The sequence below is a fragment of the Pueribacillus theae genome (assembly GCF_003097615.1).
Classification (GTDB): domain Bacteria; phylum Bacillota; class Bacilli; order Bacillales; family UBA6769; genus Pueribacillus; species Pueribacillus theae.
The window spans coordinates 1-57671 of record NZ_QCZG01000009.1 but is presented as its reverse complement, the minus strand read 5'-3'; the positions used below and the strand labels follow the sequence as shown (position 1 = coordinate 57671).

64 protein-coding genes (1 of these 64 running past the window's edge) are annotated in these 57671 nt (G+C 39.4%); 63 read left to right on the top strand and 1 reads right to left on the bottom strand.

Going from position 1 to position 57671, the window contains the following annotated elements:
• The 50 genes from metH to DCC39_RS05985 all read left to right on the top strand — a co-directional run.
• A protein-coding gene (gene metH / locus DCC39_RS06230; protein ID WP_116554029.1) for a methionine synthase crosses the window boundary here: on the top strand, nucleotides 1-2467 show its 3' portion. Its footprint begins 959 nt before the window's first position; 2467 of the gene's 3426 nt are visible here — the last part of the coding sequence; its start codon lies off the left edge, out of view; its stop codon occupies nucleotides 2465-2467.
• 178 nt (nucleotides 2468-2645) lie between these two features.
• Nucleotides 2646-3554, top strand: coding sequence for a spore cortex-lytic enzyme (sleB, locus tag DCC39_RS06225; protein WP_116554028.1), 909 nt, complete (start codon nucleotides 2646-2648; stop codon nucleotides 3552-3554).
• A gap of 14 nt (nucleotides 3555-3568) precedes the next feature.
• The gene (gene ypeB, locus DCC39_RS06220) at nucleotides 3569-4915 is read left to right on the top strand and encodes a germination protein YpeB (protein WP_116554027.1); all 1347 of its coding nucleotides are present in this window, start codon (nucleotides 3569-3571) and stop codon (nucleotides 4913-4915) included.
• A 108-nt stretch (nucleotides 4916-5023) separates the two neighbouring features.
• Nucleotides 5024-5680 carry a flagellar brake protein gene (locus DCC39_RS06215; protein WP_116554026.1) on the top strand — a complete coding sequence of 219 codons (657 nt, stop codon included), beginning with the start codon at nucleotides 5024-5026 and terminating at the stop codon, nucleotides 5678-5680.
• 187 nt (nucleotides 5681-5867) lie between these two features.
• Entirely contained in the window at nucleotides 5868-6539 is a 672-nt protein-coding gene (cmk, locus tag DCC39_RS06210) for a (d)CMP kinase (protein ID WP_116554025.1), read from the top strand.
• The gene (locus DCC39_RS06205) at nucleotides 6539-7129 is read left to right on the top strand and encodes a lysophospholipid acyltransferase family protein (RefSeq protein ID WP_116554072.1); all 591 of its coding nucleotides are present in this window, start codon (nucleotides 6539-6541) and stop codon (nucleotides 7127-7129) included. Before cmk ends, DCC39_RS06205 begins: the two co-directional genes overlap by 1 nt.
• Before the next feature lie 74 nt (nucleotides 7130-7203).
• A complete protein-coding gene (gene rpsA / locus DCC39_RS06200; protein WP_116554024.1) occupies nucleotides 7204-8349 on the top strand; it encodes a 30S ribosomal protein S1 in 1146 nt (381 codons plus the stop codon).
• Between the two features lie 13 nt (nucleotides 8350-8362).
• Nucleotides 8363-9409, top strand: a complete 1047-nt coding sequence (gene fni, locus DCC39_RS06195; RefSeq protein ID WP_116554023.1) for a type 2 isopentenyl-diphosphate Delta-isomerase — start codon at nucleotides 8363-8365, stop codon at nucleotides 9407-9409.
• A 179-nt stretch (nucleotides 9410-9588) separates the two neighbouring features.
• Entirely contained in the window at nucleotides 9589-10695 is a 1107-nt protein-coding gene (locus DCC39_RS06190) for an RNA-guided endonuclease TnpB family protein (RefSeq protein WP_116554022.1), read from the top strand.
• A gap of 58 nt (nucleotides 10696-10753) precedes the next feature.
• Nucleotides 10754-10960, top strand: coding sequence for a hypothetical protein (locus DCC39_RS06185; RefSeq protein ID WP_116554021.1), 207 nt, complete (start codon nucleotides 10754-10756; stop codon nucleotides 10958-10960).
• Nucleotides 10961-11566 carry a YphA family membrane protein gene (locus DCC39_RS06180; protein WP_116554020.1) on the top strand — a complete coding sequence of 202 codons (606 nt, stop codon included), beginning with the start codon at nucleotides 10961-10963 and terminating at the stop codon, nucleotides 11564-11566.
• 148 nt (nucleotides 11567-11714) lie between these two features.
• Nucleotides 11715-13028 (top strand): ribosome biogenesis GTPase Der, encoded by a 1314-nt coding sequence (gene der, locus DCC39_RS06175; RefSeq protein ID WP_116554019.1) that lies wholly within the window; start codon nucleotides 11715-11717, stop codon nucleotides 13026-13028.
• A gap of 11 nt (nucleotides 13029-13039) precedes the next feature.
• Entirely contained in the window at nucleotides 13040-13657 is a 618-nt protein-coding gene (gene plsY / locus DCC39_RS06170) for a glycerol-3-phosphate 1-O-acyltransferase PlsY (RefSeq protein WP_116554018.1), read from the top strand.
• Nucleotides 13654-14715 (top strand): NAD(P)H-dependent glycerol-3-phosphate dehydrogenase, encoded by a 1062-nt coding sequence (locus DCC39_RS06165; protein WP_116554017.1) that lies wholly within the window; start codon nucleotides 13654-13656, stop codon nucleotides 14713-14715. The genes plsY and DCC39_RS06165 overlap by 4 nt, the downstream gene beginning before the upstream one ends.
• Nucleotides 14716-14787: 72 nt before the next feature.
• Nucleotides 14788-15042 carry a stage VI sporulation protein F gene (locus DCC39_RS06160; protein WP_116554016.1) on the top strand — a complete coding sequence of 85 codons (255 nt, stop codon included), beginning with the start codon at nucleotides 14788-14790 and terminating at the stop codon, nucleotides 15040-15042.
• A 338-nt stretch (nucleotides 15043-15380) separates the two neighbouring features.
• Nucleotides 15381-15581, top strand: coding sequence for a DUF2768 domain-containing protein (locus DCC39_RS06155; RefSeq protein WP_116554015.1), 201 nt, complete (start codon nucleotides 15381-15383; stop codon nucleotides 15579-15581).
• 22 nt (nucleotides 15582-15603) lie between these two features.
• Nucleotides 15604-16329 (top strand): hypothetical protein, encoded by a 726-nt coding sequence (locus tag DCC39_RS06150; protein ID WP_407071838.1) that lies wholly within the window; start codon nucleotides 15604-15606, stop codon nucleotides 16327-16329.
• Nucleotides 16330-16584: 255 nt separating this feature from the next.
• Complete coding sequence (gene spoIVA, locus DCC39_RS06145) at nucleotides 16585-18063, top strand: stage IV sporulation protein A (protein WP_116554014.1); 1479 nt, start codon at nucleotides 16585-16587, stop codon at nucleotides 18061-18063.
• 268 nt (nucleotides 18064-18331) lie between these two features.
• Entirely contained in the window at nucleotides 18332-18604 is a 273-nt protein-coding gene (locus DCC39_RS06140; RefSeq protein ID WP_116554013.1) for an HU family DNA-binding protein, read from the top strand.
• A 148-nt stretch (nucleotides 18605-18752) separates the two neighbouring features.
• Nucleotides 18753-19322: a GTP cyclohydrolase I FolE gene (folE, locus tag DCC39_RS06135; RefSeq protein WP_116554012.1), complete on the top strand. Its 570-nt coding sequence runs from the start codon at nucleotides 18753-18755 to the stop codon at nucleotides 19320-19322.
• Nucleotides 19323-19335: 13 nt separating this feature from the next.
• Entirely contained in the window at nucleotides 19336-19551 is a 216-nt protein-coding gene (mtrB, locus tag DCC39_RS06130; protein WP_116554011.1) for a trp RNA-binding attenuation protein MtrB, read from the top strand.
• Nucleotides 19552-19663: 112 nt separating this feature from the next.
• Nucleotides 19664-20476 carry a heptaprenyl diphosphate synthase component 1 gene (locus DCC39_RS06125; protein ID WP_116554010.1) on the top strand — a complete coding sequence of 271 codons (813 nt, stop codon included), beginning with the start codon at nucleotides 19664-19666 and terminating at the stop codon, nucleotides 20474-20476.
• Nucleotides 20477-20501: 25 nt separating this feature from the next.
• Nucleotides 20502-21209: a demethylmenaquinone methyltransferase gene (locus tag DCC39_RS06120; RefSeq protein WP_116554009.1), complete on the top strand. Its 708-nt coding sequence runs from the start codon at nucleotides 20502-20504 to the stop codon at nucleotides 21207-21209.
• 19 nt (nucleotides 21210-21228) lie between these two features.
• A complete protein-coding gene (gene hepT / locus DCC39_RS06115) occupies nucleotides 21229-22197 on the top strand; it encodes a heptaprenyl diphosphate synthase component II (protein WP_116554008.1) in 969 nt (322 codons plus the stop codon).
• A gap of 88 nt (nucleotides 22198-22285) precedes the next feature.
• Nucleotides 22286-22729, top strand: coding sequence for a nucleoside-diphosphate kinase (ndk, locus tag DCC39_RS06110; protein WP_116554007.1), 444 nt, complete (start codon nucleotides 22286-22288; stop codon nucleotides 22727-22729).
• Between the two features lie 73 nt (nucleotides 22730-22802).
• Entirely contained in the window at nucleotides 22803-23576 is a 774-nt protein-coding gene (locus DCC39_RS06105) for a CheR family methyltransferase (RefSeq protein WP_116554006.1), read from the top strand.
• Nucleotides 23577-23673: 97 nt separating this feature from the next.
• The gene (aroC, locus tag DCC39_RS06100) at nucleotides 23674-24846 is read left to right on the top strand and encodes a chorismate synthase (RefSeq protein ID WP_116554005.1); all 1173 of its coding nucleotides are present in this window, start codon (nucleotides 23674-23676) and stop codon (nucleotides 24844-24846) included.
• 2 nt (nucleotides 24847-24848) lie between these two features.
• Nucleotides 24849-25937: a 3-dehydroquinate synthase gene (gene aroB / locus DCC39_RS06095; RefSeq protein WP_116554070.1), complete on the top strand. Its 1089-nt coding sequence runs from the start codon at nucleotides 24849-24851 to the stop codon at nucleotides 25935-25937.
• A complete protein-coding gene (aroH, locus tag DCC39_RS06090) occupies nucleotides 25938-26300 on the top strand; it encodes a chorismate mutase (RefSeq protein WP_116554004.1) in 363 nt (120 codons plus the stop codon). It begins immediately after the preceding gene.
• A 248-nt stretch (nucleotides 26301-26548) separates the two neighbouring features.
• Nucleotides 26549-28078, top strand: coding sequence for an anthranilate synthase component I (gene trpE / locus DCC39_RS06085; RefSeq protein ID WP_116554003.1), 1530 nt, complete (start codon nucleotides 26549-26551; stop codon nucleotides 28076-28078).
• Complete coding sequence (gene trpD / locus DCC39_RS06080; protein ID WP_116554002.1) at nucleotides 28071-29093, top strand: anthranilate phosphoribosyltransferase; 1023 nt, start codon at nucleotides 28071-28073, stop codon at nucleotides 29091-29093. The genes trpE and trpD overlap by 8 nt, the downstream gene beginning before the upstream one ends.
• Nucleotides 29086-29865 (top strand): indole-3-glycerol phosphate synthase TrpC, encoded by a 780-nt coding sequence (gene trpC, locus DCC39_RS06075; protein ID WP_116554001.1) that lies wholly within the window; start codon nucleotides 29086-29088, stop codon nucleotides 29863-29865. The genes trpD and trpC overlap by 8 nt, the downstream gene beginning before the upstream one ends.
• A complete protein-coding gene (locus tag DCC39_RS06070) occupies nucleotides 29855-30508 on the top strand; it encodes a phosphoribosylanthranilate isomerase (protein ID WP_116554000.1) in 654 nt (217 codons plus the stop codon). The genes trpC and DCC39_RS06070 overlap by 11 nt, the downstream gene beginning before the upstream one ends.
• On the top strand, nucleotides 30486-31679 hold the full coding sequence (gene trpB / locus DCC39_RS06065; RefSeq protein WP_116553999.1) for a tryptophan synthase subunit beta: 1194 nt from the start codon (nucleotides 30486-30488) through the stop codon (nucleotides 31677-31679). Before DCC39_RS06070 ends, trpB begins: the two co-directional genes overlap by 23 nt.
• On the top strand, nucleotides 31679-32509 hold the full coding sequence (trpA, locus tag DCC39_RS06060) for a tryptophan synthase subunit alpha (RefSeq protein WP_116554069.1): 831 nt from the start codon (nucleotides 31679-31681) through the stop codon (nucleotides 32507-32509). Before trpB ends, trpA begins: the two co-directional genes overlap by 1 nt.
• A 111-nt stretch (nucleotides 32510-32620) precedes the next feature.
• Nucleotides 32621-33718, top strand: coding sequence for a histidinol-phosphate transaminase (gene hisC, locus DCC39_RS06055; RefSeq protein WP_116553998.1), 1098 nt, complete (start codon nucleotides 32621-32623; stop codon nucleotides 33716-33718).
• Nucleotides 33719-33733: 15 nt separating this feature from the next.
• Complete coding sequence (locus DCC39_RS06050) at nucleotides 33734-34837, top strand: prephenate dehydrogenase (protein ID WP_116553997.1); 1104 nt, start codon at nucleotides 33734-33736, stop codon at nucleotides 34835-34837.
• Nucleotides 34838-34862: 25 nt separating this feature from the next.
• Complete coding sequence (gene aroA, locus DCC39_RS06045; protein ID WP_116553996.1) at nucleotides 34863-36152, top strand: 3-phosphoshikimate 1-carboxyvinyltransferase; 1290 nt, start codon at nucleotides 34863-34865, stop codon at nucleotides 36150-36152.
• Nucleotides 36153-36492: 340 nt separating this feature from the next.
• Entirely contained in the window at nucleotides 36493-37014 is a 522-nt protein-coding gene (locus DCC39_RS06040; RefSeq protein ID WP_116553995.1) for an RBBP9/YdeN family alpha/beta hydrolase, read from the top strand.
• A 165-nt stretch (nucleotides 37015-37179) separates the two neighbouring features.
• Entirely contained in the window at nucleotides 37180-37647 is a 468-nt protein-coding gene (locus DCC39_RS06035; RefSeq protein ID WP_116553994.1) for a DUF3995 domain-containing protein, read from the top strand.
• A gap of 190 nt (nucleotides 37648-37837) precedes the next feature.
• Nucleotides 37838-38263, top strand: a complete 426-nt coding sequence (locus tag DCC39_RS06030; RefSeq protein ID WP_116553993.1) for a DUF1801 domain-containing protein — start codon at nucleotides 37838-37840, stop codon at nucleotides 38261-38263.
• A gap of 587 nt (nucleotides 38264-38850) precedes the next feature.
• A complete protein-coding gene (locus DCC39_RS06025) occupies nucleotides 38851-40110 on the top strand; it encodes a tetratricopeptide repeat protein (RefSeq protein WP_116553992.1) in 1260 nt (419 codons plus the stop codon).
• A 100-nt stretch (nucleotides 40111-40210) separates the two neighbouring features.
• Nucleotides 40211-40762 (top strand): ReoY family proteolytic degradation factor, encoded by a 552-nt coding sequence (locus DCC39_RS06020; RefSeq protein ID WP_116553991.1) that lies wholly within the window; start codon nucleotides 40211-40213, stop codon nucleotides 40760-40762.
• Between the two features lie 76 nt (nucleotides 40763-40838).
• The gene (locus DCC39_RS06015) at nucleotides 40839-41303 is read left to right on the top strand and encodes a YpiF family protein (RefSeq protein ID WP_116553990.1); all 465 of its coding nucleotides are present in this window, start codon (nucleotides 40839-40841) and stop codon (nucleotides 41301-41303) included.
• 187 nt (nucleotides 41304-41490) lie between these two features.
• A complete protein-coding gene (locus DCC39_RS06010; protein ID WP_240613558.1) occupies nucleotides 41491-41949 on the top strand; it encodes a QcrA and Rieske domain-containing protein in 459 nt (152 codons plus the stop codon).
• A gap of 17 nt (nucleotides 41950-41966) precedes the next feature.
• On the top strand, nucleotides 41967-42641 hold the full coding sequence (qcrB, locus tag DCC39_RS06005) for a menaquinol-cytochrome c reductase cytochrome b subunit (protein ID WP_116553988.1): 675 nt from the start codon (nucleotides 41967-41969) through the stop codon (nucleotides 42639-42641).
• Between the two features lie 33 nt (nucleotides 42642-42674).
• Nucleotides 42675-43436: a menaquinol-cytochrome c reductase cytochrome b/c subunit gene (locus DCC39_RS06000; RefSeq protein WP_116553987.1), complete on the top strand. Its 762-nt coding sequence runs from the start codon at nucleotides 42675-42677 to the stop codon at nucleotides 43434-43436.
• An 87-nt stretch (nucleotides 43437-43523) separates the two neighbouring features.
• The gene (locus tag DCC39_RS05995; RefSeq protein ID WP_116553986.1) at nucleotides 43524-44111 is read left to right on the top strand and encodes a lipoprotein heptaprenylglyceryl N-acetyltransferase LhaT; all 588 of its coding nucleotides are present in this window, start codon (nucleotides 43524-43526) and stop codon (nucleotides 44109-44111) included.
• A gap of 58 nt (nucleotides 44112-44169) precedes the next feature.
• Complete coding sequence (locus DCC39_RS05990) at nucleotides 44170-44955, top strand: sporulation protein YpjB (protein ID WP_116553985.1); 786 nt, start codon at nucleotides 44170-44172, stop codon at nucleotides 44953-44955.
• Nucleotides 44956-45075: 120 nt separating this feature from the next.
• Entirely contained in the window at nucleotides 45076-45753 is a 678-nt protein-coding gene (locus DCC39_RS05985) for a zinc metallopeptidase (protein WP_116553984.1), read from the top strand.
• 44 nt (nucleotides 45754-45797) lie between these two features.
• Here DCC39_RS05985 and DCC39_RS05980 read toward each other — a convergent pair whose 3' ends face one another.
• Nucleotides 45798-46664 (bottom strand): YitT family protein, encoded by an 867-nt coding sequence (locus DCC39_RS05980; RefSeq protein WP_240613555.1) that lies wholly within the window; start codon nucleotides 46662-46664, stop codon nucleotides 45798-45800.
• Nucleotides 46665-46796: 132 nt separating this feature from the next.
• Between DCC39_RS05980 and DCC39_RS05975 the strand changes: the two genes are divergently transcribed.
• From DCC39_RS05975 to DCC39_RS05915, 13 genes are all read left to right on the top strand, one after another.
• Nucleotides 46797-47141 (top strand): nucleotide pyrophosphohydrolase, encoded by a 345-nt coding sequence (locus tag DCC39_RS05975; protein ID WP_116553983.1) that lies wholly within the window; start codon nucleotides 46797-46799, stop codon nucleotides 47139-47141.
• Nucleotides 47134-47940 (top strand): 4-hydroxy-tetrahydrodipicolinate reductase, encoded by an 807-nt coding sequence (gene dapB / locus DCC39_RS05970; protein WP_116553982.1) that lies wholly within the window; start codon nucleotides 47134-47136, stop codon nucleotides 47938-47940. Before DCC39_RS05975 ends, dapB begins: the two co-directional genes overlap by 8 nt.
• A 12-nt stretch (nucleotides 47941-47952) precedes the next feature.
• Nucleotides 47953-49080, top strand: a complete 1128-nt coding sequence (bshA, locus tag DCC39_RS05965) for an N-acetyl-alpha-D-glucosaminyl L-malate synthase BshA (RefSeq protein WP_116553981.1) — start codon at nucleotides 47953-47955, stop codon at nucleotides 49078-49080.
• A gap of 11 nt (nucleotides 49081-49091) precedes the next feature.
• Nucleotides 49092-50300 carry a CCA tRNA nucleotidyltransferase gene (locus DCC39_RS05960; RefSeq protein ID WP_116553980.1) on the top strand — a complete coding sequence of 403 codons (1209 nt, stop codon included), beginning with the start codon at nucleotides 49092-49094 and terminating at the stop codon, nucleotides 50298-50300.
• Nucleotides 50301-50302: 2 nt separating this feature from the next.
• On the top strand, nucleotides 50303-51256 hold the full coding sequence (locus DCC39_RS05955) for a biotin--[acetyl-CoA-carboxylase] ligase (protein ID WP_407071839.1): 954 nt from the start codon (nucleotides 50303-50305) through the stop codon (nucleotides 51254-51256).
• A 244-nt stretch (nucleotides 51257-51500) separates the two neighbouring features.
• Entirely contained in the window at nucleotides 51501-52340 is an 840-nt protein-coding gene (gene panB, locus DCC39_RS05950; protein WP_116553978.1) for a 3-methyl-2-oxobutanoate hydroxymethyltransferase, read from the top strand.
• Nucleotides 52337-53194, top strand: coding sequence for a pantoate--beta-alanine ligase (gene panC, locus DCC39_RS05945; RefSeq protein ID WP_116553977.1), 858 nt, complete (start codon nucleotides 52337-52339; stop codon nucleotides 53192-53194). The genes panB and panC overlap by 4 nt, the downstream gene beginning before the upstream one ends.
• The gene (gene panD / locus DCC39_RS05940; RefSeq protein WP_116553976.1) at nucleotides 53195-53581 is read left to right on the top strand and encodes an aspartate 1-decarboxylase; all 387 of its coding nucleotides are present in this window, start codon (nucleotides 53195-53197) and stop codon (nucleotides 53579-53581) included.
• Nucleotides 53582-53690: 109 nt separating this feature from the next.
• A complete protein-coding gene (locus tag DCC39_RS05935; protein ID WP_133243471.1) occupies nucleotides 53691-54173 on the top strand; it encodes a cell wall elongation regulator TseB-like domain-containing protein in 483 nt (160 codons plus the stop codon).
• Nucleotides 54174-54216: 43 nt separating this feature from the next.
• A complete protein-coding gene (locus DCC39_RS05930; protein ID WP_116553974.1) occupies nucleotides 54217-55404 on the top strand; it encodes a pyridoxal phosphate-dependent aminotransferase in 1188 nt (395 codons plus the stop codon).
• Between the two features lie 168 nt (nucleotides 55405-55572).
• Nucleotides 55573-56268: a DnaD domain-containing protein gene (locus tag DCC39_RS05925; protein WP_116553973.1), complete on the top strand. Its 696-nt coding sequence runs from the start codon at nucleotides 55573-55575 to the stop codon at nucleotides 56266-56268.
• A gap of 62 nt (nucleotides 56269-56330) precedes the next feature.
• On the top strand, nucleotides 56331-56999 hold the full coding sequence (nth, locus tag DCC39_RS05920) for an endonuclease III (RefSeq protein ID WP_116553972.1): 669 nt from the start codon (nucleotides 56331-56333) through the stop codon (nucleotides 56997-56999).
• The gene (locus DCC39_RS05915) at nucleotides 56980-57366 is read left to right on the top strand and encodes a YpoC family protein (protein ID WP_116553971.1); all 387 of its coding nucleotides are present in this window, start codon (nucleotides 56980-56982) and stop codon (nucleotides 57364-57366) included. Before nth ends, DCC39_RS05915 begins: the two co-directional genes overlap by 20 nt.
• Nucleotides 57367-57671: the final 305 nt, after the last annotated feature.

Here is a 57671-nt window from a genome sequence, read left to right as displayed (position 1 = left end):
TGTGTCAGGGATTGAGCCGTTAAGCTATGATGAATCAATGAGGCCGCTTTTCGTTGGAGAAAGAACGAATGTCATTGGCTCCCGTAAATTTAAAAGGCTAATCACAGAAGGGCAATACGAAGAAGCATCTGAAATTGCAAGGGCGCAAGTAAAAAAGGGCGCACATGTCATTGATATTTGCCTCGCAAACCCGGATCGCGATGAACTGGAAGATATGGAGGCTTTCCTAAGCCAAGTCATTAATAAAGTAAAAGTGCCGCTCATGATTGATTCGACAGATGAAAATGTCATCGAAAAGGCGCTTACGTACTCGCAAGGAAAAGCAATTATTAATTCAATTAACCTTGAAGATGGAGAAGAACGCTTTGAAAAAGTCGTTCCTTTAATCAAAAAATTTGGTGCCGCTGTTGTTGTTGGAACCATTGATGAACAAGGAATGGCTGTAACAGCTGAACGAAAGCTCGAAGTTGCCAAACGCTCTTATGATTTACTTGTAAATAAATATGGATTACGTCCAAGCGACCTCATTTTTGATCCGCTCGTCTTCCCAGTAGGTACAGGCGATGAGCAATATATCGGGGCAGCAAAAGAAACGGTAGAAGGCATCCGGCTAATAAAAGAAGCGATGCCAGAATGCTTAACCATTCTTGGTGTAAGCAATGTTTCGTTTGGAATACCACCCGCGGGAAGAGAAGTATTAAATGCCGTTTATCTTTATCACTGTACAAAAGCTGGGTTGGATTACGCGATCGTTAATACTGAAAAACTTGAACGCTACGCTTCGATTCCTGATAAAGAAAAAGAAATGTCGGATAAATTGTTATTCGACACATCCAAAGAAACATTAGATGAATTTGTTGCATTTTATCGGGAAAAGAAAGTCGAAAAGAAAGTTCAAGCTTCAAATCTGACACTAGAGGAGCGAATCGCAAATTACGTTATCGAAGGTTCTAAAGAAGGATTAATCCCAGATTTGGAGCAAGCCCTAAAAAAATACGAAAAACCACTCGATATTATAAATGGCCCGCTTATGGCCGGGATGGAAGAAGTCGGCAGGCTGTTTAACTTAAATGAATTAATCGTCGCCGAAGTTTTACAAAGCGCTGAAGTGATGAAAGCTTCCGTCTCGTATCTGGAACAATTTATGGAAGCGAGTGATGAAACAGGCAAAGGGAAAATATTGCTTGCGACCGTTAAAGGCGATGTCCACGATATCGGTAAAAACCTCGTTGAAATCATATTGGGAAATAACGGTTTTAACATCGTTAACCTCGGTATTAAGGTGGCGCCTGCTGAACTTATTGAAGCATACAAACGCGAAAAGCCCGATGCGATTGGATTATCGGGACTTCTCGTAAAATCAGCACAGCAAATGGTTTTAACAGTAAAAGATTTAAAAGAAGCAAATATTTCCATCCCAGTGCTTGTCGGGGGAGCAGCATTAAGCCGAAAATTCACACACACAAAAATTGCACCGGAGTATGGCGGCCTCGTTTTGTTTGCAAAAGATGCAATGGATGGGCTTGAACTTGCAAATAAACTCGCCGATCCTGAATCACGGCAAAAATTAGCTGAAGCAATAAACGAGAAACGAGCGGATGAAAGGCAAAGGGCAACTGTCCAAGTTGTTGCAGAACCAATACCAGAAAGATCGAATGTTCAAAAAGCTGATGTTTATCAGCCAATTGATTTGAAGAAACATATTATTAGAAACATTCCTTTGCAGCATGTGAAGCCTTATGTGAACATGCAAATGCTTCTTGGCAGACACTTAGGCGTAAAAGGTAAAGTGAGTCGCCTGCTTGAAGAAAAAGATGAAAGAACCTTACAATTAAAAGAATTGATAGATGAGCTATTTAACGAAGGAGAAGAAAAACAGCTGATTACCGCCAATGCGATGTACCAATTTTTTCCGGCGAAATCGGAAAAAGACACTATTTATATTTTTGACCCGGACGATCACAGCAAAGTGATTGAAACGTTTACCTTTCCTAGACAAAACAAAGCGCCTTATCTTTGCCTAGCTGACTTCCTTCGCGATGACAAAAAAGATTACGTTGGTTTTCTGGCAGTCACAGCAGGTAAAGGGATAAGAGAATACAGCGAACAGCTAAAACGCGACGGTGAGTTTCTGAAAAGCCATGCGGTCCAGGCACTCGCCTTGGAACTTGCGGAAGGATTGGCTGAAAGGACGCATGAATTAATGAGGGATCAATGGGGCATCCCAGATCCGACTGCAATGACAATGCAAGATCGTTTTTCGGCTAAATACCAAGGCATCCGCGTTTCGTACGGCTATCCTGCCTGCCCGAATCTGGAAGATCAAGCGAAGTTATTTCGCTTGATGAAGCCCGAAGAAATTGGAATTCAATTAACAGATGGCTACATGATGGAACCTGAAGCTTCTGTCACCGCAATGGTCTTCGCACACCCAGAAGGCCGCTACTTCAATGTCCAAACTGATTGATGGTGAACCACTGCCAATTGCTGGCAGTGGTTCTTTTTTGTTTTTTTTGCATAAAAATTCTTGCCTGACGAAAAATACGAGTAGTCAATCAAAGAGGCTGTTTGCAAAATGGAATGCCAAAAGCTGTTTTATTTTGGAGACCAACATTTAAAAGAACGTCAACAGGGAGGAATTTTCGATGAATCGTTCTCATTTAACTTTAAAAACGCTCCTCGCTTGTTTTCTTATTGCCGCTTGCTTTGCAATGGATGCGAAAGATACCAAAGCCTTTTCAGAGCAAGTCATTCAGCAAGGAGCGGTCGGCGATGATGTTATTGAGTTGCAGGCAAGGCTTCAATACATTGGATTTTATAACGGGGCAATCGATGGCGTATTTGGATGGCGTACGTATTGGGCTGTGCGCAACTTTCAATATGAATTTGGCCTTAAGGTTGATGGGCTTGTCGGGCAAAAAATGAAAAATAAGCTTTTGCAAGTGACCAAGTATGATAAGGACTATGTAAAAGGGAATTTGGAAAAAGGGAATACGCCGAAACATTACGGCGGACAACCTAGAAATGAAACACAAGTAAAGAAGGACACAAAAAATCAACAAGGGCAAACAAGCCAGCCGAAACAGCAGAATAAACAGCAACAAAATAAGCAACAAAACCAACAGCAAAATCAACAACAGAATCAACAGAAAGCACAACAGCCTAAAGTCCAGAAATCAGTCAGCACACCGAAAGGCTTCTCAAATAATGACATTAAATTAATGTCGAATGCTGTGCATGGGGAAGCAAGAGGAGAGCCTTATATTGGCCAAGTTGCCGTTGCTGCTGTTATTCTGAACAGGATTGAGAGCCCATCATTCCCGAATGATGTATCAGGAGTAATATTCGAACCGAGAGCTTTTACGGCAGTTGCAGACGGACAAATTTGGCTTGAGCCGAATGAGACTTCAAGAAAGGCAGTTATCGATGCCATTAACGGATGGGATCCGACTGGGGGCGCTCTTTACTATTTTAACCCAGACACGGCAACATCGGGTTGGATCTGGACAAGGCCTCAAGCCATGAAGATTGGTAAACATATCTTTGCACATTAATAGGAGGTGTTACTTTGATACGTTCAATTTTAATCGGGCTTTTAGCTGTCGCGACAGTCGCCACTGGATATTGGGGCTACACTGAACACCAAGAAAAAAATGCAATTTTAACCCATTCTGAAAATAACTACCAGCGGGCTTTTCACCAACTAACATACCGTATTGATCAATTGAACGAAGAGATCGGTTCAACATTGGCGATGAATTCAAGAAGACAACTTTCACCATCACTCGCGGAAGTTTGGCGCATCACATCAGAAGCGCGGGGTGATGTTGGCCAACTGCCGCTCGCTTTGTTGCCTTTTAATAAAACAGAGGAATTTTTATCAAATATCGGGGATTTCTCTTACCGTGTCGCCGTTCGCGACCTGGACAAGGAACCTCTTTCTGATGAAGAAATGAAGACTTTGAAAAAGCTTTATAAAAACTCTGGAGAAATAAAACAAGAATTAAGGAAAGTTCAATCGATTGCATTGGAAAATAACCTCCGCTGGATGGACGTGGATCTTGCGCTTGCTTCAGAAAAACAACCAATGGACAATACGATTATCGATGGATTCCAAACCGTTGAAAAAAATGTGGAAGGCTACACAGAGGTCGATTGGGGGCCAGGCAAGAACAATGACCTTAAAAAAGAGGAAAAACTTAATAAAAAACTGACCGGGGAAAAAATCTCTGCAAACGATGCGAAAGATATTGCAAAAAGGTTTTTAAACCTTGATTCATCTGCAAATATGAAAGTTAATGCTACGAATAATGACTCTGAATACGCTGCATATAATGTAACAGTAAATGGTTCAGGCAAAGACGAGGCTGTCTATATGGATATTTCGAAAAAAGGCGGCCATCCGTTATGGATGTTAAACAATCGTAATGTCGCAGAAAATAAAATTGGCTTAAATGATGCATCAAAGCGGGCTGCTAATTATTTGAAAAAGCATGGATTTAAAAATATGGTTTTAACCGAAAGCAATCAATTCGATCATGTAGGGGTCTTTACGTTTGTGCATAGCCAAGATAACATTCTCGTTTATCCTGACTCCGTTATAATAAAAGTGGCGCTTGATGACGGATCAATTGTAGGCTATGAAGGAATGAAATATTTATCTTCCCATAAAGAAAGAAAATTTCCTTCAGAGAAAATATCGATTGATGAAGCAAGGAAAAGTGTTAATCCCAACTTAAAAGTTCAAGAAGAAAGAATGTCATTAATTGAAAATGAACTTAAACAAGAAGTACTTTGCTACGAATTTTTAGGTACTATGGGAGATGATACCTATCGAATTTTTATAAACGCCTCGAATGGAGAAGAAGAAAAAGTAGAGAAACTTAAAGAAGCGGAACCACTTTACAGTTCATAAAAGATTAACACCTCCACAGGAAAGATGATCATCTTCCTTTGGAGGTTTTTATATTTCATTTAAATGAATTTTAATGTAGAATATTAGTAATTTAGGAGGGGGTATAAAGTGCTTGAAATTGGAGATGTAATTGAATTAGAGCCGAATTTCAATGAGGATTCCAAGAAATTCAGGTCTAAAGTAGTGGATGTAGGCGAGCATTCAATTTTTATTAGTTTGCCGACCAATGATTCCACAAATACTGATGGAGTTTTTTTGATAGGGCTTACATGCAATGCGAAATTTGTTTCAAAGAATAAAACGGCCTACAAGTTTCAGACAAAGATTATTGGCAGAAAAAAAGAAAAAATCTTAATGTTTGAGTTAAGCTTGCCTCCTAAAGATGAATTCATCCGTATTCAGAGGCGTTCCTATGTGAGAGTGGAAGCACAAATAAAAGTTGAAGTAAGTGCAATGAATGAAGAATTTCCAACATTCGAATCGATAACACTCGATATTAGCGGCGGTGGGCTTAGCGTCCTTCTGCCGGAAAAACATGATCTTTCAAATGATGTGAAAATACAGTGCGCATTCACCTTGCCATTTCAATGTGGCGATCGGATGCATTTTCAACAAACCTGCTCAGTTGTCAGAATATCAGAAGATAATAATCGAAAAAAAGGCTCCTTTAAATTTGAAGACATTGAAGAAAAAGACAGACAAGCTATTATACGCTATTGTTTCGAACGTCAATTGGCATTGCGTAAAAAAGGATTATTATCTTGAAAATAAATGTGGTATGATTTAAATAAACATGAAATGAACCAAATAGCAAAAAGAAAGAGAGATAATGTAATGTGCCAGATGGAAAAATTAGACTCATTCTGCTTTACATGAACTACATAGCAGTGTTCTTAAAAAGCAGGATTTTCCCTGTTTTTTTCTGTCTTACTAAGCTTATTTAGGAGGATCCATGAGAAAGATACAGATTGCCATCGATGGTCCTGCAGGCGCAGGGAAAAGTACAGTGGCCCGCCAAGTAGCAAGTAATTTAAATTACTTATACATTGATACAGGCGCTATGTTTCGTGCGTTAACGTATGAAGCGATTAAAGCGAATATTCATTTTTCTGATGCCGCCGGTTTAAAGAAGCTGCTGGAAAATACGGAGATTCATCTTATTCAGGATAAAGTCGGACAAAAAGTGATTGTGAATGGGGAAGATGTTACTGAAGCCATTCGTTCTCAAGAGGTCACGAATGCCGTCTCAAAAGTTGCTGTCCATAAAGAAGTTCGCGAAGAAATGCTTACAAGGCAGCGTTTTCTCGCAAAGAATGGCGGCGTTGTAATGGACGGAAGAGATATTGGAACATGTGTCTTAAAAGATGCCGCACTAAAAATCTTCCTGACAGCTTCGGTAGAAGAAAGAGCGAGGAGAAGGTTTGAAGAACTCCTTTCAAAAGGGGTATCTACTAACCTGGACGAGCTGCAAACAGAAATTGAATTGCGGGACAGACAAGATTCAGAACGGGAAATTGCCCCTCTCAAAAAGGCTGAAGATGCGATTGTCATCGACTCGACAAACCTGTCAATTCAAGAAGTTGTCAATAAAATATTGGGACTTGTGAAAGAGAGGAACGGATGATGAACTTCATTTATCTTCTCGGAAAATTTTTGTTTTTTATTTATTTCAAAACCTTTAACAGGCTTACGATTGTAGGAAAAGACAATATTCCCGTTGATAAAGGTGTCTTATTATGCAGCAACCATATTAGCAATTTTGACCCTCCGCTTGTCGGAGTAGCAACGCCAAGAAAAGTGCGGTTTATGGCGAAGGCGGAATTATTCAGCAATCCAATCATGAAATGGTTAATGAATGCTCTCGGGACGTTTCCTGTTAAAAGGGGATTAAACGACAAACAAGCACTACGAAATGGCATAAATATATTAAACAATGGGGAAGTATTGGGATTTTTTCCCGAAGGAACGAGAAGCAAAACTGGGAAACTTGGCTCTGGTTTGGCAGGAGCTGGTTTTTTTGCCCTTCGTTCCGATGCGGTTGTTGTTCCGTGTGCCATTGTCGGTTCATACAAACCATTTAAAAAAATAATTATAATTTTTGGCAAACCGGTAAATTTTAAGGAATATAGCGAAAAAATGTCAGCCAAAGATGCTACTGCAATCATTATGGAACAAATTAGTGGACTGTTAGAATCTTCGGAAAGAAATATTTGACATTTACAACGTTTTGTATAACCCTTATTAAAAAGGGATTCATTTTTTGTTTGTAATTTAAGGAGGGTATGTCAATGGTTGATGAGAGGAATAATGAATTGACACTAGAGATTGGGCAAGAAGTAACTGGTACGGTTTCAAAAATTGAAGAAAAACATGCATTGATTGATATAGGCTATAAAATTGAAGGCGTTCTGCCAATAAGCGAGCTTTCAAGCCTGCATATTGATAAAATAAGCGATGTTTTATCTGAAGGTGACGAGCTGAAATTAAAAGTTAAAAAATCCTCTGAAGATGAAATAGTCTTATCAAAAAGAGCTGTCGACGCTGAAAAGGCATGGGAAGATTTACAGGGCAAGTATGAGAATAAGGAAACATTCGATGTTGAAATTGCCGATGTTGTAAAAGGCGGTTTAGTTACTGATCTCGGTGTTAGAGGGTTCATTCCTGCGTCATTAGTAGAAAACCATTTTGTAGAAGACTTTTCTGATTATAAAGGAAAAACGCTGGCCGTAAAAATCGTTGAATTTGATCCTGACAGCAATAAAGTTATTCTATCTCACCGTGCGGTATTAGATGAAGAAGCCGAGAAGAAAAAGAAAGAAATTTTAACAAGCCTGCAACCTGGAGAAGTAAAGACAGGTATTGTACAACGCATCACCGACTTTGGTGCATTCGTTAACATTGGAGGCATAGACGGCCTTGTTCATATTTCGCAACTAGCCCACCATCATGTAGAAACACCTGATGAAGTCGTTAAAGAGGGGGATGAAGTAAAGGTGAAAATCCTTTCAGTAGATGTGGAAAATGAACGGATTTCTCTCTCAATTAAGGCCACTCTTCCAGGTCCGTGGGAAGAATTAGAAGGTAAAATTAAACCTGGCGATGAATTGACAGGAACTGTAAAAAGGCTTGTTTCTTTTGGTGCATTTGTAGAAATTGCGCCCGGAGTCGAAGGCCTTGTTCATATTTCAGAAATCTCAAATCGCCACATCGGCACACCTGCTGAAGTATTGAAAGAAAATCAAGAAGTCAAAGTGAAAGTTCTCGATTTCAACCCAGAAGCAAAGAGAGTTTCTTTAAGTATTAAAGCACTTGAACAAAATACGAACGACTATTCAACTACTCATAAGAATGACTATGCACAACATGATTCAGACACTTCAACTGGTTTTTCAGTTGGAGATATGATTGGAGATCAGTTGAAAAAATATAAATAGCCGGGGATAAAGCATGAGAGAAAAAAGAAAAAAAGAACATATCGAATATGCACTCTCCACAGGTCAGTCTCGGGAACACGGATTTCATGATGTTACATTCGTTCATCAAAGTTTGCCAGGGACTTCGCTTTATACGATCGACTTAACGACAAAAATTGGTGAACTTGATTTAAGTTTGCCAATTTTTATTAATGCGATGACAGGTGGCGGGGGACGGAGAACAGAGAAAATCAATTCGCAGCTGGCAGAAGCAGCCCGGGAATGCAATCTTGCGATCGGCGTTGGTTCTCAAATGGCAGCAATCAAAGACCCTTTCCAAGAAAGAACCTATAAAGTGATGCGGGATAAAAACCCAAATGGGGTTATCTTCGCCAATCTAGGAAGCGAAGCAACGGTAGAGGAAGCAAAAAAGGCAATCGAGATGATTGAAGCAAATGCACTCCAAATTCACGTAAATGCCGTCCAGGAACTTGTCATGCCAGAAGGGGATCGAGATTTTTGCGATGCCCTTTTAAACATTGAGAAAATCGCAAAACATATTGAGATCCCGCTTATTGTTAAAGAAGTTGGATATGGCATGAGCAAAGAAACGGCAAAAAAACTACTGGATGCCGGTGTAAACATCGTAGATATCGGTGGTTTTGGAGGCACCAATTTTTCTTTAATTGAAAATAAAAGAAGAGACAGAATGTTAACTTTTATGAACGAATGGGGAATTCAAACAGCTAGTTCCATTGCGGAAGTGACGCAAACTTCTCCGTTTATCGATGTGATTGCTTCTGGAGGTATTCAAACTGGATTGGAAGTTGCTAAATCAATCGCTCTCGGTGCGTCTGCTTGTGGGATGGCCGGTTTCTTTTTAAACATTTTATTGAATGAGGGATTGGAATCATTAATCAAAGAAATCGAATACATATTGAACGAACTTAAAATGATCATGACCGCTCTAGGAAGAAAGGACATTCAATCTCTACAAAAAGCTCCTATTGTCATTAGCGGTAACACACATCATTGGTTAACTGAAAGAGGAATAAAACCTAGTAAATTCAGCAACCGTTAAACTGTCTATTCGATCGAATAGACAGTTTTTTTACGAACATTAGGCGAGAACGCCCTTCATTTCAATGAGGGGATGAATCGCCTTATTTTTTTATTTTGACTTAAAATCACTTGCATGTCCGTTTTCTTTTTCATATAATGAAATATAGAAACATACGTTCCGTTTGAGGAGGTGAAAACATGGCAACTATCACCTATTTGGTCAAGTTAAAGAAACCTTCAAAAAGGAAACACAAAGCGTGGCTGCGAGAACAAAAAACGTTTGTTCATTGCCTGAACGATTGTGTCACCCGCTTGTTGAATGGCGAGAAACTTACCTCCAAAAATGTTCCCTTCCCTTTAAAGAGCACCATCAAAAATGAAGCGATTCGCCGAGCAAAGAAAGCCGTATCTGACTATAAGATGGAAGTAGCGAAATCCATCCCCGTTTTTAAAGCAAACACCCCTATCAGCATTAATAACCAAAACTGGGATACACAATTCAAAAAAGGCCGCTGGTATCTTGGCTTCACAACGAGTATGGGAAAAAAGTATCTGCCTGTTCTCGAAACGGATTGGGTGAACACCTATTTCCCATACTTAACAAAACTGAATCGAAACTTTCGCGGTACGATCCAACTCCTTCGCAGGAGGCGAAACTGGTATGTGGCGATCCCCATCGAAATCTCCTGTGACATTGGGCAATCATCACAAAATAAAGAAACACAACGTACACCCATTGGTATTGACCTTGGCTTAAGGCATATTGCGGTGATAACGGAGTTAGAGCCGGGAAAGCGGCAATGGTTCAGTGGAAAAGAAGTCGGTTATATCAGGCGCCATTTTAGATCCCTGAGACGTTCTCTAGGTAAAAAGAAAGCACAGCGTGCAATCGAACAAATCGGGAATAAAGAAAGGCGTTGGATAACGGACTACAACCGCAAGTTAGCTCATGACCTTATCACATTTTGCTTGCAATTTAACCAGCCGATGATTCAAATTGAGCAACTCGAAAATATCCGAAACACGTGTAAAACAACGAAACAAGCTGATCGGACCATTCACTCATGGCCTTTTTATCAATTGAAAATGTTTATCAAACAAAAGGCAGCCAAACATAACATTCCTGTCACCGATATCGATCCCTACAAGACAAGCCAAACTTGTTTTCATTGCGGGTATGAGGACAAAAGGAACCGTTACAAGAGCAAATTCCATTGCAAACAATGTGGCTATGTTTGTCATGCCGATTTAAATGCGGCGAAAAACATCGCAAGAAGCGCAAGAAGTACGAGCCTGGCGGTGTAGTTCAATTGAACGATAGACCAGGTGCCTGCAAGGTATAATCCTATGCAGGAGGGTCGTTGTGGCACGACCTTCAGCTGTCATAATGAAGACAGGTCAGAAATGGAACAACGGGCACGACTATTTCTTCATCCGTGCCTCTGTCGGAGTGAGCAGCTACCGATCTTTCACAAGAAAGCTCTCTATTTCAATGGAGAGAGGGTGTCACTTATGGGTTTCTTTTATTATGGCTACACTTATAAAAAAAATGAAAATGAGTGGGCTATAAATGGAAGAGATTATTTTTTACTGGGTTGCTTGGATTTTCTGGGTTTGGATTACATGGATAATGGCTAAAAACAAAATGCGTATTCGATTAGGAATCATTACGCTTCTAGCAATAATTTTTTCAAGCTATGACATCGCTATGTTTCATTTCTTGATTAATGGAGGCGTCATTTTCTTTTTATGTCTTTCCATCTACCTTTTAGTGACGGAATCATTCGTGTTTCAAATTTATCTTTGCTTAACAAGCTTGATGATTAGTCTAGGGTATATATCTTTAATTTTGTTTTCCATTTATGATCCGGTATGGTTAATTGTTTCATTATCCTTCATTGCTGCAGTTTACTTATCTATGATGTGTACTTTTTTTTCAAAAAAATTAAACCATCAATTGATCAATTTATTCCTGTCAGCGACAATTGGAGAGATTGGTTTAGGGATTATTCTAAATGAGATTGGATTGTATAATGAAATTGGGACGGACGGATTTCTAACTCGTTTGACGCTGGCTATTGTTGGCATCATGCTCATTTTCGCCTATAAACAATTTGTAAACTTTATGGACCGGCTGGTTCACAAACTAAAAGAAGAAAAACGAAATGTTATATGATTGGCAAAGTTTGTTTGAAGACTGGGTGTATTTTTGTTAATATGAATAAGTTGATATCGCAACCTTTCCCTTCTAAACTGAAGGGTTTTTCTATATAGAGCTGTTTAAATTTGAACGTATTATTGAAAAGAAGAAAGGAAGAAAATGAATGCCAAAACCGGTTGTAGCCATCGTAGGACGCCCGAATGTTGGAAAATCCACTATTTTTAATCGAATCATAGGAGAACGCATCTCAATTGTTGAAGATATGCCGGGCGTAACCAGAGACCGGATTTATGGAACGGGCGACTGGTTAAACCATACATTTCATCTTATTGATACTGGCGGCATTGACATTGGAGATGAGCCACTCTTGGTTCAAATAAGACAGCAAGCCGAAATTGCGATCGATGAGGCGGATGTCATTATTTTTGTTGTAAACGGAAGAGATGGCATCACATCGGCAGATGAAGAAATAGCCAAACTTTTATTTCGCTCAAAAAAACCCGTCGTATTAGTTGTTAATAAAATAGATAATTTTGAAAAACGAAATGAAGCTTATGAATTTTATTCGCTAGGTATGGGAGAGCCCATTCCTGTTTCAGGCTCCCACGGATTGGGAGTCGGTGATATGCTAGACGAAGTAGTAAGCCATTTCCCAACGATTGATCTTGAAGAATATGATGAAAATGTCATTTGCTTTAGTTTGATCGGCCGGCCGAATGTAGGGAAGTCCTCACTGGTTAATAGCATCCTTGGAAGAGAAAGAGTCATTGTAAGCAATATTGCAGGTACAACAAGGGACGCGATTGATTCTTCTTTTGAAAAGGAAGGGCAAGAATACGTTATCATTGATACAGCAGGCATGAGAAAAAGAGGAAAAGTATATGAAACCACAGAAAAGTATAGTGTGTTGAGAGCATTGCGGGCAATTGAGCGCTCTGATGTTGTTCTTGTCATTTTAAATGCGGAAGAAGGCATTATTGAACAGGATAAAAAAATTGCGGGCTATGCACATGAAGCAGGAAGAGCTTTAATTATCGTCGTGAACAAGTGGGATGCAATCGAAAAGGACGAACGGACAATGCAGCAGTTTGAAGCAAAGATTCGAGATGAATTTCAATTTATCAGCTATGCGCCGATCCTATTTGTATCCGCCCACACAAAACAGAGATTAAACGCAATCCTTCCAATGATCCAAACCGTTGCAGAAAATCATGCGCTGCGCGTAAAAACGAACGTGCTCAATGATGTCATCATGGACGCAATCGCGATGAATCCTACACCGACGATTAAAGGAAAACGTCTTAAAATAAATTATGCAACCCAAGTATCGGTAAAGCCGCCAACGTTTGTTGTTTTTGTGAATGATCCTGAACTTTTGCATTTTTCTTACAAACGTTTTTTGGAAAATCGGATTCGTGATACGTTCGGGTTTAAGGGAACACCCATTAGGATTATCGCTCGGAAAAAAAATGATTAAGGGGGCACAAGATGGTTATCTTTTTTTCCATTTTGATTGGATATTTACTCGGTTCCGTTAATTTTAGCTACCTAATAGGTAAAATTTATAAAAAAGTTGATATTCGAAAATATGGAAGCGGAAATGCTGGGGCAACAAATACACTGCGAGTGTTAGGCAAAGGGCCTGCCATTATAGTTCTTATATTAGATATTTTAAAAGGGGTAGCTGCTGTTCTTATAAGTCATGGAATTGGTGGAGAAGCCTGGGTTCCTTTTTTGGCGGGATTATTTGCTGTAATCGGGCATAATTGGCCTGTCTTTTTTGGTTTTCGAGGCGGCAAAGGAATCGCAACAACCATTGGCGTATTGTTTACACTGGTGCCAATTCCTTCCCTTCTTGCAGGTGTTATCGCCATTCTTCTTATCCTTATTACACGATATGTTTCACTTGGTTCTTTAGTTTATACTGGATTAACGCCTTTTTTTATTTTATTAATAGGCAATCATCCCATTTCATTTTTTTATATTGCTTTAGTGATCACAATTTTGTCTTTATGGAGGCACCGAACGAACCTTAAAAAGCTTGTTCAAGGCAAAGAAAGTAAAATAGGAGAAAAACATGGAATTGAGGATGTGAATAATTCATGAAAAAAATTGCGGTACTTGGAGCCGGAAGCTGGGGAACAGCACTTGCGATCGTATTAGCCGATAATGGGTACAATGTAAGTGTATGGACTCGCCGCCCCGAACAAGCATTAGAAATAACCGGGCAAAAAACGAACAAGAAATATTTACCCGGGATTAACCTGCCGGAAAATATTACAGCGAACACGAAAATGGAAGACGTTATAAACGGGGTTGACACTATTGTACTTGTTACACCGACATTATCAATGCGTGAAGTATTGCCAAAGTTAAATGAAAAGCTGCAAAACCCGGTTACGATCATACACGCAAGCAAGGGGATTGAACCAGATAGCCTGAAAAGGATTTCCGAAATTATCGAAGAAGAAGTTGAAGAGAAGCACTTAAAATCCGTCGTTGTTTTATCGGGGCCAAGCCATGCTGAGGAAGTAAGTTTGCGGCAGCCTACAACGGTAACAGTCTCATCAAAGGATAAACAAGCATGCGAGGATGCTCAAGATTTATTTATTAATAACTACTTTAGAGTCTATACAAATCAAGACATTATCGGTGTGGAAATAGGCGGGGCACTAAAAAATATTATTGCGCTTGGTGCGGGTATTTCTGATGGCCTTGGGCATGGGGATAATTCCAAAGCAGCGCTTATGACGAGAGGTCTGGCGGAAATTACGCGCTTGGGCGGGCAACTCGGGGCAAACCCTTTAACATTTGCGGGTTTAACAGGGATTGGCGATTTAATTGTGACGTGCACAAGTACCCATAGCCGCAACTGGCGGGCTGGCTATGCCATTGGACAAGGCAAGAAGCTAGATGAAGTACTGAGTGGGATGGGGATGGCGGTTGAAGGGGTTAGAACGACATTGGCCGCATCCCAATTGGCGGAAAGATACGGTGTCAGTATGCCAATCACTTCCGAACTATACAAAGTGCTATTCAAAAATAAAAACCCTAAACATGCTGTTGACGATCTGATGAAGAGAGACCGTACTCATGAGGTTGAAGATCTAACATCAGTATTTGCGACACAGCTCATGGATCAATCGAAAGAAAATAACCAGTGAAAGAATGGATTCACGAAGTGTGTCCCCCCGCATAAAATATTTTAAGTTCTCTAGCGGGAGGTGGACCATACATTGAATCAAAACTTCTTTGATAATATTGAAAAGAAAACAAATGTAAAGAAAGAAGACATTTTTAAACTAGCAAACTCAGTTAGCAACGCCAATTTCAAAGATGAAAGAACGGTACGAAAACTGATTGCAGACGTAGCCAGGCTCGCAAATGTTCCAGTATCAAAAGAAAAAGAAGACAAGATTGTGGATGCAATCGTAAATAACAATATGCCTGCTGATTTATCCCAGTTAGCTAAAATGATAAATAAAAAATAAATACCGCCAAATAGGCGAATCAATGATGCGGACTTTCGCGATTGGCATAGAATAATAATGCAAGAAAGATATAGCTGTTTTCAAATGAAACGGTTTAGTCAAGCAAGCTGAAGAAAGGCGCCCCTTTGCTTCAGCTTTTTTTCAATCTGGCTTCTGACCCCTGACTTCCTAAGAAAGACGCGTCAGCGTTTTTCTAAGATGATGAATAGACTAATTTCTAACTTCTAAAACAAACGAAATCGGCTATATGGCCGATTTCCACAATTTCAACCTCTACCTCTCACTTCTACAATAGATGTGTTATAATGTTGAGGGAAAAATTTGAGGAGGCATGAGTGATGTCACCAGGATTAATGAAAATGTGGGTTTCTTTTGTTGCAATTGCATTAATGTTTATTGCTGTTTTTACGATTATGATTAGCAGGGACAAGCTTAAAGGCGTTCTAAAAGTTATCGTTTCTGCCTTTGCCTATTTGTGTATGATCACAGCAGGATTGATTATATTTATCGTTGTATTTAGCGGACCGGTGCCAGAATAACAAATCGATTGATTTAAAGGATATGATATCGTTGCGTAAGAAAGTCGGCTTTATCATTTTAACCATTATGTTTAGCTTTTGTTTATCAGGCTGCCTTTACCCAGAAGATCGTAAAGCAGAAAACCAAACTCCTTATGAAGATCAATTGTCAGCGGTTCAGAAAGCAGTCGATGAATATCAAAATTCCCAAGGTGTTTTGCCAATTTTGAATCGTGATGAGGGCACACCTATTTACCAAAAGTATCCGATCGATTTTAATCGGTTAATCCCTCGCTACATACAGGAGCCGCCGGGAAATTCATTTGAAAATGGTGGGGTTTTTCAATATGTACTTGTTGATGTTGAAACGAATCCAACGGTTAAGCTCATTGATTTAAGGATTGTTGAAGAAATACGGAACTACCAATTTCAAATTAATCAATATAAGCGAGAAAATAAATATCCGCCTTATGAAAAAATAATCGATGATAATATCTTTCAATTGAACCATAAAGAACTTGGATTCGATTCCACCCCTCAAGTGAAAAGTCCGATTACAGGCAACCATTTACCGTTTATCATAAACGGGCAAGGTGAACTATTTGTGGACTATTCGCAAGATCTGTATCAATTTTTACAGGAATATGATGATAAATTTCAAGAAGGCGAAGATATACGGGATATACTTGTAAAACATTCTCCGTTTGTTCCTGTTTTTTCTGTTCCTTACACAGTTAAAGATGGGGAACCTGTTTTTCTAACAAAATAACTATAAAAAATGTAGTCGGTCTCGTAAATAATAGGCATGATTCCTCCCATGTTTTAATAAAAGTAAAAAAGGGAGGTTTTTTTGTGTTGAAAATCGCTGAAATTCAGGGGATCCATTCTTTTTAATGATAACGAATCTTTTAAACGAAGATGTCATATCTTTTGGACAACATCATAGAAATATAATGTACTAACAGATCTGGTGATAAATTAAAAAATGTTATGTCCCAAATATATTGACTGCGGAGGGGATGAAATGGAAAGAGTAGATATCTTTAAAGATATAGCTGAACGCACAGGAGGTGATATTTATCTTGGTGTCGTTGGCCCTGTGAGAACTGGAAAATCCACTTTCATAAAAAAATTTATGGAACTGGTCGTCCTTCCAAATATTGAAAATGAGGCGGATAAAGTAAGAGCACAGGACGAACTTCCGCAAAGTGCTGCCGGCAGAACAATTATGACGACAGAGCCAAAGTTTGTCCCGAATAACGCCGTTTCAATCAATGTTGATGAAGGTCTTGATGTGAATATTAGACTAGTTGATTGCGTAGGTTACGCGGTACCAAGCGCTAAGGGCTATGAAGATGAATCTGGCCCTAGAATGATTAATACCCCTTGGTATGATGAACCCATTCCTTTCCAAGAGGCTTCTGAAATTGGAACACGAAAAGTGATTCAAGAGCACTCAACATTGGGGGTTGTCGTAACAACCGATGGTTCGATTGGCGAGCTTCCAAGAGAAGAATATATTGAACCGGAAGAAAGGGTCGTTAATGAGCTTAAGGAAGTTGGTAAACCGTTTATTATGATTATCAACTCAGCACAGCCTCACCATCCGGATACGAACGAATTAAGAAAATCGCTTATCGAAAAGTATGATATTCCAGTCATTGCGACAAGTGTTGAAAACATGACTGAACAAGATATTCATGTCGTTTTAAAAGAAGTATTGTTTGAGTTTCCGGTTTTGGAGGTCAATGTTAACCTGCCTAGCTGGGTAATGGTGCTTAAAGAAGAACATTGGTTAAGGGGAAGTTATGAAGAAGTTGTTAGAGAGACCGTTAAGGATATTAAACGGCTGCGGGATGTCGATCGTGTCGTCAATCAATTTGGAGATTATGAATTCATCGATGATGCGAAGCTGGCGGGGATCGAGATGGGGCAAGGAATTGCGGAAATCGATCTTTATGCACCGGATGATTTATATGACCAAATTCTAAAAGAAGTTGTAGGAGTTGAAATACGGGGTAAAGACCACCTGCTTCAGCTTATGCAGGAGTTCGCCCATGCGAAATCGGAATATGATCAAGTATCGGATGCATTGAAGATGGTGAAGCAGACAGGTTACGGCATTGCGGCGCCATCGCTGAATGATATGAGTTTGGACGAACCGGAGATTATTAGACAAGGCTCACGCTTTGGCGTAAGGCTTAAAGCTGTCGCACCGTCGATACACATGATAAAAGTGGATGTCCAATCGGAATTCGCGCCAATCATCGGCACTGAAAAACAAAGTGAGGAATTGGTAAGATACTTAATGCAGGATTTTGAAGAAGATCCACTTTCAATTTGGAACTCTGATATTTTCGGAAGGTCTCTCAACTCACTTGTCAGAGAAGGAATCCAGGCTAAATTATCGTTGATGCCTGAAAATGCCAGATATAAATTAAAAGAAACGCTTGAGAGAATTATTAACGAAGGTTCAGGCGGCTTAATTGCAATTATATTATAATTCGTCGATTTAAAGCCCTCTGTCGATTTTTAAATATTCTTGTATGCAGAAGACTCCTCATTAAAAAAAGGAGTCTTTTTTCCTTTTTATGGAGGGAATTAAGCAATTTTCTAGAAAAATTAACAAAAAAAGCATAAAAACATTGAATTTATCACGTTATTCATTTATTATAAGCGTTGTTAAGCATTGATAACACTCATTCAAGTATAATTCTTTCGTATTTTGTTAATGAAAGTAGTATCAGAATCTTTGAGAGGAGGTGAATAGGATGAACAAAACTGATTTAATTAATGCTGTAGCAGAAGTTACTGAGATTTCAAAGAAGGATGCTACAAAAGCGGTTGATGCTGTTTTTGATGCGATTACTGACACACTTAAAAAAGGTGAAAAAGTACAATTAATCGGCTTTGGTAACTTTGAAGTTCGCGAACGCGCTGCTCGTAAAGGTAGAAATCCTCAAACAGGTGAGGAGATTGATATTGCGGCAAGTAAAGTTCCGGCTTTCAAACCGGGGAAAGCCCTAAAAGACGCGGTTAAATAAACTATATACATAGGGCAGCAAAGAAGAGTCGTTATTCGGCTCTTCTTTTTGTAATTAAGAGTTTAAAGGAATATTTTAACCGTTAGGAAGTTTTCTTTGCGTAGACATAAGGCCTATGCTAAAATTCCTTTGAATGGAGGAATTAAAAATGGCGCGATTTGATAGCGAAAAAATAGAGCAAGCTGTAAAAATGATTATTGAAGCGATCGGGGAAGATCCGAATAGAGAAGGCCTTATTGATACGCCCAAAAGAGTGGCACGCATGTATGAGGAAGTTTTCCAAGGATTGAATCAAAATCCAAAAGATTATTTTGCAACGATTTTTGGCGAAGAACATGAGGAACTTGTTCTTGTAAAAAATATACCGTTTTACTCGATGTGTGAACATCACCTCGTTCCTTTTTTTGGAGAAGCTCATGTCGCATATATTCCAAAAGATGGAAAAGTCACTGGACTTAGCAAACTCGCCCGGGCTGTTGAAAGCGTGGCACGCAGGCCGCAGCTTCAGGAAAGGATTACTTCAACGGTCGCTAATTCGATTGTAGAGACGTTGTCTCCACATGGAGTGATGGTTGTTGTAGAAGCTGAACATATGTGTATGACAATGAGGGGCATTAAGAAACCGGGAGCAATCACTGTTACTTCTGCTGTACGGGGTTGCTTTGAGAATGATCCTGCTTCAAGAGCTGAAGTTCTAAATTTAATGATTAAAAAATAACGAGGTGAAAGCGATGAATGGACAAGATTTTTTTGTTATAAAAGCGAAAGAAAATGGTGTTAATGTCATTGGCTTAACGAGAGGATCGGACACACGATTCCACCATTCTGAAAAACTCGATAAAGGCGAAGTCATGATTGCTCAGTTCACTGAACACACATCAGCAATGAAAATTCGAGGCAAAGCCATCATTCAAACGAGTCATGGAACCATTGATACTGAAGACTAACGTAAGGTGTCTATACAGAAAAGCAGACAAGCTGCCCGTATCGACACCTGCTTTTCTTATTTATGTGCTATAATACATTCGATATGTTTTTATATAGATTAGGGGATTAGCGATGAACAGCAATGAACTTTTTATTGAAGCGGCTGAATTGAAAGATAGAATACGCCAGGCCATCTATCATCCTTATTTGCTAAAATATATTGAACCACCGAAAATTGACGAGGAAAAGTTACTGATTTTGTGTTCGATTTCGAATGAAAAAAATGACAACATTAAACAAGAAACCATTTTAAGTACAATGCTCGTTCAAATCGCTTTAGATATCCATGACAATGTCTTGCTTATTGATTTAACTTCGAACTCTCAAAAAGAGCGACAACTTACCGTTTTGGCGGGGGATTATTACAGTAGTTTGTATTATAAGCGTCTCTCGTTGATTAATGAACGACGGCTTATTCGTATGCTTGCAGATGGAATAAAAGAGGTAAATGAGCTCAAAACACTTTTCCTATATGGCGAAAATTTGGATACTAAACAGTTGCTCCATATTCAATGGAGAATTGAGGGTTGTATTTTAAACCAATTTTCATTAGCGGTAAGAAGACAAAAAATCTCTCCAATCATCAATGAGTTTTTTCTTTTAAAACGCTTAATGAAAGAGAAAGAATTAATCGATAACGGCCTTTTCTCGTTGTGGATCCATTTGTTTGGCCGGCAATTCACTTCTAATCGTTCGAATAAAAAAAATGTCGAATTACTTCCGCAAGAAATTTATAAAAAAGCAGTTCAAACTGTCGATTCTCTCATTATCAAAAGTTGTAAAAAAATAGAAGCCATGTTAAAAAATGACGAGGATGATATCGTTTCTTCAATTGTCAAAAGACAGTTATCTTTATTTAAGGCTAGTAACAGTTTATTCGAATAATTTACTTTCGGGAGAAGGAAAGGTTATGAACTCTTCAAAAGAACAACGTGTGCATCAGGTGTTTGAAAACATTTCAGATAAATATGATTATATGAACTCGGTCATTAGTTTTAATCGCCATATTTCGTGGCGCAAGGATACAATGAAACGAATGAACGTTAAAAAGGGTGCGACAGCATTAGATGTTTGCTGTGGAACGGCAGACTGGACAATCATGTTATCTGAATCTGTTGGTGAAAAAGGCACTGTACACGGACTAGACTTCAGCAAAAATATGCTTGAAATAGGTCAGGCGAAAGTTGATCAGTTGAAATATAATAATATTAAACTAACCCAAGGAAATGCAATGAATCTCCCCTACGAAGATGATTCATTTGATTATGTTACAATCGGCTTTGGCCTTCGCAACGTTCCAGATTATTTACAAGTTTTAAAAGAAATGAGGCGTGTCGTAAAGCCCGGTGGTACGGTTGTATGCCTTGAAACTTCACAGCCGACATTACCCGTATTCAGACAAGCCTACTACTTTTATTTTAAACATATTATGCCGCTTCTAGGTAAATGGCTGGCAAAAAGTTATCAAGAGTATTCATGGCTTCAAGAATCTGCAAAAGATTTTCCTAATAGCAATGAACTTAGCGATCTTTTTCGACAGGCCGGTCTTGAAAACATTCGGGTTAAAAAATATTCAGGTGGTGTCGCAGCGATGCATCTCGGATATAAACGAAAGTAATTAATCTAAGGTGGATATCATGAATTTAAAGACGATCTATGCTTCATTGCGAGCCGATTTATCATTGATAGAGAAAGAGATGGAGCTTTCACTCTGTACGGAGGAGCCTATTTTGTTCCAAACCTCGAAACAATTATTAAAAGCAGGAGGCAAGCGCCTTCGCCCGGTTTTCGTATTGCTCTCGGGGAAATTTGGAGACTATCATATTGATAAAATAAAAGAAGTGGCTGTCGCACTTGAATTAATACATACAGCATCCCTCGTCCATGATGATGTGATCGATGATGCGGATTTAAGAAGAGGAGAACCAACTGTAAAAGCGAAATGGAACAATCAAACAGCAATGTATACAGGCGACTATATTTTGGCAAAGGCATTGGAGCGAATTACCCTCATCGAGTCCCAAGAAGCTCACATTACGTTATCAGAAACAATTAAAGAAGTAACAATTGGAGAAATTGAACAAATTCGCGATCAATTTAATTGGGATCAAAATTTACGCAGTTATTTACGAAGAATAAAAAGGAAAACAGCCCTATTAATATCTGTTAGCTGCCGCCTTGGCGCTCTTGTTAGCGACGTGCCCAAACACCAACAGAAGCATCTTGAACGTTTTGGTTATTTTGCAGGGATGTCTTTCCAAATTACGGATGATATTCTTGATTTCGTTGGGACAAAAGCAAAGCTTGGAAAACCTTCCGGCGGTGACTTAAAACAAGGCAACGTCACTTTGCCTGCTTTGCTTGCGATGTCAGATCCTTATATTAAAGAAAAAATAACGGCAACGCTGAAAAATAAGAATACAAATGAGAAAGAACTAAATGAAGCATTGCATCTCATTAAATCTTCCGGCGCGATTGAATGCTCGGAAAACATGAGCAATGCCTATTTACATAAAGCACAGTTGGAGCTATCAAATCTTCCGGCTTGCAAAGCAAGGCAATCACTGGAGAAAATCGCTGAATACATCGGAAAGCGAAAATTTTGAGATTCGTTTGTTTTTGATAAAATAATTTGATAAAGTATATTTGTTTCAGTCGTTTTATTTATTTTTTTGGAAAAAGTGAGGAGATTTTGTGGAAAAAACGTTTCTAATGGTAAAACCTGATGGTGTTCAACGAAATTTAGTCGGTGAGATTGTATCCCGTTTTGAGAAAAAAGGATACAAATTAGTTGGAGCAAAGCTCATGGTGATTTCCCAAGAGCTGGCTGAACAGCATTACGATGAACATAAAGAGCGCCCTTTTTTTGGCGAGCTTGTTGACTTTATCACTTCCGGTCCTGTATTTGCGATGGTTTGGGAAGGAGACAATGTTATTGCTGCTGCGAGGAAAATGATGGGTGCAACAAATCCGCTCGAAGCAGATATAGGTACAATTCGCGGCGATTTCGGCATTCAAGTGGGAATGAATATTATTCACGGTTCTGATTCTCCTGAAAGCGCTGAAAGAGAAATTAACCTTTTCTTTAATGAAAATGAAATAAATGATTACGAAAAAACAATTTCGAAATGGATTTAACTTTTTAAAAGTTTAACGGCCAACCTTAACAAGGTTGGCTTCTTTACATAAAATTTTAGTGTGAGGCAAAAAAATGGGGGATTATCAACAATTTACGGCACAAATAAAAAAATTATTTAACATTGATCTTTTATTATATAAAGAAGGGCAAATGAAGAGAAGATTAACTTCGTTTCTAGAACAGAAAGGTTTCTCCTCGTTTAATGACTTTTACCGTGCAATGGAAAATAATACTTCGTTACAGGCGGAATTTCTTGATCGGATGACAATAAACGTTTCCGAATTTTTCAGGAACTACAAAAGATGGGACATACTCGAAACAAAAATCCTGCCGCGGCTACTTCAAAATCGTTCAAGCATGAAAATATGGAGTGCTGCCTGTTCAACAGGCGAAGAACCGTATACGCTTGCGATGGTTTTAACGAAATATTTACCGCTCAGTGCGATTTCAATTTTAGCTACGGACATAGATGCAGGAGCCATCGAAAAAGCAAAAAAGGGCCATTATTCGGAGCAGTCTTTAAGGGAAGTTCCCGAACAAATAAAAAAACAATATTTTGTTAAACAGCATTCAGGAAAATATATCGTAAAAGAAGAACTAAAAAAAGCAATCGTCTTCAAAAGGGAAAATCTTTTTACAAGCCAATACGAATCAAGCTTTGATTTAATCGTTTGCCGCAATGTGTTAATTTATTTTACAGAAGAAGCGAAACAACAGCTTTACCGTAAATTTAACAACGCTTTAAAAAAAGGCGGCGTTCTATTCGTCGGCAGTACAGAACAAATATTCCAGCCGCAAAACTATGGATTTGAGGTAGAAGATACATTTTTTTATCGCAAAGTCTAATCTTATTTATTTTTCTCCGTTTTTTAGGCAGCGATTATGGTATAATTTAGTACATAAAAGCACTAAAGACACAGATAAGGAAAAGGAAGTGTTCAACATGCGCTATTTAACAGCCGGGGAATCACACGGGCCACAGCTCACTGCAATTATAGAAGGAGTGCCGGCGGGAATGCCTTTAATTGCAGAGGATATTAATAAAGAGCTTGCACGAAGGCAAAAAGGCTATGGCCGCGGACGAAGAATGGTGATAGAGAAAGACCAAGTGCAAATTAAAAGCGGTGTTCGCCACGGATTCACAACTGGCGCCCCCTTGACATTAGTCATCGAAAATAACGATTGGAAGCATTGGACCAAAATTATGGGATCCGAACCAATTACCGAAGAAGAAGAAAAAGAAATGAAGCGAGTGATTACTAGACCCCGCCCGGGACATGCTGATCTGAACGGTGCGATAAAATACGGCCATCGTGATATGAGAAATATTTTGGAGCGGTCTTCTGCACGGGAAACAACGGCTCGTGTTGCCGTAGGGGCCGTAGCGAAAAAGATACTTTCCATGTTTAACATACAGGTGGGCGGCCACGTATTAGTCATTGGCGGCGTGGAAGCAAAAGCTGTTGATTATGAATCAGTGGAAGATTTGAAAGCCCGTTCAGAACAATCTCCTGTCCGCTGTTTGGATCCAGAAGCTGAAAAGAAAATGATCGAAGCGATTGATCAGGCGAAAAAGAACGGCGATTCTATAGGGGGAATTGTGGAAGTCGTCGTTGAAGGAGTTCCGATTGGCCTTGGGAGCCATGTCCATTATGACCGGAAACTTGATGGTAAAATTGCCCGTGCGATCATGAGCATCAACGCGTTTAAAGGCGTGGAAATTGGCATCGGGTTTGAGGCGGCATATCTTTTTGGAAGCCAGGTTCATGATGAAATTGTGTGGGACGAGGAAAATGGATTTAACCGCCGTACAAATCGTTTAGGCGGCTTTGAAGGCGGCATGACGAACGGGATGCCTATTGTCGTCAAAGGTGTGATGAAACCTATCCCAACACTCTATAAACCGCTTGAAAGTGTTGACATCGAAACGAAAGAACCGTTTACCGCAAGTATTGAACGTTCCGACAGTTGTGCCGTCCCGGCAGCCAGCGTAGTGGCGGAATCCGTCGTAGCTTGGGAAGTGGCGAATGAATTTCTTAATAAATTCGGAGAAGATCGCGTATCCGAAATTGGAGAAAATTACAAAAAATACATGGAGTATGCGAGAACATTCTAATGATGGAAAACATGCGAATCCGAACAGAATCAAAAGAGTATCCATTATATATCGGACGTGGAATTCGCCATCAGTTTCACAACTTGGTTGATTCGTTGCAAAAAAAGATTTCAAGCTTTCTCATTATTTCAGATGAATCTGTTGCTTCGCTATATTTAGACGACATTACGGCCACGATGGATAAGGATAACGTTTTTACACATACAATTCCGAGCGGCGAAGAAGCAAAATCAATGGAACACTTTTTCAATTGCCAAACAAAAGCGCTTGAAAGCGGGCTTGATCGCCATTCCTGCATTGTTGCATTGGGCGGGGGTGTCGTTGGAGATTTGGCCGGCTTCGTTGCGGCAACATACATGCGAGGAATTTCTTTTATCCAAGTGCCGACAACATTGCTTGCCCATGATAGCAGTGTTGGAGGGAAAGTTGCCATTAACCATCCGCTTGGGAAAAATATGATCGGCGCATTTTATCAGCCTGATGCAGTCATCTATGATGTTGAAACATTACATTCGCTAAATGATACAGAATGGCGGTCTGGATTTGCGGAAGTTATAAAACATGGGCTAATTTGGGACAAAAGCTTGTATCATGACATAAGCACATCCATTCATTCCTTAGCTGAACTTAAAAAAAGCGATTTAATTTCCATTTTAAAAAGGGCGATCGCGGTCAAAGCGGAAATCGTCGCGCAAGATGAAACCGAAAAAGGTGTACGGTCTTATCTAAATTTCGGCCACACGCTAGGCCATGCCATTGAAGCAGAATTGGGCTACGGGAAAATGAGCCACGGTGAAGCCGTTGCCATTGGCATGGTTTTTGCCATGAAATTAAGTGAACAATATTATGGAAATCAACTTCATGTGGATCAATTTACGAACTGGCTTGCGTCACTTGGATTTTCGACTCATATTCCTTCTGGCTTATCTGCTGAAAAATTGCTTGAAACAATGAAAAAAGATAAAAAAGCCCAATTCGGACAAATCCATATGGTTTTGTTAAAGCAAATAGGAGAAGTTGAAAGCGTTCCGATTGATGAAGAAACGCTATATGCATTTTTAAAAGAAGAAACGAAAGGGGGAAAGATGTAAATGGTAAGAGGAGTAAGAGGCGCGACGACAACCGAAGCGAATGATGAAAATGAAATCTTGGCAGCAACGGAAGAAGTCGTTGGCCAAATGATCAAAGAAAACAACATCTCGCCTGAGCAGGTTGCCCAAGTATTGATTACAGTGACTCCTGACTTAAATGCTGCATTTCCGGCAAGAGCGCTGCGTTCTTTTGATGGTTGGACTTTTGTTCCGGTCATGTGTGCAACAGAGATTGATGTGCCGAATGCGCTGCCAAAATGTATTCGCATCATGATGACGGTGAATACTGATAAACAACAGAAGGAAATCAATCATATTTACTTGAAGAATGCGAAACAGCTTCGCCCTGAATTTGCTCGTTGACATTTTTTAGAAGAACGTTTATGCTATGACTAGTTCCACAGATTTTCAAAGGAAATTTGTTTAGTTGAGATGAGAGAAGTTTGAGATGAGAGAGCAGAGTTGAGGAGAGCTGAGGGAATCATTGTGATACGCTATTTACAACCCTAAGGCCTTCTTTTGCCTTAGGGTTTTTTGGTTTCTTTACCATGTAAATTACCCCTTCTTTTCCTCATCCTCTCACATCGTAAATTTAATGTGAGGTGAGAAGAATGTCCACAGATTTTCAAAGTTTTTTGCATGCATCTAAGTCATACACTACCGTCCCTGTTTTTGAACGCTTTTTCCTTGATATGATTACACCGATTCAAATTTTCCAAAAACTCAAAGAAAACGCTTGTTTCCTGCTGGAAAGTAAAGATAGTGAATCGCCATGGTCCCGCTATTCTTTTATCGGCATTGATCCTTTTCTAATTCTGAAAGAAGAAGAGAATCGATTTGTTGCCAGGAAGAAAAATGGAGAAGTCTTCACTGAGCACGACAGTTTTCGTGAAGCGTTGAACAACACAATGAAGATGCTTAACCCTAAGCCGGTTGGCATTCAACTTCCATTTTCAGGAGGAGGAGTTGGCTACATAAGCCATGACGGGATTACGGAATTTGAAAAAAACATCGACCCCCATCCGGAAAACGATCTGAATATTACCCGATTTCATTTTGCGTTTTGTGAAATGATCCTTGCCTATGATCATGATCAAAAAGAATTAATTGTTGTATCCAACGTCTTTGTAGAGGAAAAAGATGATGAGACGAAACGCAAATTAAAATACGACCTTGCAAAAGAGAAAATAAAGCTGACGATGGACTGTTTGCTGGAAAGTGAAGCCGCTCCATTCCCATTGTTTCAAATGCCTGAAGAAACAAGTGAAGTTAGCTTCGAACATGTGAGGACAAATTTTGAAAAGCAAGATTTTCTAAATGCGGTTGAGAAAGTAAAAGCATATATCGCGAAAGGAGAAATTTCTCAAGCAGTTATTTCCCAAAGGTTCGATCTAGACTTGACTGTCTCTGGTTTAGATATTTACCGTGTCCTGCGTGTCATTAATCCATCCCCTTACTTATTTTATATGAAAATCGACGATTTTGAAATTGTAGGGAGCTCACCGGAAAAGCTCGTTCAAATTAACGGAAAGCATATCGAAATTCATCCAATTGCAGGAACGAGGCATCGTGGAAAAACCGAAGAAGAAGATAAACAATTGGCACAGGAACTTTTGAACGATAAAAAAGAACGCGCAGAACATATCATGCTGGTCGATACGGCGAAAGAAGACATTGGCCGCGTGGCAGAAGAAGGGTCGGTTCAAGTGCCGGACCTCATGTATATCGGCCGATTCTCCCATGTTATGCACATCATTTCAAAAGTAACTGGGAAGCTTGCCGATGATGCCCAGCCTGTCGATGCTTTAATTTCGGCTTTTCCGGCGGGAACGCTTTCCGGTTCACCAAAAAAACGCGCGGTCGAAATTATCCATGAAATTGAACCATTAGCAAGAAACCTTTATGGCGGAGCGATTGGATATATTGGTTTCGATGGCAACATTGATTCCTGTATAACGATTAGAAGTGTTTTTATAAAAGATCAAAAAGCTTATGTCCAGGCAGGTGCAGGCATTGTTGCTGACTCTGTTCCCGAAAGGGAATGGGAAGAAACTAGAAATAAAGCGAAGGCACTTATTAAAGCAATTGAAATCGCGGAGAATCTATTTCATAAAAAGGAGGCTGCCGCTAACCATGTTTAAGGAATATTTACAGCAAGCAATTAACGGAAAAACATTTAATGAAAATGAAGCCAAATTAGTAATGGATGAAATCATGGCGGGGAGAGCAACATCAAGCCAAATTGCCAGCCTGTTGACAATTATGAAGCTTCGTGAAACGACAATTGACGAGCTTACAGGTTTTGTCCGGTCGATGAGGAATCATGCGACCTCCGTCGTTCATGATGAAAAGCTGCTTCTTGATACGTGCGGAACAGGCGGAGATGGAGCATCAACGTTCAACATTTCAACAACAGTTTCCTTTATCCTTGCGGCAAATGGAGTGCCGGTTGCTAAACACGGGAATCGATCCGTTTCTTCAAAAAGCGGAAGCGCAGATGTCCTTGAAAAACTTGGAGTCCCTATCCAATCAACACCGGAAGAGGCTGCACGAAAGTTAAAGGAAAATCGAATGAGCTTTCTGTTTGCGCCACTCTATCATTCTTCAATGAAGCATGCGGTAGTTCCAAGGCGAGAAATTGGATTTCGCACCGTATTTAATATTTTAGGGCCAATGACGAATCCTGCGAAAAGCAGCCATCAATTATTGGGAGTTTATGACAGACAGCTTGCAGACAGAATGGTACAATCATTAAAACGGTTAGGGACGAAGCGTGCGCTTCTTGTTACAGGGCGCGATGGGCTTGATGAATGTTCCATTTCTTCCGAAACAGACATCATTGAACTAAAAAATGGAGAAATTTCCCATTTTACAATAAGCCCTGAACAAGTCGGCTTAAAGAGAGCTTCGAATGAAGACATTACGGTCGCATCTGTAGAAGAAAGTGCAAAATTAGTTGATGGTGTGTTAAAAGGAGATGCACCGGAAGCGGCAATAAATATTGTTCTCTTGAATGCTGGTGCTGCGTTGTATACAGTGGGGAGAGCCGGAACGATTGCAGAAGGCGTGCACGAAGCGCGAAAAATTATTGGAAGCGGAGCTGCTTATCGCAAACTTGAAGAAATGAAGTCACAGGAGGTTCAGCTTCATGCTTGATAGAATATTAGCTTCAAAAAAAGAAGAGGTAGCGAACATGGTCGTCCCGCCTAAAGAAGAGACTGTAAAACGGAGTTCATTTGTCGATGCTCTGAAAAATCCAAACCGCTCGCTTGCTTTAATTGCAGAAATTAAACGAGCCTCTCCTTCAAAAGGGATAATTAATGATAACATCGATCCTGTTGAAGTGGCTTTGTCTTATGAAAAGGCGGGTGCAGACGCTATATCCGTCCTTACGGATACCCCTTTTTTCAAAGGGACAATCGAAGATTTAATAAAAGTAAAACAATCGGTAAGCATTCCGATTCTTCGCAAAGACTTTATTATTGATAAACGTCAAATCGATGAAAGTGCGGCAATTGGTGCAGATGCTATTTTGTTAATTGTAAAAGCTTTAGGGCCCGAAAAAACGTATCACTTTTATCAATATGCGGCCGAATGCGGCCTCGATTGCCTCGTTGAAGTACACGAAGAAGCTGAGCTTAAACAATTAGTAGACGTCTTTGTTCCTAAGGTGATCGGCGTGAATAATCGAAATTTAAGCACCTTCCACACATCATTGGATATGACAGACAGTATAGCTAAACTTGTTCCGAAAGACACGGTCTTTATCAGTGAAAGCGGCATCCATTCAAGTGAAGACATCGAGAGGGTTAAACGGCAAGGGGCGAAAGGCGTTTTGGTTGGGGAAGCGTTAATGAAAGCAGAAACCCCTGAAATCGGCATCAGGCAACTTTTTGAGAAAGAGCGTATAGCTGCAAATGAAAGTTAAGTTATGCGGGAATCATTCATTAGAAGATTTGATTGCCTCTTCAAGCAGCAACGCGGCATACATTGGGTTTGTCTTTGCCCGGTCAAAGAGGCAAGTAGAGCCGAAGGAAGTCAAATCATGGCTCCAGCAAGTAACATTAAAGCCCAACCAGCAAAAAGCCGGAGTGTTTGTGAATGCACAGCTTGACGAGATCAGAGAAGCGGTAGACAGCGCTTCTCTTGATGTCGTTCAGCTCCACGGAACGGAATCACCAGAAGAAGCCGCGCAGATAAAGCGACTTTTTCCTGTAGACGTTTGGAAAGTGATTCACCATCATGAACATGCGCTTGAGCTTCTCGATCAATATAAAGACATCGTAGACGGATTTTTAATTGATAAGAAGTCGGCAAAAGCATGGGGAGGGACAGGGGAATCATTCGACTGGACCTTCGTACCGAAATATCTTTCAAAGGCCCACGCTTATGGCAAACCTTGCTTCATTGCTGGCGGGGTTAATGCGGAAAATGTATTAAGTTTATTGAAATATAAACCTGATGGAATCGATCTTGCGAGCGGTGTTGAAACAAACTTTCGAAAAGATAAACATAAAATTACCCAATTACAGGAGTGTGTAGAAACCTATGAGCGTTACATTGCCAAATGAAAAAGGGAGATTTGGACAATTCGGGGGTAAATTTGTTCCTGAAACGTTAATGCAAGCATTGGAAGAGCTTGAATCTTCTTTAAAGGATGCCATACAAGATGAATTATTTAAAAGCCAATTGGAAGAAGAGCTGCATCAATATGCCGGCAGGACAACACCTTTAACCTATGCTGAGAACTGTACGAGTGAATTGGGCGGGGCAAAAATCTATTTAAAACGGGAAGATTTAAACCACACAGGCGCACATAAAATTAATAACGCAATCGGGCAAGCCCTTCTGGCGAAACGAATGGGAAAACATAAAATTGTCGCGGAAACGGGCGCCGGCCAGCACGGAGTGGCATCCGCCACTGTCGCGGCGCGCTTTGGGTTGGAATGCAAAGTGTTTATGGGCGAAGAGGATATGAGGAGACAGGCGTTAAATGTTTTTCGCATGCAATTGTTAGGAGCGGAGGTTGTTCCGGTTGCTTCAGGAAGTAAAACATTAAAAGATGCAACAAATGAAGCGATTCGATATTGGGTCTCAAACGTTGAAGATACGTTTTATTTAATCGGTTCTGTCGTTGGCCCACACCCTTATCCAATGATGGTGAGGGAGTTTCAAAGGATAATTGGGGACGAAACGAAAAAACAGTTTTTGGAAGTGGATGGAAAACTGCCTGATCTCATCGTTGCTTGTGTCGGAGGAGGGAGCAATGCGATTGGCATGTTTTTTCCTTTTATTGAGGACGATGTTTCTTTGGTCGGTGTCGAAGCTGCAGGCAAAGGAATTGCAACAGGAATGCATGCGGCGACAATTGCGAAAGGCAGGCTCGGTGTCATTCATGGATCAATGACTTACTTGCTTCAAAATGAAGCCGGACAAATTCAAGAACCGTATTCGATTTCGGCTGGATTGGACTATCCGGGTATCGGGCCTGAACATGCGTATTTGGCTGAGACCGGCCGGGTTCATTATACGAGCGCAACAGATGAAGAAGCTCTAAATGCGCTGAAATTTTTGTCTCAAACGGAAGGAATTATACCTGCGATTGAAAGTGCCCATGCATTAGCAGAAGCATTTAAACGAGCAAAAGAAATGGACAAAAACGAAAGTATTGTCGTTTGTTTGTCAGGGCGCGGCGATAAGGATGTTCATACGTTAATGGAGAAAATGGGGGGAAAATCATGATGAATAAGAGGTTCAGTGAGCATGTGGAAAATAAAAAGAATTTATTTATACCATTTATCGTGGCGGGTGACCCAGATAATGAAACGACAATTGAACTCGCTTTGAAATTGGAGTCAGCCGGTGCCGATGCAATAGAGCTTGGCATCCCGTATTCTGATCCATTGGCAGATGGCCCCGTTATCCAAGCAGCATCAGCCCGGGCTCTAAAAAAAGGCATGACACTCGAAAAAGCGATTACACTTGTATCCAGCATGCGAAAAAAAGGGTTAAAAATCCCTGTTGTTATATTTACTTATTATAATCTTTTGCTACAATTAGGTTTAGAACGCTTTTTTGCGTTAATGAGCGAAAATGACGTCGATGGGTTACTCGTTCCTGACTTGCCATTTGAAGAAAGTGAAGAATTGAGAAAGAAGTGCAAGGCTGAAAATATCACATACATTTCACTCGTAGCCCCAACAACTTCAGAAGTGAGATTAAAGGAAATTGTGAGTGAAGCCCAAGGGTTTCTATATTGTGTGTCATCACTAGGAGTGACAGGAACGAGAAGTGAATTTCATCCATCTGTGTACACCTTTTTAACCAATGTAAGAAAGTATGCAAAGATTCCTGTAGCCGTCGGTTTCGGTGTTTCCCAGCCAGAGCAAATTGAACAGTTGAAAGATCATTGCGACGGCGTTATTGTTGGGAGTGCAATTGTAAAACAAATTGGTGAGCGGGAAAATAAACTGCTTAAAGAGGAAACGAGAATGGAAGCACTGGAAGAGGTGTTCCAATACGTTTGTTCGCTTACGGAACCTAATCGACGCTTAGTTAATGACCGGCGCTGATCAATGAATTTTAGCGGGGGCGATTTTGCCCTTGAGGAAAACCCGCTTCTCGGAAAAGTAAATCGTAACCGCGGGAGTATCAGCTAATCGTAAAAAAGAGGAAGTGGAGCCATGCAAATTAAACAGCAATTAATCCCTTTAAAACCTTATGAACCGGGCAAGCCGATTGAAGAAGTACAAAGGGAACTCGGGTTAGAAAAAGTCGTCAAATTAGCTTCAAATGAAAATCCCTTTGGCTGTTCAGAGAAAGTGAAACAGGCAATTCAGGAACAGCTGAATGCATTGCATATTTATCCAGATGGGTATGCGTTCCAAATTCGGGAAAAAGTTGCGCAACATCTTAACGTAGACAAAGATCAACTTATTTTTGGGAACGGCACTGACGAAGTGATTCTTATTTTGTGCCGGGCCATGCTATCTAGTGATACAAACACCGTAATGGCGACCCCTTCATTTTCTCAATACAAACATAACGCTTTAATTGAAGGTGCGGAAATTCGTGAAGTGCCACTGATGAATGGAGAGCATGATTTAGATGGCATGCTTACACAAATTGATGAAAATACAAGAATCGTTTGGGTATGTAATCCGAACAATCCTTCTGGAAACTATATTGATAAAGAAAGGTTCCTCTCGTTTTTGCAAAATGTGCCAAAGCATGTCCTTGTTGTAAGTGATGAGGCGTATTTTGAATATGTTGTTGCAGAAGATTACCCTGATACGATTTCACTTTTGAATGAATATCGTAATTTGATGGTGCTTCGAACTTTTTCAAAAGCGTATGGTTTAGCTGCATTAAGAATTGGCTATGGTGTTGGCAATCCGAATCTCATTAAGTCTTTAGATCCTGCCAGGCCGCCATTTAACACATCGACACTTGCGCAGGCTGCCGCCCTTGCTGCTCTTGATGATCAAGAATACATTCAAGACTGCAGAAAGAAAAACCGAGAGGGATTGGAGCAGTTTTATGCATTTTGCAGTAAGTACAAGTTAGACTATTATCCGACACAGGCTAACTTTATTTTGATCGATTTTAAACGAAAAGGTAACGAAGTATTTCAATATTTACTTAAAAATGGTTATATTGTACGTTCTGGCGAAGCGCTCGGTTTTCCAACTTCCGCTAGAATTACAGTCGGAAACCAAGAAGAAAATCAAGGCATTATTGATTGTTTGTCACAATGGCTGGAAAATGAAGAGAGAGATTAATTAAGGAGTTTATTTATGGATGGGAAACGGGTTTTAATTATTGGATTAGGGCTGATTGGAGGATCCATTGCCTTAGCAATTAAAAAAAAGCATAAGGCGGTAATTGTTGGATTTGATGTGGATGAGACACAGGCAAAATTGGCTAAGTCGTTGGATATTATTGATGACATAACTGACTCGTTGGAAGAAGGTGTAAAAGGCGCTTCTCTCATTATTATCGCCACACCTGTACAGCAAACAGAGAAAATCATTGATCAGCTTGCTATGTTGTCTTTAGAAGAAAATGTCATCATTACAGATGTAGGGAGCACAAAGAAATCAATCGTTGATAAATCATCTGTTTTAAAAAATAAAAACGCCATTTTTATCGGTGGGCATCCAATGGCCGGTTCTCATAAATCCGGCGTTATCGCCTCTAAAGCCCATCTATTTGAAAATGCTTTTTACATTCTGACACCAGATACAAATTGCCAAAAAAGATTCGTCAACGGCCTAAAAAATTGGCTTGAAGGAACGAATGCAACATTTATCGAAATGAGCCCCTCCCAGCATGACAAGCTTGTCGGAGTAATTAGCCATTTCCCGCATATTATTGCTGCATCCCTCGTTCACCAACTAGCGCATGTGGAGGAAGAGGAACAAAATATTTCAAGGTTTGCCGCAGGAGGTTTCCGGGATATTACGAGAATTGCATCTTCAAGCCCGATTATGTGGCGTGATATTTTGTTACATAATAGAGATGTTTTGCTCTCACTATTGGAAAAATGGGAATTAGAAATGACCTCTGTAAAGAAAATGCTTAAAAAAGCCGACGAAAACGAGATCTATGACTATTTTTCCTCGGCAAAACAATTTCGCGATAAACTTCCCGAACGATCAAAAGGCGCAATTCCTTCTTTTTACGATTTATTTGTTGACGTGGAAGACTACCCAGGTGTCATTGCCCATGTGACCGGAATACTTGGGGGAAGGGATATCAGTATTACGAACATCAGAATCATTGAAACGAGAGAGGACATTCTAGGCGTTCTTCGATTAAGCTTCCGCAGCGAAGCAGAACGGCAAAAAGCAAAGACTCTTTTAAGTGAATATCGCTATGAAACATACATTCTTGACTAAACAGATGATGAAGAGGAGGGGGCCAATGGGAAAACGATTATCGCCTGCCAATCAGCCTTTACAAGGGGAACTAAAGGTTCCTGGAGATAAGTCGATTTCACACCGCTCGATTATGTTAGGTGCAGTCGCCAATGGTACAACAACAATCAAAGGATTTCTACCCGGAGAAGATTGTATCAATACGATAAAATGCTTCAAGAAGTTAGGTGTTCCTATCGAAATTGAGAAAGAAGATGTGATCGTTGTCGGTAACGGATTTGAAGGGCTCCAAGAACCGAATGATGTATTATATGTTGGCAATTCAGGAACATTAAATCGCCTTCTTCTAGGATTGCTTGCAGGAAGGCCGTTTCATTCCGTCTTATATGGGGATGAATCGATCGCCTCCCGGCCAATGGATCGTGTCGCAAAACCGCTTCGCCAAATGGGAGCGGTCATTGACGGCCGGAAAAATGGTTCTTACCCTCCAATTTCCGTTCGAGGTGGAAACTTAAAAGGAATTGAATATGAATCGCCTGTCGCAAGCGCCCAAGTAAAATCAGCAATCTTATTAGCGGGCTTGCAGGCAAATGGCGTGACAACCATTACAGAACCGGCATTGTCAAGGGATCATACAGAACGAATGCTCACGGCTTTTGGCGTTGAATTAAAAAGAGAGAACACAACAGTATCTTTAGAAGGGAATCAGCGGCTGCATGGAACGAATATCCAAGTACCGGCTGACATTTCATCCGCTGCGTTTTTTATCGTTACAGCATTAATTACAAAGGACAGTGAACTAACCTTAACAGACGTTGGAATGAATCCGACTCGATCCGGCATTGTTGATGCTCTTTTAGCCATGGGAGCAAATATTACGATGTTAAATGAGCGGCAAATCAACGGGGAACCAGTTGCTGATTTACATATAAAATCATCTCCGTTGAAAAATATCGAAATAAATGGCGAATTGATCCCGCGTTTAATTGATGAGATTCCAATATTAGCTCTGGCTGCAACACAGGCTGAAGGAAAGATGGTCATAAGCGATGCTGAAGAGCTTAAAGTGAAGGAAACGAATCGGATTGATGCAGTAGTCAATCAATTGCGCCTTTTGGGAGCTAACATTGAGGCGACTGAAGATGGAATGATTATTGAAGGAAGAACAAATTTACATGGCGGAACTGTTGATAGTTTGGGCGATCACCGCATTGGCATGATGCTTGCGATTGCGAGCCTTGTTGCTTCCGGGGAAGTTGTCTTACAAAACGAAGGCTGTATTTCCATATCCTATCCAGACTTTTTTCCAGATTTAGCAAATCTAAAAAATAATTAGAAATTTGCCATACTGTAGAAAAATAAACCCTTATTTTTCTACAGTATAAAAAATAAAAGAAATATAAAAAATCGTCTTGCTTTTTTGTGAATATTAAGTATAATAAAGATTGTAATGGTTTCTCTCCACTCCTATCCATATTTATTTGTTTTGGCCTTGACATGAAAGCGCTATCAACTTTCTGTCAAGGTTTTTTTATTTAAGAAAATAAATTGGTATTCGGATTATCGTGTGGAAATTCAACTAGCTCCCATCAACGGTCTAGTTAATGAGCAATCGAGAAGAAATTTTTACTGACGTTACGTGATAAACTTAAAAAACAAAGGAGGGAGTAAACTATATGCAAAAACACGTGTTATTCATTCAAGGTGCAGGCCAGGGAGCATACGAGGAAGATGGAAAATTAGCAGAATATCTGCAAGATGTGCTTGGTTCCGAATATGATGTACGGTATCCTAGGATGCCTAATGAGGAAAAACCTGAGTATGAAACATGGAAAGCTCAGATTGGAGAAGACCTCAGCACACTAAATGGTGAAGTATTTCTTGTTGGACACTCCGTGGGAGGTTCAGTTTTGTTGAAATACCTTTCTGAAGAGGAGATGACAAATACCATTACTGGCGTGTTCCTAATCGCACCACCATATGACGAGTCTGTGTTGCAAGAAGACTCATCCTCAAAGCTTCACAAGGTGCCAAGTATTTTCTTTTACCATAGCCGCGACGATGAAATCGTACCTTTTTCCCATCTTACATATTATGCGGAAAAACTCCCGAAGGCGACTATTCGGAAGTTAGATGGGCGCGGGCACCAGTTTGACAATGATTTGTCTGAAATTGTTGAGGATATCAAAGGATTGTGATTCATGGTCTTGCAGTGTTAAACAATCGGGTACTTTTGTTGAATAAAAGGCGAAATATTGCACATTACGATGATTTTGCGTATGCCACACGATAATCCGATTACCCATTATGTTATATGAATATCAGGAGGAAAGTGGAAAACGATTATCGAGGAGTGTTTTCCAATGCAGAGGAATTATTGGATGATAGCTTTCGGAATTGTTTGGACGATTTTTTTTTCAGGTATGAGCTTTTATTGGGCAATGGGTGGCCTACTTGGAGTTCGATCTCTGGGAGGGTCTATTTATGAGATGTCCCTAAACCCTTCTTCCTCGTTCGTCTTGATTGTTTGGCTTACTGGTTTTATTAAATTACTGGGGTTAATATTATTGTTAATGCTTCTTGTTCAATGGAAGAAGCCTATAATAACCAAAATTCTTTTTTCCGTCGCGAAAATTGCAGGGGTCTTATTGTTCTTATATGGATTTCTTAATTTTGTCACAATCACATTAAGTACGTTTCATATTTTAGATTTTGATTTAGATTCATATGCAACGTTTTGGAGATTAATTTTCTGGGAACCTTTTTGGATGATCGGTGGAGTTTTTTACTTTTTTTCCATCAAAAGCAAAAAATCTATGTTCAACTATTGAGGGACTTTCTTTAATGGGTATTCGGATTATCGTGTGGAATACGCAAAATCTACGTAGGGCGCAATAACCAACATTTACGCAAACATTTTTTAAGATAGCAATTGAAAAGAAATCAAAGCGTTATTCGCAAATAAAACACGTTATAAAAGTACTATGTGAAGAGTAATAAAATATGGAGGGATAAAAGAAAATGCCATCAAATAAAAAAACTGGCGAAAAGGAGAAATTGTCTGGTCCCGAACAGGTAGCAAAATTTATGAACAACCTTGAACACCCCTTTAAAGAGGAAATAGCAGAAGTTCGAAAAATCATTTTAGGAATAAACAGCAGAATCACTGAAAAAATCAAATGGAATGCACCGAGTTTCTGTGTTGATGATGATGATAGGATAACCTTTAATCTCCATGGAAAAGGTTTTTTTCGACTGGTCTTTCACTGTGGAACTAAGGTCAAAGATACTGCAAAAAAGGAACCTCTGTTTGTAGATAATACCGGATTATTGGAGTGGGCTACTGGAGATAGAGCTATAGTGAAATTTACTGATATGAGTGATGTGAAATCTAAGGAAAATGACCTTAGAAAGGTTGTAAATAAATGGATTGATGCGACAATGTGAAAATTTGATCTATACAAAAGGTCCTTAACGTCATTTTGTATAGATAGCAATAATAATTAAAAAAATCCGTTTTGAAAAAAGCTTGATCAAAACGGATTCATCCTTTGTGCTGTACAACTTTTTATAAAAAGTGTGATCACTTTTTACTTGACAGATAAATAATCCTAGTATTGCGGGTATTATAATGGATTTGCCAGATTCCCCTGCGAAAAGAACACTCCACAAAATTTTCCCTGAAGCAATCAGAATGATGACTGGCAAACCAATCCATAAAAAAATCAGCCCTTCATTATGATTTCCCTCAACGTTTATCTATAAATCTCTAGCTCCCTAAATTCCTATGCAACAATCTTGCCCGATTGTGGAACTGTCATATCCAGTTCGTCAACTTAATTGTATCAAACTTTTTTAAAAAATTAAAAACATGATATCAACTGACTGCTAAGCATAGAATAAATATACGTTTTTAGATGCAAGTTGATTATGCCGAAAAACGTGTAATTGTTGCTCAAATAAATAGACTTCATTATAATAAGGACACCATTAGAGATTATCGTTAAATTGAAAAGGAAGAAAGGACTTTACCAATGGACTTCATCGAAAAAGCGATAAAAAAGATTGAAGAAGGTTCAATTTCTGAAGGGCTGGGTTTATTAGAGCAATATAAAACAAGCGATGATGAAAATTTGCTATTTGAAACAGCGAAAACTTACGCACATTTTGGTTTTTTAGATAAAGCTGAAGAAATTACATCTCAATTATTGCAACGTTTCCCAAATGATGGAGAACTGCTTGTTTTTTCAGCAGAGTGTTTTATTGAGCTGGGCGAAGATGAAAGGGCAATGGAACGGTTAGATCAAGTGACGCAAAATGATGAAAATTATTTAAGTGCTTTGCTTTTATTAGCTGATCTGTATCAATCCCAAGGTTTGGAGGAAGTTGCTGAAAGAAAATTAATGGAAGCTTATGATTATGAACCATCGGAACCTGTCATTTGGTACGGTCTTGCTGAATTTTACTTAAATCAGGGTAACCCTTATAAAGCGAATGTTTTTTATGAAAAAGTGCTTAATGAAAGTGAATTTATTCCGGATCATTCTATTTATTTGCATTATGCTGAATCGTTGAGCTTAATTGGTGAGTTTGAGAAAGCATTGCCTCTTTATGAAAAAGGGTTAGAGTCTGAAATTAATTTAGACGGTTTGTTTCGTTTTGGGTATACTGCTTTTAAAGCCGGGGAATATAAGGCTGCTATTCAAGCCCTAGAAAAGCTAAAATCAGCTGATAAGCAATATAGCACACTTTATCCGTTATTGGCCAAAGCATATGAAGCGGTTGGCGCCACCAGTGAAGCCAAGGCAGTGTTAGAAGAAGGCATGTTAGAAGACGAACATAATGAAGAATTGTATCTGGAATTAAGCCAACTTGCATTAAAATCAGGAGATCCATCATCTGCTGAACAAAATTTAAAGAAAATTTTTCAATTGAATCCTGGATCATTTAGAGCCTCACAAATGTTCATTTCACTCTTGAAAAGGGATGAGCGTTATGATGAAATGATTAATCATATTCTTCATTTAAAAGAAATCGAAGAAACCGAGCCGATATTTGATTGGGAACTCGCCGAAGCTTACGAAAAAAATGAAGAATATGAAAAAGCTGGAAAGTATTATGACGCAAGCTATCCACATTTTAAAAACAATAGTGACTTTCTTGAGCAGTACGGCCGCTTTCTAATGGAAGAAGGGAAAACCGAGGAAGCAAAAACATGCTTTGTTCAAGCAATAAAGATGGACAGTAGTTTAACCCATCTCGAGGAGTTAGTTTGGGAAATGGAAAATCGCTAATTGGATTGATTTTATTCTTGTTTTTTTGCAGGATTTTTAATAAATATAAAGAATTTTTATGTAAAGAGCGATTAAAAAGCGCTGAAAAGGAGGGGTCTACATGAACAGCTCCATTTCGATTGCCGAGAAGAAAGAATTTCTAAAATGGTTTTTAAAAAATTATCGATTCCATAAGCGGGAATGTGTCTGGCTCATCAATTACTTTATTAGTGATGACCTTGTCATGGAAAATCTTCATTTTGTAGAGAAGGCTGAATATTGCCCAAAAGCAATTATTCTCTCTACCGTTTGTTCAAATGAAGTTCCTTTTCGCTTTTTGAAAGAAAATATTGTCACTTCTGATGTTGAAAAATCTTTTCATGATATCCGTTTAAACCCTGAAGAACAGGTTTTTGTCCAGCTTAATTTTCAACATTCAAACAAAAACCCTCAGTATAGTGTCGTGATGGAAGAAAATCCATTTTTACCGGAAAGCCTTCACCCAACCAAACAATATGAAATTTGGGCTGGTTTGATTCTTGACGAGGCGGTAACGAGCTATAGGGAGCAATGCCTATACGAAAAAATAAACGAAGCGCTTGATAACAAAGATAAAGAAACCTTCTTGAAATTAACTGAACAATTAAAACGAGAAAGGTCCTCTATGCAATGAGGAGCTTTTTTTTATGCTATGATAGAATAAAAAGGTAATTATATGGGGAATTTTTCTATAGAAAGGAAGATTATTTTTGAAATGGAATTCGAAAGAAATTGATATTTACTTAACTTCAAAAGAATATGTTGATACGGCTTTCATAACTTTAATCCCGATTTCTTTTAACGGTGAAATGAAGCAATCTGTAGCAATGGGCGAATTCAGCACCGTTTTAACAAATGAAATTGAAAGGCAGCTTCATGGAAGGACGCTGGCTTTTCCGCCGTTCACCTATTTAAAGTCTGAAGAAAGAGAAAAAAAGTTAAACAGGCTAAAGGAATGGACTAGCAAACTGTTCGAGCAAGGATTTCAGCATCTTTTTTTATTTACATCGGATACGGAGTGGAAACAATTTGAGCATGATTTAGATGCGGCGCTTATCTGGCTGCCAGTTATACCTCTCGAACATATGGACGGGAAGTATAAAGCGGAAATTTTGCAAGAGCAAACGAAACAACTTCTTCAAATTGTAACAAATAAGTGGCAAACGGAAAGTTAACCCGCTCAACACAGTAATTCAGCGCTTCATAATATTGACAGTAACCGCTTGATTCGCTATCATGGGTATGTCCTAGTAATCTGTGTGATTTTAATTTTAACAACGAATACAACTTTAAAGATAGGAGGGAAACCAATTGGCGAAAAAAAATGAAATTTCAAGACGGCAATTTCTGAACTACACCCTTATGGGTACTGGAGGTTTCATGGCGGCTGGTATGTTAATGCCGATGGTTCGTTTTGCGATTGATCCAATCTTAAAGACGGAAGCGGCATCTGACATGGTAGACATCGATATGAAAGTTGATGATATCACAACAGAACCCCAAATGAAGAAGTTTAAAGTTCATCAAGTTGACGGATGGTATGAGTCAGACGTTGAACAAGCAGCTTTTGTTTTTAAAAACGATAAAGGCGATATCGTTGCGTTATCACCTGTCTGTAAGCATTTGGGCTGTACAGTTGACTGGGGTACAAACCCTGCATACCCAGATGAGTTCTTCTGTCCATGCCATGCTGGACGCTATTACAAAGATGGCGTTAACGTTGAAGGAACGCCACCGCTTGCTCCACTGGATGTCTATGAAATGGATATTAAGGATGGTAAAGTGTTTTTAGGAAAACCGATGCCTCATCCAAAAGCTTAAATTAGGAGGTGAAGAACATGCTTCAGAAAATGTATGACTGGGTTGACGAACGGCTTGACATTACTCCGTTATGGCGTGATATTGCCGATCATGAAGTTCCTGAACACGTAAACCCTGCCCATCACTTTTCAGCTTTTGTTTACTGTTTTGGCGGATTAACTTTCTTCATTGTTGTTATTCAAATTTTATCAGGTATGTTCCTAACAATGTATTACGTTCCTGACGTTATTAACGCTTGGGAATCTGTTTATTATCTACAAAACGAAGTTGCCTTCGGTGTTATCGTAAGGGGTATGCACCACTGGGGAGCCAGTTTAGTCATTGTCATGTTATTTTTACATACATTAAGAGTATTTTTCCAAGGCGCTTACAAGAAACCGCGTGAACTTAACTGGGTAGTTGGCGTATTAATTTTCTTCGTTATGCTTGGATTAGGTTTCACTGGGTACTTGCTTCCTTGGGATATGAAAGCATTATTCGCAACAAAAGTAGGCCTGCAAATTGCAGAAGCGGTGCCATTTGTTGGTACAGCTATCAAAACGTTGTTAGCTGGTGACGCAACAGTTATCGGTGCGCAGACATTGGCTCGTTTCTTTGCGATCCATGTATTTTTCTTACCTGCAGCATTGCTTGGACTGTTAGCTGCTCACTTTATTATGATTCGAAAACAAGGTATTTCTGGCCCGCTATAGGATTCGAATTTTTAAGTAAAAGGAGGGAAAACAATGCACCGTGGTAAAGGTATGAAGTTTGTTGGCGATTCCAGAATTCCAGCAAAAAAGACCTCTTACATTCCTAAAGATTATTCTGAATATCCCGGGAAAACAGAAGCGTTCTGGCCTAACTTCTTACTAAAAGAATGGATGGTTGGGGCTGTTTTCTTAATAGGGTATTTAATTTTAACTGTTGCGCATCCTTCACCATTGGAACGGGTAGCGGATCCAACCGATACTTCGTATATCCCGCTCCCTGACTGGTACTTTCTCTTCTTGTATCAGTTATTAAAATACAAATATGCATCAGGCGACTTCACTTTAGTTGGTGCACTTATTATTCCTGGTGTAGCGTTTACAGCATTATTGCTGGCACCTTGGCTTGACAAAGGACCTGAACGCAGGCCTTCTAAACGACCAATTACGGTAAGCATTATGCTTTTGGCTGTTATTTCAGTTATTTACTTAACTTGGGAGTCTGTTGTTACCCATGACTGGGAAAAAGCGGCGGCGCAAGGTGAAATTAAAGAAGAAGTTGAATTTGATAAAGAAGCGGAAGGTTACCAAATTTATTCAGAACAAAGCTGTGTTCAGTGTCATGGTGAGAATTTAGAAGGTGGAGTTGGCCCAGGGCTTGCTGGTACAGGACTATCCGCTGAAGAAATTGCAGACATTGCGGTTAATGGCCTTCCACCAGGAATGCCGCCGAACGCTTTTGAAGGTTCAGATGAAGAACTTCAAAAACTTGCAGAATTTATTGCATCACTTGAATAATGAAATAATCAAAACTCGGCTATTGCCGAGTTTTTTTACTAATCCGGCTTCCGGCCTCTGACTTCTGTAAAGGCAGGCGTTTTATCGATGTGGATTTTTTACATATTAAAACAACGCTCAATCCTCTGGGTTTTGCTTCTCATTAACATACTTGGCACGATTTATGGCTACTATTGGTACCGTTATCAATTAGATGATACACCATGGTACTTCTTGCCGTTTGTTCCTGACAGCCCAACAGCAAGCCTTTTCTTTGTTTTTGTATTAATTGGATTTTTATTGGGTAGAAATTTCCCGCTTATCGAAGCATTGGCAGCGATTACATTGTTTAAATATGGGATTTGGGCTGTAGGAATGAATATTGGCGGAATCGTTGCAACAGGACAAATAACAATCGAAAATTGGATGTTAATTTTTTCTCATTTAGGTATGGCGATCCAAGGATTGTTATATGCTCCCTTTTATCGGATAACATTCATTCATTTCTTCATTGCAACGTTATGGACATTTCATAATGATGTGATTGATTATGTATTTCTTATGTTTCCGAGATATCCATCACTCGATGAATATATGCCATTTATCGGTTATTTAACCTTTTGGCTATCGGTTTTAACCTGTTATCTTGTTTATCATGTTGCTGTAAAAAAAGAACGTTTAATATTGGATCTATAGTTGGTCTACTCTTGTCCTCTTTGTCATAAGCTTTATAGACAAAGGAGGACAACCAATAATGAAACGAATCTTATTTATTTTTCTAGCTATTTTTCTACTGCAGCCGCACTTTGTTTTTTCAAAAGAAAATGAGAGTCGTGATTGGGAAGCAACATTAAACCAAATGGCGGATCAAGTTCTTCAACTTGGGAAGCAACAAAAATATGAAGAAGCAAAAAAGGTCCTCATCAACTTTTCTCCTCTTTTTTTAAAAATTTCTGCCGAAAATGGACTAGCAATGAAAGATGTAAAAATGATGATTTATTCTTATGAACAGGCAGAGGAAGCGTTGGCGGCTGTTCAAATGGATGAGGTAAAAAGAATCGAGAAATTAACCCAATTTAGATTAGCTGTCAATGCGGTGTCAAGCGAACACCAACCGTTATGGAAAGAAGCGGAAAATGTCGTGATGAATCCACTAAATCAAGCCATTCAATCCATTGGAGCAGAGAATAGCAATCAATTTCAATTTTATTTAGAGAATTTTTTGGCCAAATATGAAATGATACGCCCATCGCTCGCCATTGACTTGCCGGAGCATGATTATGAACGTCTTGATTCATATATACGCTATTTAAAAAATAATGAAGGAAAAATTGTAGGACAAAATAAGAAAAAGCAACTTCTCGAAATTCATAAAGAATTTAAAGCGATATTTCATGAAAAAGAGCAATCAAGTGCTGATCCCGGTTTATTTAATGTGATTTACACGATTGGCGGAATCATTGCAGTTACATTAATTTATGTCGGATGGAGAAAATATAAAGGTGATAAAAAACGGAAAAAGATAAAAGACAAACATTAAAAATGTACAACTTATGAATTTTAAGGCAAAACAATTGACTCCTGCCCGTAATTTGACTAAAATTGACCATAGGAACACTCTAACTATATTTAAAAAAAGAAAGACGGTGAATGAGCAAAAATGGGATTTTTACTTTATTTCGCCATATTGCTTCTCGTGCCAATTTGGGCGCAGCTAAAAGTAAAAAAAGCTTACAGCAAATATTCGAAAATTCCTTCTTCATCCGGAATGACGGGTGCCCAAGTAGCGAGAAAAATTTTAGATGACAACGGTTTATATGATGTTGGAATAGAAGAAGTACGCGGAAGCTTAACCGATCATTACGATCCAAGAACAAAAACGGTTCGATTGTCTTCAGATAACTTCCATGGACATTCTATTGCAGGGACTGCGGTCGCTGCCCATGAAGTTGGCCACGCGATTCAAGATGCGGAGAACTATGCTTTCTTACGCTTCCGCCACGCCCTTGTCCCTGTAGCAAACCTTGGGTCAAACTTTTCGTTCATAATCATTCTTGTCGGACTGCTTTTGCAGCAAGCGAATATGATTTTGCTTGGAATTATCTTTATGGCTGCAGCCGTGCTATTCCAAGTTGTTACGCTTCCAGTGGAGTTTAATGCAAGCAACCGGGCAATGAACCAAATTGTAGCGCTCGGAATGATTCGCAATGACGAAGAACGTGAAACAAGAAAAGTGCTCGATGCTGCCGCGTTAACGTATGTTGCCGCTGCGCTCGTAGCTGTAATGGAGCTGCTGCGTTTTATTTTAATCTTTGTTGGAATGAGCAACGAAGAATAATGAATAACCCTGCCTGCTTTGGCGGGGTTTTCTTATGGCCTTTTTTATTCTTGAATGGGGTTTTTATTTTCATCAAGAGTAAATCCTTCACCAAGCACTTCATGTACATTCATAACCGAAACAAAAGCATGGGGATCAATTTTTTCAATCAGCGCTCTAAGGCGTACAAGCTCGTTTCGGCTGATTACACAATACAGGATCTCTTTTTGCTGCCCCGAATAATTTCCTTTTCCATTTAATATTGTTACGCCGCGATCCATATCGTTTGTAATTTTATCGGCTATGGCTTTAGGTTTTTCTGAAATGATCATGACCCCTCTTGCAGAATAGGCCGCTTCCTGTATAAAATCAATCACTCTCGCGCCTATAAAAACAGCTACTAAAGTATACATAGCTTCCCGATAATTTAAATAAATTAGTGAGATTGTTATGACAGTGGCATCAAAAACAAACATTGTTCTTCCAATGCTCCAGCCAAAATATTTTCTTCCAAGTCTTGCAATAATATCACTGCCACCTGTTGTTCCTCCAAAACGAAAAATAATGCCAAGTCCGATTCCGATAAATGTTCCCGCAAAAATTGCAGCTAACGTTAAATCTTCATGAAGCGGAAATGAAAGATTAGAATAAGCTTGAAAAAACCATAAAAAAAGAGAAACGGACAGTGTCCCGATGATGGTATAAATAAAGGTGGTACGACTAAGCAGTTTCCATCCGATGAAAAAAATAGGAACGTTTAAAAGAAAGTTAGAAAGAGAAGGATTGATCCCGAATATAAAATAAAGAAGGAGCGTAATGCCTGTGAAACCGCCTTCGGTCAAATTGTTTTCCATATTAAAGTGAACGATCCCAAAAGAAAAGATAGCGGCACCCAATAATATAAAAAGCAGATTTTTAAGCTTTATTTGCAATTTTCACCCTTCTTTCCAATTGTTTTGACCATTCATAACTATAATTTGCACTGTTTCATCTCATTTAAACATTTGTAAAATGACATTAATTTAGCTAACATGAATGATGACAATGGATAATGGGGTGGGCGAATGAATGAAAAATCGGTAAAGCAAGTCCAAAGTGAAGTACACGAATACATATCTCAATTTAAAGAAGGTTATTTCAGCCCTCTCGCTATGCTCGCCAGAATGGCGGAAGAATTGGGCGAACTTGCTAGAGAGGTTAACCATTATTATGGAGAAAAGCCGAAAAAAACAAACGAAGAAATAAAAACAATTGAAGAAGAGCTTGGCGACTTGTTCTTTGTACTTGTCTGCTTTGCGAATTCTTTAGATATTGATTTAACAAACGCATTCGATTCCGTTATGAAAAAATTTAGTGAACGCGATTCAGACAGATGGACAAAGATTGAAAGGGGAACAGACAATGAATGATCAAACAATTCGTATTGTACTAGCAGGGCCAAGAGGAAAGATGGGCTCAGAAGCCGTAAAGATGGTTGCAGAAACAAAAAACTTTGAATTAATTGCTGCTGTTGATTCGAGAAACAATGGAAAGCAGTTAAAAGATTTGGAAGGCGTACTTCCATTAGAAGTTCCTGTATATGACGACTTAGAAGATTGTTTAATCGCTAATGAATGTGATGTGTTAATTGATTTAACGACTCCTGAAACAGGTAGAAAACATATGGAAATCGCTTTTCGCCACGGGGTAAGGCCTGTTGTTGGCACAACCGGATTCAGTGATCAGGATGTCACGGAATTATCCCAAATTGCAAATGAAAAGCGCTTAGGCGCTGTGATTGCACCAAACTTTGCAGTGGGTGCCGTTTTAATGATGAAATTCTCCCAAATGGCAGCTAAATATTTTCAAGACGTAGAAATCATTGAGCAGCACCATGATCAAAAATTGGATGCACCATCAGGAACGGCTGTTAAAACAGCGCAAATGATAACGCAAAATAGGGATGAAAAGCATCAAGGGCATCCAGATGAAAAAGAAACAATACAAGGGGTAAGAGGCGGCTCCATTGAAGGTATTCGAATTCATAGTGTCCGTCTCCCGGGTTTGGTAGCCCATCAAGAAGTTCTTTTTGGCGGTGAGGGACAAACATTAACGATTCGGCATGATTCAATTAATCGGGCGTCATTTATGCCTGGAGTAAAATTAGCAGTTGAAACCGTTATGAAGCTTGATACCCTTGTTTATGGCCTGGAAAATATTATTGATTAGAGTGTGAGAGAGATGCAACTAAAAATTGGCATTGCATGCTATCCGACAATTGGCGGCTCCGGAATCGTTGCTTCGGAACTTGGCAAATTGCTTGCAAAAAAAGGGCATTGCATTCATTTTTTTTCGTCGAGTGTCCCGTTTCGCCTCGGAAGGGTGTATCCAAACATTTTTTTTCACGAAGTAGAAGTGAACCAATACGCCGTCTTCCGCTATCCTCCGTATGATTTGACACTTGCGAGTAAGATGGCTGACATTATTAACCGGGAACAGTTGGATGTGTTGCATGTGCACTACGCGGTTCCTCATGCAATCTGTGCTTATTTAGCAAAACAAATCTCTGGCAAAGACGTAAAGATTGTGACGACATTACATGGTACCGATATTACCGTTCTTGGCTATGATCCGTCATTGTCAAATGTCATCCGATTTGGAATCGAAAATTCCGATCGGGTCACCGCGGTTTCACACGATTTAAAACGGCAGACGCAGGAACTGTTGAAGACGGACTTTCCAATCGAGACGGTACATAATTTTGTTGACGAAAAAACGTATTATAAAAGAACCGACAGCCGTCTAAAATGTGATTATCATATAAAACAAAACGAAAAAACAGTCGTACACATCTCTAATTTTAGAAAGGTAAAACGGGTAACCGATGTCATTTATATTTTTAAGGAAATTGCTGAACGGATACAAGCTAAGCTGCTGTTAGTTGGCGACGGGCCGGATCTCTCAACTGTCAGCCACTTAGTTGATGAGCTTGGATTGCGAAATAACGTTTTATTTTTAGGCAAACAAGAAAATGTCGCTGAAATTCTATCAATAAGCGATTTATTGCTATTGCCCTCAGAAAAAGAAAGCTTTGGCCTTGTTTTATTGGAGGCCATGGCTTGCAAAGTGCCAGTGATAGCAACCGCTGTTGGCGGGATACCAGAAGTGGTTGTGCATAATGAAACTGGTTTTTTAAGCCAAATTGGCGACATTGAAAGCATGGCGAGGTATGCCATCCGGCTGCTTACAGACGAAGCCCTTCATAAAACCTTTTCTGAAAATGCATATTCACGTGTGCATTCCCATTTTCATTCTGAAATCATTGTAAATGAATATGAAAAAATCTATCATGACATTTTGAATAAATAGTAGGTACCGATATGGAAAAAGTATTTGAAGACGCCAAACCAATTTTAGAAAAGTTATTAGAACATGGACATGAGGCTTACTTTGTCGGCGGTGCTGTCAGAGACTCCCTGCTGGGCCGTCCGATTCATGACATAGATATTGCGACTTCAGCAAAGCCGCAAGAAGTTCAGAAGCTATTTAAAAGCGTCATTCCTGTAGGAATTGAACACGGCACGGTTATCGTCGTTCTCAACGGCGTAGCTTATGAAGTCACAACCTTCCGCCGGGAAAGTGAGTATAAAGATTTTCGCAGGCCGAAACAGGTTGCCTTTATTTCCAATTTACATGAAGATTTGAAACGCCGTGATTTTACAATAAATGCGATGGCTCTCGATTACAACGGAAAGCTAATCGATCCATTTAACGGCCAAAAAGACATTGAGAATAAGCTCATTCGAACTGTCGGTTCACCTTATGAACGGTTTCAAGAGGATCCATTGCGAATGCTCCGGGCGATCCGTTTTTTATCGCAATTAAATTTTTCTTTGGAAAAAGAAACGTACAGCACAATAAAAAAAATGAATGCGCATATCACTCACTTATCCGTTGAACGGATTGCGCAGGAGTTTGAAAAACTGATGCTCGGACAAGCAAACAATAACGCTTTGCAGCATTTGGTGCAACTTGGCCTTTATCTGTATTTGCCCTGTTTGAAGGAATACCGTAAGGTGATCGAACAGCTTTCCGTTCTGAACCTTTCGATTTTATCAAATGCAAGCGAAGCATGGGCATTGCTCCTTTATTACATGGAAACCGAGCCGAGGAAAATTCTTAAAGCATGGAAATGTTCAAATGAATTAATGCGGCATGTTGAAATGCTGTTAACTGAACTAAAAAAAGATAGAGATAAGCAATTCGATCCGTTTCAATTTTATCAATTAGGACGTTCACTCAGCCTCTCTTATGTCCGTCTCTATACAATTATTTTTGGAGGAAATCTAAAAGAACATGTAAATGCGTTTAAAAAAACGTATGAAGAATTGCCGATAAAAGAGAGAAAAGAGTTGGCTGTTAATGGGAAAGACTTTTTAGCAATTATTGATAAAAAACCGGGACCGTGGCTTGCTGGCTTATTGTCAGAGATTGAAAAGGCCGTGATTAACAAAAAAGTACAGAACGATAAGAATAAACTTAGAGAGTGGGGCAAGAATTGGTACAATCAATTCGGGAAAAGCTTTTAGCGATGTTGCTGGAAAATAAAGATACGTATATCTCTGGGCAAATGATAAGTGAGAAATTAGGTTGTTCCCGCACGGCGGTGTGGAAACATATTTCCGAATTAAAAAAGGAGGGCTATGAAGTGGAAGGCCTGCAAAAGCGGGGCTATCGTTTAATTTCAACGCCAAATAATATAAGGCCGCACGATATCAAGTCAAATTTAAAGACGAAGTTTATCGGGCAAAAGATTGTATTTCAAGAAGTTGTTACATCTACCCAAGAGCTTGCCCAAAAGCTTGCGCAGGAAGGCGCAAAAGAAGGGACAGTCGTAGTGGCTGAACAGCAAATCAAGGGGAGGGGAAGGCTAGGAAGAACATGGGAGTCGCCAAAAGGATCCGGAATATGGATGAGTTTGATAATAAGGCCAAACATTCCGCCATTCCAAGCTCCCCAGCTTACGCTTTTAACTGCGGTTGCCATTGTGCAGGGCATTAAAAAGGCGACAGGCATTTCATGCGAAATTAAATGGCCAAACGACATTCTAATCAATGGGAGGAAGATTGTCGGAATTCTGACGGAAATGCAAGCAGAGTCTGATCGCGTTCAATCGATCATTATCGGAATGGGAATGAATGTAAATACCACATCATTTCCTGACAGCTTAAAACAAAAAGCAACGTCGCTACTCATTGAAAACGATGGGAAAGAAATCAACCGTGCACAACTTCTGCAAGCCATATTTGAACAATTTGAAATTCTATATATTGAATATCTAAAAAATGGATTCGAAGTCATAAAGCTCCGTTGGGAAAGCTATGCTGTAAGTCTCGGAAAAATAATTACAGCTCGTACGTTAACAGGTGAAATTACTGGCTATGCTAAAGGAATTACGGATCAAGGTGTATTATTGCTTGAAGATTATGAGGGGAAAACACATGAAATTTATTCCGCTGACATAGAAATCTCTTCACAATCGTAAATGTTCTTGTTATACTGTCATTATAATTGGGCAGTATCATAGCGGAGCTGCACCGCGGAACTGCACCAACAGCACTTTATCATGTGAAATATTGTCGTATTCTGCCTTGATCCATAGGACGGACGGGGACAGAGGGATGAAAATCAATGCTACTTTTGAAATCTATCCTTCTTTCCTTTGGAAGAAGGATTTTTGATTTTCTACCCTCTAATAAAGCCAAAAACTTGAAAAAGAGGGGATTTAAATGAAGAGCACAACTGATTTTTTGAAATTGAAAGAAAATAAAGAACCGATTGCAATGGTTACCGCTTATGATTATCCTTCAGCATGTTTGGCTGAAAAAGCAGGAATTGACATGATCCTTGTAGGCGACTCTTTAGGAATGGTTGTTTTAGGTTATGATTCAACTGTCTATGTTACGCTTGAGGACATGATTGTCCATACGAAAGCTGTAAAAAGAGGAGCAGCAGACACGTTTATCGCTGCTGATATGCCGTTCATGACGTATCACTCTTCTTTTGCCCAAACGTTAGAGAATGCAAAACAATTGATTCAAATTGCAGGCGCCAACGCAGTGAAGCTTGAAGGAAGCGGAGAGGTAATCGATCATATTTATAAATTAACCCAGGCAGGCGTTCCAGTCGTTGGCCATTTAGGATTGACTCCGCAATTAGTAGGCGTGCTTGGGGGCTTTAAAGTCCAGGGCAAAGATGCTGAAGCAGCACGTAAATTAATTGATGATGCAAAGCGTGTTCAATCGGCCGGAGCTTTTGCACTCGTGCTTGAATGCGTACCTGAACAAGTCGCTGCGATTGTGAGTGAAGAACTGTCCATCCCAACAATCGGAATAGGGGCAGGGGCAAAAACAGATGGACAAGTACTTGTCTACCATGATTTAATTGGGTATGGAGGCCATCGCGTACCTAAGTTTGTAAAGCAATACACCAATGTTTCACTTCCTATTGAAGAAGCATTAGTACAATACATCGCTGATGTAAAGACGAAAGTTTTCCCAAGTAAAGAGCATACATTTTCCATCAAAACGGAAGAGCTCGATACATTATACGGAGGAATACGTTCATGATCGTCGTTCAAACGGTAAAAGAAATGCAAGAGCTCTCAAAAAAATATAAAATAGCCGGAAAGTCAATTGGTTATGTTGCAACAATGGGTTTTCTGCATGAGGGTCATTTGGAACTAGTGAAGAGGGCACGGGAAAAAGATCATATTGTTGTGATGAGCATTTTCGTCAACCCGACACAGTTTGGCCCAAATGAAGATTTCGATCAATACCCTCGTGATTTTGAAAGGGATCGCCAGTTGGCACAAGAGCACGGAGTTGACATTCTCTTTTACCCATCTGTTTCGGAAATGTATCCATTTGAACAAACAACAGAAATTCATGTTGTTAGAAGAACAGATGTGCTATGTGGCAAATCTAGGCCTGGGCATTTTGAAGGGGTTGCAACCGTCCTTTTTAAATTGTTTCATATTGTGATGCCTGACAATGTTTATTTTGGCTTGAAAGATGCCCAACAAGTAGCAGTAATCGACGGGTTTTTAAAAGACTACTTCTTTCCGATAAATCTCATTCCATGTCCAACCGTACGGGAAGAGGATGGGCTTGCTAAGAGTTCGCGGAATGTAAATTTGACGGCTGAAGAACGGAAAGAAGCTCCGATATTATACCAATCGTTACGAGAAGCAAAAAAGATGTCTGAAGATGGCGAATATGATGCTGATAAAATTTTACGTTTTATTTATAATAAAATAGAACAGTCGATTTCAGGAAAAATCGATTATGTTGAGATTTTATCCTATCCGGATTTAAAGCCAATAAAGAGATTAAATGGGCAAGTAATCATTGCGATTGCCGTTCGTTATTCGAAGGTTAGATTGATCGATAACATAATTTGGACAATTGGGGGGGGGAAGTGAATGTATCGGACAATGATGAAAGGCAAAATCCACCGGGCGAGAGTGACTGAAGCAAACTTGAATTATGTTGGAAGTGTTACAATTGATCAAGATATTCTTGATGCCGTGGACATGCTCCCGAATGAAAAAGTTCAGATTGTCAACAACAATAACGGGGCCCGTTTTGAAACGTATATCATTCCTGGAAAAAGAGGCAGTGGTGTCATTTGTATAAATGGAGCCGCGGCCAGACTAGTACAAGAAGGCGACGTCGTCATTATTATTTCGTATGCTCTCGTTTCGGAAAAAGAATTAAAAGATTATTCCCCGCGAGTTGCGATTATGAATGAAAAAAATGAAATTGAGGATTTGATTACCCACGAGCCGGAAGCTACTGTTATTCTTTAATTGACTTTTTCAGTGAAAGATACTTGGTCACCAAGGAGCAACAATCTTGTTGCTCTTTTAAATTCCCTTGCAAAACGTTTCAAGATCATTGAAAATGTATGGTGATGACATGAAAAAATGGCTATTCATTTTTGCTCTTTTGCTTATTTTTGTTGTTATACAGAGTATTTATTTATATAATCGAGCTTTAGAACCAATTAACAAAGCAGAGAAAACTGCCGTAAATTTAGCAAAAGAGCACTATAAACTAAAAAAAATCGAAGAAGTTACATACTTTAATGGGGAAGAATCATTTCAAATCATCCAAGCTCTAGATAATAATGACGAAAATATTATTATTTGGGTTCCGGATAAAAACACAAAAAATATGGTAATGAAAAAAAAGGAAGACGGGCTTACCGAAAAACAAGTGAAAAAGTTCGCTGTTTCAGAGCTTGATATAAAAAAATTAAAAGACATACGCCTTGGTATGAAACAAGGAAAGCCGGCTTGGGAAATAACGTTTATAGATTCCGAAGGACGGTATAGTTTTTATTATCTACAATTTGACGGCGAGACTTGGATTGAGAACTATCGTTTAAAAGCGGTTTAGAAAAATGATAGAAAACAATGGAACTAGGATGGTGGGAAAAATCATGCAAATTTCAAAAAGAGTATCTGCGTTAACACCTTCTTCAACGTTGGAAATAACGGCTAAAGCAAAAGCGCTTAAAGCTGCAGGACATGATGTCATTGGACTGGGAGCCGGAGAACCAGATTTTAACACCCCAGAACATATCATTGAAGCAGCTTATAAATCACTCGTTGAAGGGCATACAAAATACACCCCTTCCGGAGGATTGCCTGAACTAAAAAAAAGTATCATTAGAAAGTTTAAAGATGATCAGGGATTAGACTACAGTTCGGATGAAATCATCGTTTGTTCTGGCGCCAAACACGCACTGTATACGCTTTTTCAAGCAACATTAAACGAAAATGACGAAGTGATTATCCCGACACCTTTTTGGGTTAGCTACCCGGAACAAGTGAAGCTGGCTGGCGGCATACCAATTTATATTGAAGGAAAAGAAGAAAATTCATTTAAAATAACTCCAGAACAAATTGAAGCCTCGGTTTCCGGCAATACAAAAGCAATCATTGTTAATTCACCTAGCAATCCAACAGGTGTCCTTTATACAGAAGAAGAGTTAAAGGCAATTGGTGAGGTATGCATCAAGCATGATCTTCTTATTGTTTCTGACGAAATCTATGAAAAACTTACCTACGGGCAAGCAAAGCACGTCTCCATCGCAGAGATATCTGACGAATTGAAAAAGCAAACGATGATCATTAACGGCGTTTCCAAATCCCATTCGATGACAGGATGGAGAATTGGCTATGCTGCAGGGAATGTCCAAATTATTAAAGCAATGACAAACCTCGCAAGCCATAGCACATCTAATCCTACGACGGTTTCCCAATACGCAGCAATTGCAGCATATAACGGGCCGCAAGAGCCTTTGGAAAAGATGCGAGCAGCTTTTGAAGAAAGATTAAATAGCTTTTATGAGAAACTAACAGCGATTCAAGGATTTACTTGCATCAAACCTGAAGGAGCTTTTTATGTCTTCCCTAACGTTAAGGAAGCCGCAAAATTGACTGGTTTTACTTCAGTTGATGATTTTGCGAAAGCTTTGCTAGAAGAGGCTAACGTGGCAGTTGTCCCGGGTTCTGGGTTTGGTTCGCCGGATAATATTCGCTTGTCTTATGCTACATCACCTGATATTCTTGACGAAGCCGTTGAGAGAATTGCTCGTTTCGTGAAAGCACGTGTCCATAATTGAGAGGTTAGATTTTGATGAAATTGGCGAACTGCCAATTTATACTTATTTTTACTAACCGCTCCCACTAAACTGGGAGTCTGTTCCCTAAAGAAAAAACATTTTTGCTGGCTTTTTAAAAAATATAATAAAATGTAGTGCCTCTTTGACTGAAATAAATGGGGTGTAAAAATGAAAAGAGAGCATTTGCAAAAATGGTTGAATGAAGGTTCAACGTCCATTCCAAACCTTCTGCTTAAAAAATATAAACATATCGGAATTGACGAGGCTGAATGTATGCTGCTTATTCAAATTCATAGCTTCATAGAAAGAGGGAATCGATTCCCCACACCTGAAGAGCTTTCAAAGCGAATGACATTTTCAGATGAAGCTTGTATGCATCTCATTAAGCAATTGATTAACAAGGGGCTATTGAAGATAGAAGAGCATAAGGACACGGTTAAACAGTTCTATTCAGAATCTTATTCTCTTGTACCGTTATGGGAAGCGCTTGTTTTAAAAACGCTGCAAATGGAAGACACAGTTGAAAAGCTTCAAAATGAAGAAAGTACATATACTTTGTTCGAACAGGAATTCGGGCGCCCGCTTTCACCGATTGAATGTGAGACACTTACATTATGGATTGATGAGGACAATCATTCTGCCGCATTAATTAAAGCAGCCCTTAAAGAGGCGGTATTATCAGGAAAATTAAGCTTTCGTTATATTGATCGAATTTTATTTGAATGGAAGAAAAACGGTATAAAAACAGTGGAAGAAGCCCATAAATATGGAGAGAAATTTAGAAGGCACAGTCTCTCCAAACCTCAATCACAAGAGACTGATAAAAATAAAAAGGTGACCTATCCATTTTACAATTGGCTGTAAAACTTTAGCGGGATAAACATCCCGTTTTCTTTATGTTTCATGTTTTTGAAAGGAAGTTTGTTATGCTATCAAAAAAACAAGTCCTTTTTGTACTGGATGAAATCGAAAAAATGTTTCCAGACGCCCATTGTGAACTCCGGCATTCCAATCCTTTTGAATTAATGATTGCTGTCTTACTCTCAGCACAGTGTACCGATGCACTAGTAAACAAAGTGACCGAGAAATTATTTAAGAAATATAAAACACCAGAAGATTACCTTTCTGTTCCACTTGAGGAATTGGAACAAGATATTCGAAGCATTGGTTTGTACCGCAATAAAGCGAAAAATATCCAAAAGCTTTCATACATGCTTATTCATGAATATGGCGGCGTTATTCCAAAGAACCGGGATGAATTGATCAAATTCCCGGGAGTAGGGAGAAAAACAGCAAATGTCATTGTTTCCGTCGCGTTTGATGTTCCAGCCATAGCGGTTGATACACATGTCGAAAGAGTGAGTAAAAGGTTAGGAATATGCAGATGGAAAGATTCGGTATTACAAGTGGAAGAAACATTAATGAAAAAAATTCCGAAAGAACGATGGTCCAAAGCGCATCATCAACTTATTTTCTTTGGAAGATATCACTGTAAAGCGCAATCGCCGCAATGCGAAATATGTCCGCTTTTGGAAATTTGCCGGGAAGGCCAAAAAAGAATGAGGAGGAGGGGAGTTGTCGACGCAAAAAAATAACTTCATTCAATCCATCAGTGATTGCAGCATTTCTATTGATGTAAAAAATGTTACATTTGAATCGATCCTCGAGCAATGGGAAATGCGAGAGGGAGTAATCGAGGAACTTTTTAAAAAAAGAGACAGCGAAAAAGCGTTGGATTTGATGTTAATCGGAATCAAACTATATTTTCTCGCACTCTTTCTTGCAAATCAACGTCAATTTTCTAAAAACTCCATCATTCATTGGCAAGAACAGATTACGGATTTTTCTGTAAAACCCCTCAATTTAGAAGAAAGGCTTACGTATATAGTGAACAACCCAGATCATTACCATTCTTACTTTCAGCTTAAACAGCTTTTTGATATGAAAATAATATCTACTTGAAAACACAATGTCTTGATTTGTCAAGTACCCGGAAACAATTCCCATCGGAAAAAGGCAACGGGATGCCCGGGAAACACAAGTAAATGTTTCCAGTTATTATAGTGCTAGTTGTTTCTCGCCCTGATAACCCATGGCTCGAAGTCGGTTAGCCAGTTGTCTTTCACTACGTTCTTGATTCCGTTTCAGCAGATAGTCGGCTCCCAGTTCCTTGTAGTCTTCATCATTCAATAACAATTGCTAGGCGATGACTAATATTTTATGAGCGATGGCAATGGTAGCTTTTTTCTTACCGCGTCGTTTGGCCA

Bases quoted from the DNA above. Each gene is read 5' to 3' on its own strand.
- sleB (WP_116554028.1), top strand. From the start codon at position 2,646: ATGAATCGTTCTCATTTAACTTTAAAAACGCTCCTCGCTTGTTTTCTT.
- cmk (WP_116554025.1), top strand. From the start codon at position 5,868: ATGAGAAAGATACAGATTGCCATCGATGGTCCTGCAGGCGCAGGGAAA.
- DCC39_RS06205 (WP_116554072.1), top strand. From the start codon at position 6,539: ATGAACTTCATTTATCTTCTCGGAAAATTTTTGTTTTTTATTTATTTC.
- rpsA (WP_116554024.1), top strand. From the start codon at position 7,204: ATGGTTGATGAGAGGAATAATGAATTGACACTAGAGATTGGGCAAGAA.
- fni (WP_116554023.1), top strand. From the start codon at position 8,363: ATGAGAGAAAAAAGAAAAAAAGAACATATCGAATATGCACTCTCCACA.
- DCC39_RS06190 (WP_116554022.1), top strand. From the start codon at position 9,589: ATGGCAACTATCACCTATTTGGTCAAGTTAAAGAAACCTTCAAAAAGG.
- DCC39_RS06180 (WP_116554020.1), top strand. From the start codon at position 10,961: ATGGAAGAGATTATTTTTTACTGGGTTGCTTGGATTTTCTGGGTTTGG.
- der (WP_116554019.1), top strand. From the start codon at position 11,715: ATGCCAAAACCGGTTGTAGCCATCGTAGGACGCCCGAATGTTGGAAAA.
- plsY (WP_116554018.1), top strand. From the start codon at position 13,040: ATGGTTATCTTTTTTTCCATTTTGATTGGATATTTACTCGGTTCCGTT.
- DCC39_RS06165 (WP_116554017.1), top strand. From the start codon at position 13,654: ATGAAAAAAATTGCGGTACTTGGAGCCGGAAGCTGGGGAACAGCACTT.
- DCC39_RS06155 (WP_116554015.1), top strand. From the start codon at position 15,381: ATGTCACCAGGATTAATGAAAATGTGGGTTTCTTTTGTTGCAATTGCA.
- DCC39_RS06150 (WP_407071838.1), top strand. From the start codon at position 15,604: ATGATATCGTTGCGTAAGAAAGTCGGCTTTATCATTTTAACCATTATG.
- spoIVA (WP_116554014.1), top strand. From the start codon at position 16,585: ATGGAAAGAGTAGATATCTTTAAAGATATAGCTGAACGCACAGGAGGT.
- DCC39_RS06140 (WP_116554013.1), top strand. From the start codon at position 18,332: ATGAACAAAACTGATTTAATTAATGCTGTAGCAGAAGTTACTGAGATT.
- folE (WP_116554012.1), top strand. From the start codon at position 18,753: ATGGCGCGATTTGATAGCGAAAAAATAGAGCAAGCTGTAAAAATGATT.
- mtrB (WP_116554011.1), top strand. From the start codon at position 19,336: ATGAATGGACAAGATTTTTTTGTTATAAAAGCGAAAGAAAATGGTGTT.
- DCC39_RS06125 (WP_116554010.1), top strand. From the start codon at position 19,664: ATGAACAGCAATGAACTTTTTATTGAAGCGGCTGAATTGAAAGATAGA.
- DCC39_RS06120 (WP_116554009.1), top strand. From the start codon at position 20,502: ATGAACTCTTCAAAAGAACAACGTGTGCATCAGGTGTTTGAAAACATT.
- hepT (WP_116554008.1), top strand. From the start codon at position 21,229: ATGAATTTAAAGACGATCTATGCTTCATTGCGAGCCGATTTATCATTG.
- DCC39_RS06105 (WP_116554006.1), top strand. From the start codon at position 22,803: ATGGGGGATTATCAACAATTTACGGCACAAATAAAAAAATTATTTAAC.
- aroC (WP_116554005.1), top strand. From the start codon at position 23,674: ATGCGCTATTTAACAGCCGGGGAATCACACGGGCCACAGCTCACTGCA.
- aroB (WP_116554070.1), top strand. From the start codon at position 24,849: ATGGAAAACATGCGAATCCGAACAGAATCAAAAGAGTATCCATTATAT.
- aroH (WP_116554004.1), top strand. From the start codon at position 25,938: ATGGTAAGAGGAGTAAGAGGCGCGACGACAACCGAAGCGAATGATGAA.
- trpE (WP_116554003.1), top strand. From the start codon at position 26,549: ATGTCCACAGATTTTCAAAGTTTTTTGCATGCATCTAAGTCATACACT.
- trpD (WP_116554002.1), top strand. From the start codon at position 28,071: ATGTTTAAGGAATATTTACAGCAAGCAATTAACGGAAAAACATTTAAT.
- trpC (WP_116554001.1), top strand. From the start codon at position 29,086: ATGCTTGATAGAATATTAGCTTCAAAAAAAGAAGAGGTAGCGAACATG.
- DCC39_RS06070 (WP_116554000.1), top strand. From the start codon at position 29,855: ATGAAAGTTAAGTTATGCGGGAATCATTCATTAGAAGATTTGATTGCC.
- trpB (WP_116553999.1), top strand. From the start codon at position 30,486: ATGAGCGTTACATTGCCAAATGAAAAAGGGAGATTTGGACAATTCGGG.
- trpA (WP_116554069.1), top strand. From the start codon at position 31,679: ATGAATAAGAGGTTCAGTGAGCATGTGGAAAATAAAAAGAATTTATTT.
- hisC (WP_116553998.1), top strand. From the start codon at position 32,621: ATGCAAATTAAACAGCAATTAATCCCTTTAAAACCTTATGAACCGGGC.
- DCC39_RS06050 (WP_116553997.1), top strand. From the start codon at position 33,734: ATGGATGGGAAACGGGTTTTAATTATTGGATTAGGGCTGATTGGAGGA.
- aroA (WP_116553996.1), top strand. From the start codon at position 34,863: ATGGGAAAACGATTATCGCCTGCCAATCAGCCTTTACAAGGGGAACTA.
- DCC39_RS06040 (WP_116553995.1), top strand. From the start codon at position 36,493: ATGCAAAAACACGTGTTATTCATTCAAGGTGCAGGCCAGGGAGCATAC.
- DCC39_RS06035 (WP_116553994.1), top strand. From the start codon at position 37,180: ATGCAGAGGAATTATTGGATGATAGCTTTCGGAATTGTTTGGACGATT.
- DCC39_RS06030 (WP_116553993.1), top strand. From the start codon at position 37,838: ATGCCATCAAATAAAAAAACTGGCGAAAAGGAGAAATTGTCTGGTCCC.
- DCC39_RS06025 (WP_116553992.1), top strand. From the start codon at position 38,851: ATGGACTTCATCGAAAAAGCGATAAAAAAGATTGAAGAAGGTTCAATT.
- DCC39_RS06020 (WP_116553991.1), top strand. From the start codon at position 40,211: ATGAACAGCTCCATTTCGATTGCCGAGAAGAAAGAATTTCTAAAATGG.
- DCC39_RS06010 (WP_240613558.1), top strand. From the start codon at position 41,491: ATGGGTACTGGAGGTTTCATGGCGGCTGGTATGTTAATGCCGATGGTT.
- qcrB (WP_116553988.1), top strand. From the start codon at position 41,967: ATGCTTCAGAAAATGTATGACTGGGTTGACGAACGGCTTGACATTACT.
- DCC39_RS06000 (WP_116553987.1), top strand. From the start codon at position 42,675: ATGCACCGTGGTAAAGGTATGAAGTTTGTTGGCGATTCCAGAATTCCA.
- DCC39_RS05995 (WP_116553986.1), top strand. From the start codon at position 43,524: ATGTGGATTTTTTACATATTAAAACAACGCTCAATCCTCTGGGTTTTG.
- DCC39_RS05990 (WP_116553985.1), top strand. From the start codon at position 44,170: ATGAAACGAATCTTATTTATTTTTCTAGCTATTTTTCTACTGCAGCCG.
- DCC39_RS05985 (WP_116553984.1), top strand. From the start codon at position 45,076: ATGGGATTTTTACTTTATTTCGCCATATTGCTTCTCGTGCCAATTTGG.
- DCC39_RS05975 (WP_116553983.1), top strand. From the start codon at position 46,797: ATGAATGAAAAATCGGTAAAGCAAGTCCAAAGTGAAGTACACGAATAC.
- dapB (WP_116553982.1), top strand. From the start codon at position 47,134: ATGAATGATCAAACAATTCGTATTGTACTAGCAGGGCCAAGAGGAAAG.
- bshA (WP_116553981.1), top strand. From the start codon at position 47,953: ATGCAACTAAAAATTGGCATTGCATGCTATCCGACAATTGGCGGCTCC.
- DCC39_RS05960 (WP_116553980.1), top strand. From the start codon at position 49,092: ATGGAAAAAGTATTTGAAGACGCCAAACCAATTTTAGAAAAGTTATTA.
- DCC39_RS05955 (WP_407071839.1), top strand. From the start codon at position 50,303: ATGTTGCTGGAAAATAAAGATACGTATATCTCTGGGCAAATGATAAGT.
- panB (WP_116553978.1), top strand. From the start codon at position 51,501: ATGAAGAGCACAACTGATTTTTTGAAATTGAAAGAAAATAAAGAACCG.
- panC (WP_116553977.1), top strand. From the start codon at position 52,337: ATGATCGTCGTTCAAACGGTAAAAGAAATGCAAGAGCTCTCAAAAAAA.
- panD (WP_116553976.1), top strand. From the start codon at position 53,195: ATGTATCGGACAATGATGAAAGGCAAAATCCACCGGGCGAGAGTGACT.
- DCC39_RS05935 (WP_133243471.1), top strand. From the start codon at position 53,691: ATGAAAAAATGGCTATTCATTTTTGCTCTTTTGCTTATTTTTGTTGTT.
- DCC39_RS05930 (WP_116553974.1), top strand. From the start codon at position 54,217: ATGCAAATTTCAAAAAGAGTATCTGCGTTAACACCTTCTTCAACGTTG.
- DCC39_RS05925 (WP_116553973.1), top strand. From the start codon at position 55,573: ATGAAAAGAGAGCATTTGCAAAAATGGTTGAATGAAGGTTCAACGTCC.
- nth (WP_116553972.1), top strand. From the start codon at position 56,331: ATGCTATCAAAAAAACAAGTCCTTTTTGTACTGGATGAAATCGAAAAA.